We start from the raw sequence: 56,205 nt of genomic DNA, 5'->3' as shown, positions 1-56,205 counted from the left end.
AGGCTACCTGTACTGATCAACTCCTGCGTCCATCCGGAGCTTTGTCGTCACTTCATGAGCAGGCCGCAGGTTCAACTTCCCCGCCAACGAACACGCGCCGAACGAATACGCGTCGTTACCAGTAACCGGGTGGGCGCCGCTGCCTTTTCGGCGTAGTCTGGTGTGGACATGATGGGCTTGCGGAAGCTGAGCCCTGGTGGTCATGAGTATCTCACGAACACGGTGGCGTGCGCCGATCGCGACCGTGAGCTCGCGCCCGGCGAGCTGTTGAGTGACTACTACCTCTCCCGTGGTTACCCGGCAGGCCAATGGTTCGGCGCCGGAGCAGAGCAGTTAGGACTCTCCGGCGCAGTCACTTCTGCCCAGATGAACGCCCTCTTCGGCGAAGGCCGGCACCCGCATGCAGACGCCATCGAAGCCGAGATGGTCGCCGGCGGCGCCACCGCCGCGGAGGCGTTGAAAGCGACCCGGTTGGGCCGGCGGTTCCCGCAGTACTCGGCGCTAGATCATTTGCGCTCCCAGGTGTCGCAGGCGTACAAGGACCACAACCGCCTGCACGGGCGGCCGGTCGGCGCGCCGATCTCCGCACAGAAACGTGCCGAGCTGCGTCACGGTGTGCAGCTGCAGGCTTGCCACAAAGCCCACGACGGCAACGGTCCCGTCAGCGACACGGAACTGAACAAGTGGCTAGCGGAGCAGAAGCGCAATCTCAAGTCCGCGGTCTCCGGGTTCGAGGCGGTGTTCGCACCGGACAAGACCGTCTCCATCGCGTGGGCGATGGCGTCACCAGCCGGACGGAAGCGCATTGTTGGCATGGCCCGCCAAGCTGCCCTTGACACCGTGTCCTATATGGAGCGAAACGTCGCGTACACCCGTCGCGGGAACATGGGCGAGGCTCAGGTCGACGTCAATGGGATCACCGCCGCGTTGTTCGAGCATTGGGATTCCCGCGCCTCGGATCCGCACCTGCACTTCCACGTCCTGATCTCGTCGAAGGTGCAGCGCAGCGACGATGGCGAGTGGACTGCTCTCGACGGGCGCACCATGTTCGCCGCGACCGTCGCCGTGTCGGAGTACTTCGACAACCGGCTGCGTGACCTGTTCCGCGAACAGGGCGCTTCGTGGGTGCAGCGCGGCGCCGAGGGCGTGGACATGAAGCGCCCGGTCTGGCAGCTCGAAGGTGTCCCGGTAACGCTGGTGAAGCTGTTCTCCCAGCGCCATCGCCAATTCGAGGCAGCTCGAGCGAAGCGCATCGTCGAATTCCGGGCCAAGTACGGGAAGGAGCCGACGCCGAAGGACATCTTCGCCATCGACCGGGCCGCCCAGTACGACAACCGTCCCGGCAAGAAGCCACCCAAGACGCTGCCGGAACACCTCGAGGCGTGGCGTGAGCACGCGTTAACCCTCGTACCGGCCACGGTCCTTGACACACTCGCCGACCGCGTCTTCCTCAGCGGACGCGCCGAGCCGGATGCGTTCGACATCGCCAAACTTGCCCGGGTCACGCGGGATGTGGTGTCGGACAACTACAGCCACTTTTCCTGGTGGAACCTTGCTGCCGAAGCCCACCGCCAGACCGCGCACCTGAAGGTGCCGGTCGACAAGCGCGAGCAGCTCGTCGATGACGTAGTCGACACCATCCTCGCCCAGGCCGACACCGTCGCCCTCGTCGGCCCGACCGCGGTCAACGAGCCAGCCTCGTTGCGTCGAAGGGACGGCGAGTCGGTGTTCATGGAGCACAACTCGACCCGCTACACCACCACCGCGACCCTCGCCGCGGAAGGCGACCTGGTCGCCTGGGCCCGCCGCGGCGGCGGGCACCGCCTGCGCGCCGACACCGTCGAGAAGGCTCTCACCGGCCAGGGATTGAACGCGGGGCAGACGGAAATGGTGCGCCAGTTCGCTCGTTCCGGACGTCGCCTGCAGCTCGCCTTGGCGCCAGCCGGGGCCGGGAAGACCTCGGCGATGAAGGTCCTGGCGACCGCGTGGCGGCGCACCGGGCACCGCGTCTACGCGTTCGGTCCGTCCGCCCGTGCGGCGCAGGAGCTCGGTGCGTCGATCGGGGCGAAGCCGCACACGCTGCATCAGCTGACCACCGCACTGCGGCTCGGATTTGCCCAGCGCGCGTTCCCCATGCAGGCCGGGGACCTGGTGATCGTCGACGAGGCGGCGATGGCCGGCACCCATACCCTGCACAAGGTCGTGAAGTACGCGCTGACCAACGGCGCGGACGTGCGGTTGATCGGGGATGACGCGCAGCTGGCCGCGGTCGAGGCCGGTGGCGCGATCCGGTTGATCGCCCACGACGTCGGCGCCGTCCGGTTCCGGGAGATCGTGCGCTTCCGCGGCGACGACCGCAAGGAGCAGGCTGCGGCGTCGCTGCAGATCCGGGCGGCGAACCCGAAGGGGCTCGAGTACTACTTCGACAGCGGTCGGGTTTCCGACGGGTCGCTGGAGACGATGCGCGACGCCGCGCGCTCGCATTGGCAGTCTGATCTCGACGGCGGCGTTCAGTCGCTGCTGATCGTGCCGACCAACGAAGACACCGTCGCCTTGAACATCGACGCCCGCGAACGGCGCCTGGCCCGTGGCCTGGTCGACCGGGGCCGTAAGGTGGAGCTGCACGACGCCACTACCGCCAGTGTCGGGGACTGGGTCGTTACCCGGCACAATCAGCGCCTGCTGTCGCTGTTCGGCGGGCGCGACTTCGTCAAGAACGGCGACGTCTGGACCATCACCGACGTCCACCGCACTGGCAGAATCACAGTCCAGCACCGCGTCCATAATGCCTCCATTACGCTGCCGGCCGGGTACGTCCAAGCCCACGTCGAACTCGCCTACGCCGCGACCATCAACCGCGTGCAGGGCATGACCAGCACCGGCAACGCCCACCTACTGGTGCCGCCGACGATGACTCGCGAGCAGTTCTACCCCGGCATCACCCGCGCCATGCTCGGCAACTTCATCTACGTCGTCACCCACCACCACGTCATCGACCAGCACCGCGAAACCCCCGAGCCGGTGTCGGCGCGGTCGGTGCTCGCCGGCGTGCTGCACCACTCCGGGGCTGAGGTCTCGGCGACCGAGACGTTGCGGGAGGCCCAGGACGCGGCGGTGTCGATGGGCACGCTGGTGCTGCGCTACAACTACACCGCCACCTACCGCGACGAGGACCACTACCGCGCCATCCTCGCCCGCCACGCCCCCTCCACCGTCGATCTCGACAGTGAGCCAGCGCTGATCCAGACGCTGCGCAACGCCCACGACCTCGGGTGGGAGCCCGAGCCCCTTGTCGCCGCCGTCATGCGCTGGCGCCAACCGCTGGACGAGGCCGACGACCCCGGCGCCGCGCTGCAAGCCCGGATCACCACGCACCTCGGGCACCGCCAGCCGCCCTCCCCGACCGCACCGCCGCAGCCGGCCGACGTGACCCGCTGGCGGAGCATCGTCGACGCGATCGCCCCGCACGCCGCCGTCGAGGACCCCGAATGGGAGAAGATCTGGCATCGGGCCGCCGGCGCGCTGGCGATCGGGTTCGACATCGACGCCGCGCTGACCGTGGTCGCGCATCAGCTCGCGGCGCGCCCGGTAGTACCGGATCCAATGCCGGATGACCGATATGCCGACGCGGCATTGTCCGCCGAGCTGACGCGCCGAGGTGAGCGTGGAGAGGCCCACAGGCGCGCTGTTCCCTGGCTGGCCCGCCCCGACTTCACCCACGTTCGCCACCATCCCGGGCACGCCCAGTACCTGCACGAGATGAACCAGGCCATCGCCGAGCGGGTCGAAGTGCTGCGTGCCGCGGTGATCCGCAACCAGCCCGAATGGGTATCAAAGCTCGGGCCGCGCCCGGACAACCCGATCGCGGCCGAGGAGTGGGACGACCTCGTCGGCCTGGTCGCGGCCTACCGCGAGACGTTCCGCATCGACGCTGAGGCGCCGCTAGGCGCCAGACCTGACAGCCGCGGCGCGCGGGCACACGCCTGGCGCACCCTGAGCGAGCGCTGGGACAACTTCGGAAAAGCACCGGCGACCGCCCAACCCGAACCTGCAACACCCTGGGTGGCCGCCCGATCCGCTGAGCTCGACGACGTATTCGCCGGCCTCGAAGATGCCGATGAGCGTGTCGTCCTCGAGCCCCTGAACGTGCTGGTGCGCCGTTACGAGCTTCTCGCGCGCGACGGCGATGAGGACCGCTACCTCGACGTACTCGCCCAGTACGTCCCCGGTTCGGTCAACGCGAGGGCCGAGCCCGCCGCCCTGGGCGCACTGGCCAACGCCCAGGATCAAGGCTGGCAGGCCGAACGGCTGGTCCGCAGACTTGCCGACGAGAGCGGGTTCTCCTGGGCGAGCGACCCGGCCGCCGTCCTCGCCAAGCGCGTGTCAACGCACGTCAACGAGCACCAAGCCCCGGCCAGAATCGGGGCGCCGACCGACGACCAGGTCGATCGGTGGCGCAGCATCGTCGCCGAATATCTACCGGACGCGGACGTCACCGGCGAGCAGTGGGGCATCGTCTGGCGTCACGCCGCCGGCGGAGCGGCATACGGTCTCGACGCTGACACCGCCCTCACCGACGCCCTCACCCGCCTCGCCGACGACATCACCGGCGCCGAGGACGGTCACTATCGCCGTGCCGGTGAAGCTCTCGTTGCCCTTCTCACCGACCGCCACCGCGCCGGAGAAGGGCTGCACGCCGCGCTCCCGTGGCAGGCCCAACCCGACTTCGGAACACCCGGCGACCATCACGGCGCCCGGGCTCGGCTGGACGGCCTCAACGGCGAGATCGCTGCCCGCGCCGACCAGCTGCTCGACCACGTGCATCGCGAGCAACCTCGCTGGGCTGCACGGCTCGGTCAGCGCCCCGACGACGCTGAACCGGCCGCGACCTGGGATCAGACTGTCCGGCTGGCCGCGGCGTACCGTGAAACTTACGGAATCACCACTACCGATGACGCCTCCCCGCTCGGCCTGCGACCCGCCGGGCACGGCCCCAAAGCCGCGGCCTGGGACCAGATCACCACCCAATGGAGGCAGCTGATGACCGCACCAGACCGGCAAGACGCCGCATCGGACGCGATGCTCACCGCCGAGTCCCGCCGCGACACCCTCGACGCCCTGCGCGACGAATTCACCAGCGGCGTCGCCGCCCGCACCCAACAGCTCCAGGATCAAGACGAGAAGGAACGACAAGCGGCGCGGCACGACGAGACCGAAGACGAGTACGACGATCGTCACGAAAGCTTTGGCGACGACCTGCACCGCGGTATGGGCTACTGACCGGCCCGTTGAGCTGGGTCAGGTCGCTGGCGATCGTCCCACACGTAGACGACACTGGCCTTCCCGTCGGGCGCAGAACGGCGTTCGACCTGGAACAGCGTGGTGGCTTCGATCAGGCCGCTGAGCTTCGGGTATCCGTAGTTGCGGGAGTCGAAGTCCGGGCGCCGTTTGAGGATGATGTTTCCCACGGCGCCCAGCGGCGCCCAGCCGTCTTCATCGGACGCCGCGTCGACCGCGCTGCGCAACAGCGTGACCAAGCCGGTGTCCTGCTTCAACTCAGCCGCTGATCGTCGCGGGTTTGGCTTCTCCGTCGCACCTACTGGACTGACTGTACTCACGCGGACCAGGTTTTCGGTGTAGACGAACTTGTCGCACGCCGCGACGAATGGAGCCGGTGTCTTGCGTTCCCCGAACCCGTACACCGTCAGCCCGGACTCCCGCAGCCGCGACGCGAGACGGGTGAAATCGCTGTCGCTGGATACCAGGCAGAAGCCGTCGAACCGTTCGGTGTAGAGCAGATCCATCGCGTCGATGACCATCGCCGCGTCGGTGGCGTTCTTGCCGGTAGTGTAGGCGAACTGCTGCATCGGCTGGATCGACGCGGTCAGCAGCTGCTCCTTCCAGCCACGCAGATTCGTGCCGGTCCAGTCGCCGTAGGCGCGTTTGACGTGGGCGGTGCCGTACTTGGCGACTTCGGCAAGTAACCCCTCAACGATGCCCGGCTGGGCGTTGTCCGCGTCGATAAGAACGGCCAGCTTCGCTGCGTCGGAGTTCACCACGAACGTCGTCCCCTCATCCGCTCCATCAATGATCGTCCGGCGACGCGGCCAAGCGTACGCTCACGCGGGCCTCTCGCGCGCACAGCCGTCGACTGCCATGGCATCGGTGTCCAGCCCGGCGAGAATGCCGAAGGATCCACGTTCCGATGGCGGCTGCTCAGAGAGCTACTGAGCCAGTTACGACGCCCACGCCCGGACACCCGATGTGTCCTCATGACACGACCGTTCCCCTGTCGTTGATCCGGACAGGTGGTCGCCGTCCGGGTCCGCAGTTCAGTCACTTTCGGAATAGAACCGCTTCTCTCGCACCAACGCCCACGAAGTTCATCCTTTAGGGGCAAGCTGCAACGAGGCGTGCAGGCAGCTGACCTGCAGAATGCTGACTTCAGTTGCAGATACTCCGGGTTAGAACCACGTTTCCGCACCAATGTCCGCGAAGTTCACCCTTTGGGATGAGGCTGCATCGAGGCGTGGAGGCGGCCGACCTGCAGAATGCTGACTTCAGTTGCCAAGCGCTGCACAGCGCCAGCAGTAACGGTTACACGGTAACGTTACTGCTTTCCCTTTCCTGTCAACGGAGTTCAACTCGACCCGAGCAACCGGAATGTCTCGTCGCACGCTAAAGTCCCTCGTGGCAGCGGAGCATCATCGGTGCCACGGGCAGGACGTCTTCCGGACACTACGTCCGACCTCGGGGAAGAGGTCGGGCAACGGGCTCGACCGGAGATGGAGGACGAACTTGTCCAAGAGGAGAAGGAAGGTCAAGCGGCGGGTAAGCCCGCGTCACCTACTGGCGACGCGGCACCGGCCCAGCGGGACGGGTTGCAGCCCGCCCCGCTGGTTACCGGTCATCATCGCCGTGGCCAGGTGGGTGTACGACATCCTGAAGGATGCCGGTCACCCCCTGATCAAGTGACCAACCGGGTCGGGGTTCGAGCTGAGAACGTGCCCCGACCCGGGCTTCTGCCGCTTTGACGCGTTAACATCAAGGCGCTAAAGCACATGCTAGCAGCGTGCTATTCGACAGGCGATCCCGTCAGCACTCATCCGCCATTCGAATGCTTCTCGACAGACGAGTGGACTCAGCTCTCAATCGCTACGGGGACGCTCTCGGCTTCCTCAGTAGAGCTTGATCATGGCTCTGTGCTCTCGTCCGCTTCCAGGGTACCCATGTCATCCTGCGTGGCGGGCGTGCTAGCAGCGGAAAGGTCTTGGACTTCCGGGGTGAAACGGTCGGTCAGCGGCGTCGCACCCACCGGCTTGTGAACCTCGGTGAGACACTGCTGGTGAGTCCACTCGGTGATCATGCGTTCGGCGAAACCGGCCCGCCACCGGTCGTGCCAGTACTGGGCGTCGCTGGCCTTGGCGCCCTTGCCGACGTGCGCGGCCCGCCACGTGTAGGCCAGCGTCGCCAGCTCCGCCACCAACCCGGGATGCTGCGGCCAGCAGTCCGGGATCGCGACCGCGCGCGTCCCGCCTTTGCCGACGTAGACGGCGTTGTAGTACTGCACGAAATTGGTGACGGTGAACACCGGGCTCTGCTCCCGGTGTTGCTTGTCCTCCGCGGCCGGCGGCGCCGGGAACGGCAACCATGGTGCCAGCCGCGGCTTCTCCTCCGCGTCGTTCTCCAGCTCCGCGATCTTCTCCTGGAGCTGGTCGATCTCGGACTGCTGGGCTTGCGTCCGTGCCCACAGTTCCTCGGTCATTGCGTCGAGCTCGGCGCGGGAACGGGCGGGCTGCTGTTGTTCGGCTTGCGTTGCCTCGTCCGGGCGGTCAGGTTCCGGCGTGGGGATGTCGTCGTCCTCGGTCATCGCCGCGGCTTCCGGATGTGCGGACCGTCGACCATCGCCGGCGGGAGGGGGCGGAGGTACCCGTCGGTGCCGACCGGGGCGTCGCCGCGGCGGATCGTCGCGACATCGGCCTGCAGCTGGGGCCAGTCCGGTCGTTGTCCGACGTCGACGGTGCGGCCGAGGATCGGGCGGAGGTTGCCGTGCAGGATCAGGACCCGGTCGCGGTCGAGGGTGCGGATGTCCCCGGCGCGCAGCGTGGGGACGGTTTCTTCGCCGCTGGCGCCGCGTCCGGGGCTGAGAATCCCGTCGCTGTGGTGCTGGTGGGTGCGGCGGCGGTGGTGCCCGGACAGTGTGGAGAGCCACTCGAGGGTTTTGTCGTCTTTGAGTCCGGGGAAGGCGGTGAGGGTGAGGGTGTTGTCGATCAGCTGCAGCCGGCCGGGCTCGCCGTAGAGTTCGTCCAGCTGGGAGCGGGACTGGGCGGACCAGTGGATCAGCACGCCGCGGCCGGCGGAGTCGGCGATGATCGCGGGCAACCGCGGCACCGGCGTCCCCGCGAACAGCTCGTCCAGAATCGCCGTCGCCGGCGGTTCCAAGCGACGTCGTTCATACCGCAGCGCGGCGTCCTGCGCCGTGGTGAGGAGTTGCTCCCCCAAGGCAGTCAGTACCGCACGGGCCTGGGGCGCCTGGTGCTCGCCGGCGACAATGAACAGGCTGCCGCGACGGCGCAGGAACTCATCGATGTCCAATTCCTGCCCCGGTGCGGGAGTGGCGAAGTAGCGGATGGCGGGGTTCATGAACGGCTCGATCGCCCGCCGCACCGACATCCAGACCGCATCCGCGGTCTCGGCGACCATCCCGATCTCAGAGCGCAGGTTGAACGCCAGCTCGGGGAACCGGTGCCGCAACAGCTCGACCGGCTCCTGATCCGGCGGCTTGGTGACCGACCAGACGACCAGATCGGTCACCGTCCGATGGTGCAGTGCAGCAGCTAGCAGATAGGCCTGCAGCACGATGGTGGCGCGGCCGCGGAACACCGCGTCGTTGCCGCCGACGTCTTCCAGCCCGAGTGAGGACGCTTCGATCAGCGTCTCAGCGCGCCGCAGCGCGACCGCGAGATCGGCGCAGCCGGTGACCGGTGACCAGCGGGCGTGCGCTGGCCAGGACAGCGTGCCGGTGGCGTCGATCACCAGCACCGGCCCGGCGTCGGGGCGGCGGGTGCGGGCCAGCAGGCACCATTCGGCGAGGTCGTTCTTCGTTGTCGACGCGATCAGCGCGCCCGGGGCGGCGAGGACCTTGTGCACCAGATCCGTGCGGGACTTGCCGGAACGAGTCGGCGCGATCGTCCCGGTCGGCGTCTCCAGCGAGGTCACCAGCCGCTGGCGCCGGGGGCCCCGGTGCAGCGGGACTGCGATCTGTTCGACCGGCGCGGTGCGGCGTTGCTCGTCGGTGAGGTCACCCCGGGTCCACACCGCGGTCTTGCGCGCGGCTGCGACCGACAACGTCCTGGCCATCTCGCGGCGGGTGGCGTGTCCCGGGTCGGTGGGCCCCACCCGTCGCCAGACCGGAATCGCCACGCCGACCGTCAGACCGGCGGTGAGCATCGAGATCGTAGTGAACCAGACGCAGAACGCCAGCTGGTGATCGCTGATGGCGTTCGACCATGGGCCCGGCAGATGTGGTCCTGGGTCGGCGGCGTGGAACGCGACCGTCAGGGCGAAGCCCGCCCACGTGGTGATCGGGGGCCAGGTCCACGTGCCGGTGAAGAACCCGGTCACCAGAACGGCCGCCACAATGACGATCGCGCCGAGGGTGCAGAGGACCGCCAGGGCGGCGACCGCAAGGCCCATCAGGGCGACGTCGCGGTCGAGGTTGAGTGTGTCGGTGCGTGTGCGCGGCATCGGCCGCTCCTCCCGGACAGCGGGAGAGCGGCACCACGGTGATAGTCATCGGAGTGGGCTCCCTCCCGGTGGCGGGGAGGGCGGACTGGGGTCGGCGATCCGGCGGATCGCGACGATCTTCGAGGTCCACGTGGAGAGGGGTTCGAGGATGACGCCGGTGTCGGTGTCGTAGGCGTCGACGATCAGGCCGTGTCCGGCGTACATCCCGACGTGCCGCGGCACCTGCGCAGTCCCCAGCGAACCGGGGATGAACAGCAGATCCCCGGGCTGCACCTGCTCCAGTGACGAGACGGAGTGGCCGGCGTGGACTTGACTGATCGTGCCTGCGGGGATGCCGATGCCGGCGGCGGCCCAGGAGGCGAGCATCAGCCCGGAGCAATCGTAGGCGTCCGGGCCCTTCGCGCCCCAGGCATACGGTTTGCCGAGCTGGCCCAGCGCGAAGCCGACCGCGGCCCGCTGGCGCACGTCGGTGGGCAGTGTAAACCCCGGCGGCAGCTTCTTCGGGTCCACCTGGCTCGGGTCGCGGGGCACGTCGGACCCGCCCTGGTCCGGGCACAGCGTCTTCGCTTGCACGGCTTCGGTGCCGCCGCCAGGTGGCGGGGTCGGGTTGTCCGGTCCGGTCCAGAAGCGATCCACGATCGCGGCGGCCGCAGGTTCGCGTGGGGCGTAGCGGTCCGGGAAGCCGCTATGTTGGACGGCTTGCTCCGCCTGGCCTGGGGCCATGGTGTCCCAGCCGGGCAGCGCGACGAGGGCGTCGAGGAACTTGCCGGTGGCGTAGACCGGGTTGAGGATCTGCTCGCGGGTGCCCCACCCCTGGCTCGGGCGTTGCTGGAACACCCCGAGCGAGTCGCGGTCGCCGTAGTCGAGGTTGCGCAGCCCGGACTCGACCATCCCGGTGGCGATCGCGAGGACCGCGGCCCGCCGCGGGAGCCGGCGTTGCTGGACGACGTCGACGATGGTGCGGGCGATGTCCATCTCGTCGGCGCCCAGCTGCTGGCGGTCGACCACGATGGAGCCGCCGCCCGGGCCGCCCTGCTCGCAGCCGCTCAGCTGCACGATCGTCGCGGTCGCTGTGGGGCCGATCATCAGCGCCAGCGCGAGGATCGGCAGGAACACGAGCCCGCCCAGCGCGCCGGAGACACCGGCGAGCATCCCGTGGGGCTTCATGACGTCGCCGATACGGCGTTGCTCGGTAGCGGGTTCGGCTTCGTGACGAGCTGAGAGTTGGTATCGAAGATCTGCCGCTCGATCCGGCTGAGCACTGTCTGTACTTTCAGGCCGGTCCGGTTCTCGATCTTCCACAGCGCGCGGCCCTGACGGTCGTTCGCCCACCCGGTCGTCGCCTCATGCTCTTTCTCCGACAGTGCAAGGACATCGGCCAGCTCGCTTGCCACGCGGGTCGACTGTCCAAGAAGGACTCGAATCGAGCAGAGGGCGAGCAGGTCGCGGGCGATGGCGACTTCCTGAGAGCCGGTGGCGCCGACGGAGAGGAAGTCGCCGGGTTTGTGGCTGACCAGCACCTGGATCTTGCGTTCGGCGCGCGAGAGCCGTAGTTCGCTGTCGACAGCCTGGACCGCCCGCAGGCCCAGGCGGAGTTGGCGCCAGATCTCGTCGCGGACGACGATCCGCAGTTCCCCGTCCTCCTGCAGATCCGTGGCCAGTGACGACCACGACCCGAGGCAGGTCAGCGCGACGGCGATGGCTTGGTCGCCGCGGGTGCGTAGCCGCGAGAGGTCCAGGCTTTGGATCGGGGCGTCCCAGTCGACGGTGAAGTTCGTGGCCGCGTCGAACAGCCCGGCCAGCGGGCCGGAGATCAGGTTGGCCAGGGCGTCGGTGATCGAGCGGAGGTGGTCGAGGAACTGGCGGCGGCCGGCGAACCGCAATCCCTGCCACAACTGCTCCTCCGGGTCCGACAGCGCCCGGTGGACGTCGGGGATGGTGATCGGCGTGAGGCGGGTGTAGCCGTCGCTGGCGCCGAGCAGTTGCCGCAGCACCGCCGACAGTGCCGCTTCGTCGGTGACGGTGGGTCGGTAGCCCTGGGCTTCGGCGAGCGCGACCAGCAGCTGCACCCAGCGACCGAGGACGCCGTCGAGCTCGTCGCGCTGCCGTTCGGCCGGCCAGGTGTCCCAGCGGGCGGCGAGGGGGCCGAGGTCGAGGGCGTTGAGGCGGGCGCTGCTGCCGCGGCCGAGCATGATCGGCGTGACACCCAGGGCGTTCAGCAGCGGGGTGTATTCGCCTTTGACATCGCCGGAGATCAGGGTGCGGACGCCGGTGAGCATCATCCGCAGCAGGAACGCCACCACCGTGGAGGACTTGCCGCGGCCGGGCTCGCCGAACAGCACCATGTTCGGGTTGGTGCAGATCGCACGCAGAACGAACTCGACCGGGTGCAGATAGAACGCGCCCCCGGAGTGCACGTCGTACCCCATCCGAGCCCCGACCGCCGGCAACGGGCTCGCCGCCAGCAACGGGAACAACCCGCCGATCTCGTGCGTGCCGGCCTGGTAGACCTGCAGCGGCGCCGCCACCGGCGACCAGCCGTGCCCGGGCCGGGCGACGCCGCGCCGCGGCGCGGCGCGCTGGTTCACGCGCGCGCTGCGACCGTCTCGACGTGGGCGTCCCGTTGGTCGAGTGCTGAGCGCAGGCCCGAAGGTGGCGAGCAGTTCCGCGGCGGTTCGCTCGTCGGTGCGGCGGCTCATGACGCGCCGCCCCGCAGCCGCGGCAGCCCGACACCGACGGGCAGGACGGCGGCGACGAACCCAGCGTCCTGAGCCAGTTCCATCCGCAGCAGCTGGAAGCGGCCGGCGATGTCGTTCTCCAGCTTCGCGGCGTGGTCTTCGATGTTCCACGTGTCCGGGATCGTGACGGCCGCGGCGACGGCGAAGCGGACGATCCCGTGCCCGGCTGCGACCGCGTGCTCCTGCGCCCGCGCCCCGCCCGCCTCGCGGGCTTCGGCCGCGCCGGAGTTGAACCCTTTCGAGGACTTCCAGTCCCGCACGACGCCGGTGCGGAACCGGAGCCGGCGCACGGCCTTGCGGGACCGGTGCTGGGAGAGGGTTTCGTAGTGGATGGCCAGGCTGCGGCGCTCGCCGGCGGTTTTGACCGCCAGCAACCCGCCTAGTGACCCGAACACGGTCCCGGCCTCGGGCATCAACACCGAGTAGGACACCGTCGCGAAGCCGTCGTGGTAGTACGCCCGCGCCGACGGGGCGGGAGCGTGCACCGGTCCTGCGGTCGCCCACCGGACACCGGCGTTACCGGCGTCTCCGGCGCGATGGCGGCGCGCCGCAAGGCTGGCGGCGCTGGCCGGATTGAAGCCGGTGCGGATCGCCACCGCCAGCTCCGGGCCAGACAGCCACTTCACGCTGGTGGCGCCGAGCGATTTCAGCTTGTCCTCGAGCCCGTCCAGTACCCGGTAGAGCACCGCGGCCCGGCCGGCGACCCCACCTCCAGCGGCGGCGGCCGGACGGCGGAGAGCGTCATCTGCGCCGGAGAGGGTGACAAACACTTCGTGCCGGACCGACACCGCCCCGACCAGACGATCCAGCTCCTCAGACGCCTGCCGCGCGAACGCTGGAGCATCCGGGACGTCGTGCTCGGCCCGCCAAGCCTGGTAGTCGGCGCCGTCGTCGGGCACGGTCCGCACCAGCAGGGTCATCCGGTCGATGACTTCGCGGTGCCCGATCGACAGCAGCAGGTTGCCCAGCCGGTTGGCCAGCCGCTCGCACTGAGCGTCCGAGAGCATCCCGACCCCGGCGTGGGTGAGGCGGGCGGTGGCGCCCCACCGCCCGTCGCCGGTGTCGTGGATCAGGCAAACCCGGCCGAGGTCGCGCAGCGGTGGCCCGTCGGGGAACCGCAGCCGGGCCAACACCCCGGGCAGATCCGGCTCATCGAGGTCGGCGGTCTGGCCGGTGACCGCGCGCGACTGCCACCGCGACCAGCCCAACGCGATCCCGGCACGGTAGAGCAGCAGATGCCCCAGCCAGCGCAGCGCCGGGCGCCCGCGGACCGGCACCACGACCAGAGCCGCCGCTGTGCCGCAGAGCCCGCCCGCGACCACGGCTTCGCCGAAACGTCCAGCGGCCAGCGCGAGAATCACCGGCACAGCCAGCCCGACGCACACCAACGCCTGGACGGGTGTCAGCCCGACGATCCAGCCCGCCCGCTCTCTGCGGGACAGTCCTTTGTAGATCCGGGTCGCGGTGCTCACAGCAGCACCGCCGCTTCCTCGGCCTCGCCCGCCGCACTGCCACCGCCGCCGTCATCCGATGGGCCGCCCGTCGGCTTCGGGACCGGTGGTGTCGGTGGCCCGGTATCTCCTCCCGGGTCTGGAGGTGGCAACTCGCCGCCGCCGTCATCGGCGGCGGGCCCGGCTGCTCCCGCGCCACCGGTATCACCGGTTTCGGCTGTCCGCGGCTCCGTCGACGCGGCAGTCGGGTCGGTTCTAGAATGCTGTGCGTCGCTGCCGCCGGTCGCGTCGGTGCCGGGTGTGTTGCTGTCGGGCGTCGTGGCGGCATCGTCCGTTTCGTCAGGTGCGTGCTCGTCGCTCGTCGCGTCAAGCGGCCCGGTTGCCGTGTCGTCGTCGCCGACGGCAGCTTGGTCGAAGCGATCGACGTTCGCCTGCTCCTGGCTATCGTCGCCGTCGCCGTCGCCGTCGTTTCCCTTGTTTTGCAGATCATTGCGGGCCATGATCCCGAACGCGTGAGCTGCGCGCCCGGCGATGCTGTTGGCGCCGTAGGAGTCCAAGCCCGCCTCCGAGAGCTTGTCCCGGAACACGCCTTGAGGATCGGAGTCGGGGTCGACGAAGGCGAACAGCTTGAACAGCACCAGAGGCACACACAGCGCGACAAACAGCACCCCGATCCCGGCCAGCAGCCCGGACAGGCCCTGCGCGCCACCGACCATCGCGACCGCCAGCACCAGCACGAACGCCAGGGCCGGTTTCATCACGATGGCGACCAAGCCCCAGCGGGCAACCTTCCAATACCACCGCATGGTCGCGTCAGCTAGCAGCCCGGCCGCGGCGATCGGAACCGTGGCGACCACCACATAGATCGCCGCCTCGCGAAACACCGCCTCGAACGCGAAGCCGAGCCCGGCCGGGATTACCCCGAAAGCGCCGGCGAGACCAAGGACGACGTTCTTCACCTCGTCGGCGAGGGCGTCAGTGAAGCCAGTCATGTTCAGCGCGTCACGGAAGTTCCCCACGCGCAGCCCCGTGGACAGGATCGCTTCGGTCAGCCCGTCGGCCGCGGCGACGAACGCCGCGACCACCCCGACGGTCACCGCGAGGGCGATGCCGTACTGGATCGGGCCGGTGATCAAGCGAATGAAGCCGCGACCGCCGTGCAGGATGGTGGTGCTGATCTGCCAGAAGAACATCCCCAGTGCGATGACCCCAGAGATCCACAGCGTCATCGGCCACAGGATCGACACCGGCCCGTCCGTAGTGGACACGGTGAAGAGGGAGAACTGGTCGACCAATTGGAACGCGGTGCGCAGGATGAACAAGGCCGCCGCCCAGGTCGCTGCCATGAGGGGCTCGAGAACCCCGGCGGCAGTCGCTTTGACCCCTGCCCCGGCTAGCCTGCCCAGCTCCTTCAGCAACTCCAGTTCCGCGGGGTTCATCGGACGCCGTCCCGCTGCAGGGGCCGGTAGCCGGCCGCGACCGATTCGGCGCTGCCCGGCCACGCAGACGCGGCGTAGGCGGCGCGGGCACCTGGGGCGATGCGCCAGGCGGTGCCGGTCCAGCGCAGGGCCTGGCAGTCGCCGATGCCCATGCGCGTGCTCTGGCCCTGGTAGTCGAAACTCAGCTGCCCGAGCGTGCACACCACCGCGAACCGGCCGCCATCAGCGGTGCCCTTGATCAGGCCCTGGGAAACGTCATAGGTGACCGTCAGGCCGGGCTTAAGCTCGCCGGGGCGGATCCCTGCTTCCTCGCGAAACGAGGTCAGCAGCGCGAGCGGGCCGTTGCCTTGCGGGGACGGTGCGTGCGGGAGCGCGGATTCGGTGTAGGCCCGCAGGTAGGTGGCCGGGTCTCCGCCGCGCAGGGCGGTCTCGTTGAAGTTGGTCAGCCACCCGAGTGCGCCTTCGGCGGTGGCCGGGAAGCTGTCGGAGATCACGCGGTTCGCGATCGGGGCTGGTCGTGGGACGGTGATCGGCGGGCCGGCCGTGGCGGTGGTGAGTTCGTGCGGCAGTGCCGCTTCGCGCGGCAGGGTCAGCATGGGGCGGGTGGCCAGCGCGGTCGCTTCGTCGACCGGTGCTGTGGGTGCCGGTGAGGGTGCGGCGCCGGGCGGAGTCGCGGCCGGCGGGGACGACGGTGGTGCCGTTGCCTGCCGGGCAACCAGCACCACGGCGACCGCGACGACGAGCAGGACGACGATGATGATCAGGCGGCGCATACGCGTACGAGGGCGCGGCGATTCGGTGGTGGTGAACATGGCTCAGCCGCCCGCGAAGCTGTTGATGAGCGACCAGCCGATGCCGTAGAGAATCGCGCCGGCGATGGCGCAGAGCATCATGACGACGCCGACTTTCCCGGCGCGGTGGTGATCGACCCAGCGTCCGCCGGCCCAGACGATCAGGCCGATGAAGAATCCCGCGACGAGCGCGACTCCCGCGCCCCACTTGACGTTGTTAAGCAGCCCCAGGATCTTGTCGCCACCGACGGTGGGCTGCACCGGTGTCGGATTCGGGATCTGGCCGAGCCAGTCGATGACAATGTGCGCGGACATCGCGCCCTCCACGTCGCACCGCCCGACGTCGTGTCGAGCGGGTCAAGTGGGAGGGCGTTAAAGTTCTTGTCGGCCGAGCGGCAGGACCGGCTTAGCCGGAGGCGTGGCCGGCCGTGCGTCTCGTGCGTCCGCGGGCGCTGCCTGCCCGCGAGAGCACGGATAGCCGACGGGTCCGCTGGGGTAGCACATGCCAAGACCGGAGCAGGTGTTCGGCGGGTGAGCGCAGCGATGGCGGCGTCACGTCTTCGGTGACGCCCTGCACCGCGAGGCCGCGGTCGTGAGGGAAGAACACGGCCTCGGGTAGCAGGACATTGGTGCGACGGCCTGCGGTACCGGCCACGCCCTTCGGCCACCAGCGCGCGCCCACGACCAGCAACTGCGTGGGAGGAGTGACCGCGCCCGCGCGGACCCATGGCTCCAGGCGCGCCAGGACCTGTTCGGCGTGCGCGAGACCGGGCACCGAGGGCCGCACCACCAGCGCCGGAATCGGTGATGGGCTGCCAGTGCGCAGCCACTGCCCTGCTCCGAGAGCAGGGTCGGTTGCCAGGCGCCACGGGTCGTGGCCGATGTCGACCACGGTCGCATCCACGCTCCAATCGCCGCCGGGATGCCAGTACGGCGGCGGCGGAAACACCACCGGCTCTCCGGCGGCCTCCGCCACGTCGAGGCGCGCCAGGATCGCCCGCGCCCGCCGGGAGAACCGGACGCCGGCCGCGGGGCCACGCCCGTCCCGTCGTGGACCGTCGGCCCGCGCAGCGCGCCCCAGGCCGGAGCGGACCGGATCGCCCGCGTCGACAAGCAGAACAGAACGCCCCGCCAGCTGGAGCGCATCGGCGATCGCGACAGCGGTGGTCGTGGCCCCGGCCCCGGGCGATGCAGCCAGGATCGGCACGATCCGGCCGAATGGCGACCAGTCGAGCGGCTCGACCGCCGCTTCCGCGGGCGTGGCTTGCTGCTTCTCGGTCACCGGTGCGTCCGCACGGGAGCCGACGTCCACGGGTAGGTTGTCGGCCGTGGTCATGACGGGCCTCCCCTCAGCGGTAGTGGTGCGCCGGTGAAGGGTGCGGCGGTCACAGCGGGACCGTGCTCCAACCCCCTGTACGGGGTGGCGTGGGTTGCTTTCTCTCAGTAAACCGAAGATACTGTCAACACGTGTGGCTCTTTGCATTCGATGGTAGACCGAACCTGCGAAGTGTCAAACACGATCGATCACGGCGAAGTCTGAACCAGACGGTCACGACAACGGGCGGGGTGCGGCGTGGGACGACGGTATGAGGACGAGCCGGCCTTCGACAGCTGGGAATCGACCTCGCCAGCGCACCTGGACTCGCCGATCCCGCACCGTCCCTACGCCGCCCAGCAGCAGCTCACCCTCGACCTGCTCAATCTCGACACCTTCGCCGAGCGGTTGACGTACCTGTTCGAGCACGAGTCGACCTACTACGTGCTCGACGGTGAGCCCGTCGTCGATCCCGACGAGATCGCCCGTCTGGCTGCCGACAAGGTGCCTGGCTTTCGACGTTTCATCGCGCGGGCTCCGCTGGTGGCACGATGGGTCCAGGCCCGCAGCGGAGTGCCCCTTACCAAACAGGCCCTGCACAACTTCAAGGGCGGGATCCGGGAAAATACCCGCCCGTCGATCACCCGAGGTCTGGCCGCGTTCTGGCGCATCCACCGGGACCTGCTCGACCCCCACGTGGGAGCCGCAGAGTTCGAAGTGCCCTACGACGAGACCGACCGCCGAGCGCACGAGCTGATGACCGAGATCGGCGGGGTCGGCGTCAACGCCCGCACGATCGCCAGCCGTCTCGACGGCGCGCGCGAAGCCGACAAGCAGCTGCTGCTGAAGGTGCTCGAACGGATCGCCCGAAGGTCCCGCGGCCCCGGCCCCGGCCCCGGCCCCGGCCCCGGCCCCGGCCCCGGAGCAGCCTGACTGATGGTCAGGTGCCCCTTCAGATCCAGATCCGCCATCACGACCGGCTACGTGCGGCGGGCTGCCGCGGTCCCAACTTCGTCGCCAGCCGCTGGACCCGGCGCTCGCTCAGCGCGTCACCGACAGCGGCCAACCAGACCCGTCGCGTACCGTCGTCGACACGCAGGAGCTCGGTTTCCGGCCACCACACCTCCTCGTCCTCAGCATCGTCGGTGCTGACATCGCGGATGGGCTCGCTCGACGGGCGCGACAAGTGCACGACGAGGCTGGCGATCGCGATCTCGATCTCGACAGCGGTCGCCAGCGGTTCGATGTCCAAACCGTAGACAAGTGCCAGGTCCTGCAGTTCCCGCCGGATCGCCCACCGCGTCGCCGCGTCGACCAGCTGGTCCACGATCAGCAGCGCGTCCTCGATGTCGACCAGTTTCTGAGGCTGGGTTAATGGGGCCCGGCTGCGGCTGGCGAGCAGGATCCGCGTCCGTAGCCACAGGCGCTCAATCGCGACGTCCTGGCGTTGCTTACGGCGCCGGTCACGCCGGACGAACACCCTGCGGGTCGCCGCGGCGAACGCCGAGCCCAGAATGAACAGCAGCAGCCCGGCGGCGTCGGTGAACACCCCGAAGTGGCTGCCCCGAGGCAGATGGTGCGGGTCAGCCAGCAACCGGAGGGCGCCCCCGAAGCGCCAGCACAGCCCGACCAGCGACACCGCGATACCCAGCTGGGCCAGGGCCACGCCGCCGCGGACCCCGGCCACCTCGCCCATCGCCACCACCGTCAGCCCGAGCAGCAGCAGCGCGAGCCAGGTGACCATGTAGCCCAAGTAGATCGCGCTGTAAAGCTGGGAAGGCAGTGTCGGGTTGCGGGGCGAGGCGAAGAAAGACGTGTGCGCGCCGGCCAGCCCGTACAGCGTGACCATCGCGACGGCGCAGGCCACGAATATTGCGACTACTCCGGGCATCGGAAGACGCAGCTGCCCGAGGGTGTGCAGAAACGCGGCGACGAAAACCATCGCCAGCATCCCCAGCACGTGGTGGACGACGATCGCGACGTTGTGCAGGCCGGTGACGCTGTCGGCCCAGTCCACGGTCGCCGGATCCCCGGCCGCCATCGACAGCGCCATGCACGCGATGCCGGCGGTGAGGAAGTGGCGGCTGAGGGTATAGCCGACCCCCCGGTTGACCAGCACCTTCCTGCCCGATTCCGCTACGCCCGCTACGGCGGCGCCGTACCAGAGGACGGTGACGGCGTCAGCCATCGGCGCACAGGTGGTGACGGGCACCGAAGGCGGCGCGCAGGGCCGTGCGGCCGGGCGGGGGCTGGCGGTCGCGGTGGCGCGCAGTCCCGGCCCGCACGTGCGCTTGGAGCTGGTGGGCGAACTGCTCGGCGTCGATCTCCCGCTGGTCGCTGCTGCTGGTGCGCCGGCTGCAGATGTAGTCGCCCGGGTGGTCCAGCATCCAGTGCCCGACTTCGTGGAAGACGATGTGGTAGACGTGCGTCGGGGCGGCGGCGGCGGCGACTCCGAGCAGGCACTCTGTCCGCATGCGCACCAGCAGGCCGCTGGTCCCGCTGCGCCCGGTCAGCATCCGTCCCAGGACGACGGTCATCTCTCGTTGTTTCCCGAGGGCCTTGAGGAAGGCGCGTAACTCGAACGGGTACCGAATCGGCAGCGTGGCAATGAGGGTTTCGCAGCGCCGGCGGAACTCCTCGTCCTCGTTAGTTGCGTGATTCAACTTTCTTCCCTGGATGTTGTCGATCCAGCCGGTCCCCACCGGCCCCCTGGTTCAGCACTCTCACGATGGGTCTTCATCGCAGCAGGTCAGAGCGTTGCCGCCATCCTGACGGACGGGATACACCTTCGACGCCCGGATACGCCCGTTGGATCCCGCAGACTTCGATTACGGGGGTCATGCGGGGGCGTTTGCGGTCGTTGCGGGGTCGCTGCGGGTCCGCATACTTCTCCTCGGGGTCGCATTCTTGCCTGGTGCGGGATTGATTCCTGAGGCTGCGGCTGACTAGTCAGGAAGTCATGGTGCTGAATTCGGGGGACGCGCCGACGCGCGGAGCTGTCACGGATCCGACGGCGTTGGCATCGGGGTTCAACCATCTCGATCCCGTGGTTGCCGCGACGGCGTACGAGACGCTGGGGACGATCCGGCGGGGGTGTCCGGTCGCGCGCAGCGGTGAGCTGGATGGGTTCGTGCTGGTCACCGGGTACGACGAGATCCGCGAAGCCGCGCAGGCGCCGGAGCGGTTCAGTGCCTACGTCGGCGGGCTCGGCGCGGCGGCGGTGGTCACCGAGATGCCGGAAGCGGTGGCGCCGATGTTCGAGACCGACGCGGAGCACCATCACCAGTGGCGGCGCGCGCTGGCGACCTTCTTCACCCCGGCGGCCGCGGCGGCGCAGAAGCAGTACGTACGGGCGATCTGCCGGGAGACGCTGCTGCAGGAACTGATCCCTCAGGGGGCGGGGAACCTGGTCGCCAGCTATACCCAGCAGGTGCCGCCGCTGGTGATCGGGCGGGTCCTCGGGCTCGCCGAGCTGGAGCGGGCGTGGCTCTCGGAGCACGTACGTGCGCTCTACGGCGCCGAGACGTTGACCGACGCCGAGCAGGTAGGCCGGGTGTACGCGGATTTCCTGCTCAGGCAGATCCGCGACCGCCGCGCCCATCCCGGCTCCGACCTGCTCTCGTGCATGGCCACCGCCGAGGTCGACGGGCGTACCGCCGGCGAGGACGAGCTGGTCAAGATGACCATGCTGATGGTCGCGGCCGGGCACCTGAGCACCGCCGATGCCTGCGCCACCGCGATCCTGCATCTCTTGGACGATCCGGCGCTGCGCGAGCGCGTCGCGGCCGACTCCGGGCTGATGGAGGCGTTCGTCGAGGAGCTGGTCCGCTACGAGCCCGCTGTCGCGGCCACCGGCCGCACCGTCACCACCGACACCCAGCTCGGTGGAATGCCGCTCGCACCCGGGGATCGGCTGCTGCTGGCCTGGGGCAGCGCCAACCGCGATGAGCGTCGCTTCCACGACGGGGACGTTTTCCGGGTCGATCGCGAGCGCACCCGGACACGACACCTGGGATGGGGTGCCGGTGAGCACCGCTGCCTCGGCCGGCACCTGGCCCGGGTGGAGGTGCGGGTCATGCTGGAGGAGCTGCTGCGCGCGCTTCCCGATGTCCGGCTGCAGCCGCACGCGAGCGTGCGGCGCACGTTCGGGGTCATCCGCGGTGTGGCGGCGCTTCCGGCGCAGTGGAGCCGTCGCTAGCCGACACGTATGCCTGATACCACTCGGCGAGCTCGGTACGGCCGCGCAGGTTGAGTTGCCGGTAGATCTTCGTCAAATCGCCTTCGACCGTCCGCGCCGACACGTACAGGGCGTCGCCGATCTCGACATTCGACTTCCCGTCGCCGGCCATGCGTGTGATCTGCCACTGTCGCGGGGTCAGCGGCGGCGAGGTGGGGTCGGTGTCGCCGAGGGCGAAGGCCACGATGCGGTCGTCGCGCCATCGCGCGCCGGCAGCTCGTGCCGCCTCGAATGCCTCCTCGCCGATGCCTGCCTTCTCCGCGGTGCCGTGGATGATCGAGTCGATTGCGATGTCGCGGTGGTGGCGCCATCCGGGCAGGCCGTTGAACCGGACGCCGTGGCGGGCCTGCAGGCTGTCCGAGCCGCCATATAGATGGGCGGCGCCGACGAGATCGCCTGCCAGCACGCGTTTGCGGGCTTCCTCTTCCACGCCCCAGGCGGGCCCCCACAGGTCGCCGAGTTTCACCTGTGCGCGCAGCGCGTTGCGGGCGCTGGCCTGCGGCTGTGAGCCTTCGGGCAGGCCGCGGGTCCATTCCGCCCAGGTGATCGCCCATTCCGCGCCGCTGGCGTGGGCCGCATCAAGGCACCACTGCGACATGCGGTCGGCCTCCTCGACCGGCCCGAGCAGGCCCGCGTTGAAGGCGTGCAGCAGCCCGGCCATGAATTCCGAGCCGTGGGCGCCGGCCGCGCGGAATCCCTCGCGGGCCGCTTCCAGCTTGGCGTAGCCGCTGCGCAGCCCGAGGGCTAGCGCGTCGTAGGTGCCGTCCATGAACTGCACCGCCGGGGCGTTCTCCATGCCGATCTGGCGGGCAAGGTCCAGGCACTCGTCGCGGTGGGCATTGCCGCGCTCGCGAGCGCCGAGTGCGATCCAGGTCCAGCCGACCATCGCCAGCGCGCAGACTCGCACCGGCGTGGGCTCGGTGAGACCCGCCAGCAGGAGCTTCTCGACCTGGCGGCAGACAGGGATCTCGGTGGCGAAGAAGAACGGCGCGCGGGTGCGCAGCAGGTCGAACATGATCGTCAGCCCGCGTTCCACCTGCCCGCGCTCGGCACACCAGTTCACCACCGCGGTGATGTTGGCGGCCTCGGCGTTGACGCCGGTTAGCCGGCACATCTCGTCCGGGCCGAACCAGCCTTCAGCCGCGTCCCGCACTAGTTGCGCGACCCACGCGCAGAGGCGTTCTTCGATCGCGTCCTGGTCACCGAAGTGTCGCAGGCGCCGGCGGCCGTACTCGCGCAGGTAGTTGTGCTGCCGGTAGCGGCCGTCGGCCGATGCGCCTTCGATGATCGAGTGCCGGACCAGGTAATCCAGGGTCGTCAGAATCACTGCACGGTCGACGACGGCGTCCGCACAGACCCGCTCGGCCGCCTCGAGCGTGAAGCCGCCGGTGAAGACCGTCAACCTTGCCCACACCCGCTGCTGGACCTCAGTGCACAGCTTCCAGGATTCGCCGATCGCCGCGTCGAGGGCCAGGTGATGAGCTTGAACTCCGCGGGTGCCCGGGGCATATCTCAAGGCCGATCCGCCTTCCAGGCGATCGAACACCACGCGAGGCGATCGTCCGGTGCTCAGCTGAGCCGCGACGAGTTCCAGGATGAGCGGGATCCCGTCGGACCAGCGGACCAGGCCGACGATGGCCGACCAGTCGTCGTCCGCGGTCAGCGGACGTCCGGCCAGGGCAGCGCGGTCCTGCAGCAGCTTCACCGCATCGCACTCTTCTGCTTCGACCCGGCCGGCGTTCTTGTCGGGGACATGGAGAGGGTTGAGGTGCACGATACGCGCGCCGTGGATCTCCAGCCAGGCGCGGCTGGTCGCGATGATCTGTAACTGCGGCGCTCGGTTGATCAGCAAGTCGACAAGTTCTTGGATGGGCTCGAGCAGGTGTTCGCAGTTGTCCAGCACGAGCAGGACACTGTGGTCGCACAAGAACTCGATCAGCACGTCCAGCGGCCGGGCGTCGGGCTGGTGGTTGGCGACGCGTAAATCTGCGAGCAGCAAGTTGCAGATTCGATCTACTGTCGTTTCGCCCCCCGGCTCGTCGCTTATTTCCGCGAGTCGGACGAAGGCGGCCGCGTCGTAGGCGTCGCATCGGTGTCCGAATGCTTCTCCAGCCGCCCGCGTCTTTCCCGCTCCACCGCTGCCGGTCACCACCACCAGAGGGTTACCTTCGTCGACATAACCCTCGATCTCAGTCACCTTCTGTAATTGACCGATGAGTGTCGTCGGATAGGCCGCGCCCGGTATACCGGCACTCGTCAGCGGTCTACGCGCCATGGCGCCGACATGTAGCACTATTCACGCCCGTCGTGCGTCCTGCCGTGGTGTGCGATGTCGACATTGCCCCTCCTCGTACTGCCCCTGCTCGTCACGGGCCTCGACTGATGCTCGTACTAGCCCCTCGCCGGCGAGAAACGCGTCACCTCAGGTCTGCCGCGCTCCGCGTCATGTTTCGTACCACGGGTAGGACCGCGGTCCTTGAGAATTGACCGTGGGAACACTCAATCGGGTTAGACGCCAACAACCAGGCCACGGGCAGTCGACTACGCTGAGTAGCATTCGCCACTTCGATCGACCGACCGGGCGAGCCACGCCGCGAAGATCACGAACAGCACCTAAATGCACACTTTCCGCAACGTTGAGCAGGAAGGCGCATAGGTAGACACAGGCAAACTCACCAGAGCAGACACACATGTTGACTTTTGCCGGGATCTGGTTATTGTTCGTTCCAGCGAGGCTGATCGTGTTCACGCCGGGGAGGCGTGGTGCAGGCACGGTCGGCTGCCACGTTAGGACTGACTCGTGCTCACTGCGTCATCATTCCACGTTATGGCCCGCGGGCCGCCGTTGTCGTGTCGATTCGACGACGAACTCCGATGTAGATTCTCTCCGGTCGCACCGCGACCGTCACCATGACCAGGCCAGCAGGGCCGGTCCACCTCATCTGAAGTCTCCGCTCAGCCCCTTCGCGTTTTCCTGGCTGCGGCACGAGGCACGCCTTTCAGCCCGCCCGTCACTCGATGGGCATCCGCACTGGATGGCTTTCCCTTTTCGTACAAGGAGAAACCTCGATGCACAGCCGTCTTTGGCATGCCCTGGCCGCGACCGCGGCCCTACTCGCCTCCACTGTAGCCACCGCCGTCGCGGCACCGAACACGGCCGCCGGCGACACCGGCTACCGCGCGCCGATCGCCGGAAGCACCCCGGCCTGGGCCACCCCGCACACTGAAGTCGCCCGCAGCAACGGACACACCGTCCGGCAAATCCAAGTCGCCCTGGCCCTGCGCGACCAGCGTGGCGCAGAACGCCTCGCCGCACAGCTGGCAACACCCGGCAGCGCCGAGCACGGAAAGTTCCTGTCGTCGAGGGCGTTCCTCGACCGATTCGCCCCGACGCAGGACACAGTCGATCACGTGTCGCAGTGGCTGGGCACCCAGGGCCTGCGCGTGACCGGAGTCAGCGCCAACCGACACTTCGTCGACGCAGAAGCCCCGACCTCAGCGCTGGAGTCGGCGTTCGGCACGAGGATCGCCGCATTCCGGACCCGCATCGACGGCGTCAACCGGACGCTCACGGCGCCGGCAGCGCCCGTCACCGTTCCAACCTCGCTGCGTGCCTCGATCACCGCGGTGCTCGGCCTGGACGACAGCGCCGCTCTCCTCAATCCGCAGCACACCCGCACCACGAACGCAGCCACGGCGGCGGAGCCGCATTGCGCGCGCTGGTGGGGTGAACAGAACAACACCGACGTCCCGCAGAAGTACCCGGCTGGCTTCCAGTCCAACTCGCTTTGCGGTTATACCGGCACCCAGGTCCGCGCGATGTACAAGCTGAGCAACGGAAACACCGGAGCCGGTACGACCATCGGTGTCGTGGGCGCCTACAACTCCGACACCGTCGTGGCCGACACCAACCAGGCCGCCGCCCAGCTCGGCGTCCCGCCACTCGCGGACGGGCAGTACAGCGCGGTCCTGCCACAGGGCGGGTTCACCGACACGACCGAGTGCGGCGCCGAGGGCTGGGCGGCCGAGCAGACCCTGGACGTGCAGGCCACGCACACCATCGCCCCGGCCGCGAAAATCCGCTACTACGCCGGGAAAACTTGCAAGGGCACCGGGATCTACGACGCGTTCAACCAGGCCGTCACCGACAACGCCGTGGACGTGATCAGCAACAGCTACGGCAACGCCGACGGCGAGCGCTCCCTGCCGCAAGCGGCGCGAGACCAGTTCAACAGCATGGCGCTGCAGGCGGCGATCCAGGGCCAGACCATCACCGTGTCCACCGGCGACGCCGGCAACAACTCCGGTTTCGTCGGCAACCCGGCCGCCAGCTTCCCCGCCTCAAGCCCCTGGGTTGTGGCCGTCGGCGGCACCAGCGTCGGCCTGGACCAAAACAACCAGCCCACGGTACTGACCGGGTGGGAGAACAGCGGCAACACCCAGTCCGGCAGCAGCTGGGCTCCGCAGAAAGATGCGGATGGTCCGTTCGCTTCCGGATCCGGTGGCGGGGCCTCCGCGCTCTACGACGCGCCCGACTGGCAGGCCGGCGTCGTCTCCGGCGGTGGCGGGAAGCGGGAGGTGCCGGACATCGCGGCGCTGGCCGACTCCTACACCGGGATGCTGGTCGGGCAGACCATCAAAGGCCAGTTCAGGATCGGCTCCTACGGCGGCACCTCACTCGCGTCGCCGCTGATCGCCGGGCTCGTCGCCGACGCCCAGCAGGCCCGCTCCGGCAACGCCCGGGCCGGACTGCTGACCCCGGTCCTCTACAGCCTGCGCGGGTCGAGCGCGATTACGGACGTCACGCCCCAGAAGGCCGGGGTATGGACGCCGATGATGCACGCCTTCGGCGGCGTCGCCGTCCCCGGCGGGCAGGGCAGCTACCTGATCGACTTCGACGCCCGCCCGCAGAACCTCCAAAGCGGCCCGGGCTGGGACAACGTCACCGGCCTCGGCACCCCCGCCGACGGATTCATCGGCGCGCTTTCTCAGTAACCACAACCTCTTCTCGCGGTGAGCCCGCTCGAGCGCGGACGGGCCCACCGCGGCCCCTAACGACCCTTGGGAAGGACTGTTCATGTCCGAGATGCCACAGCAGGCACCGAACAGGTGGTGGGTGCTCGCGCTCTGGCTGGCCGGAATCGCGATGGTCGGCACCACCGGCGCACTGCTCGCACCGTCCCGCCCCGCGCACGAGGCTGCGCACGGTACCGAGCCGGTCGAGCTGGGAGTCGAACTGCACGCCCCGGTCGTGGCCGCCCGCGCGGTCCCGAATCTCGCGGGGCTGCCAGAGGCCAGCACCTTCGGCACCATCCCGGCCGCTCCCCTGGACGCGACTGCCGAGGAAGTACCGGACGGGCAGCTCGTGCACCCGACCGAGCCAGTACCGGTCTTCGACCAGCCGGGCGGGGCCGCCACCGCGGCCCTGCCGACCACACAACTGGGATCCGACACGTGGCTGCCGGTCATCGCCGAGGAACCGGGCTGGGTGCAGGTGCTGTTGCCGTCCCGGCCCAACGGCTCCACCGGCTGGCTGTCCACCCAAGACAATACGCTCACGATCCGGTCGACGACCGACCGAATCGTCATCGACCGGACAGCGTTCCGGCTCACGCTCTACCACGACCACCAGCAGATCGGCACCTGGAGCGTCGGCGTCGGCACGCCGGCTACGCCGACCCCGGCCGGGCGGACGTTCGTCCTCGCCTCGATGACCGACGCGAAACAGAAATTCAGCCCGGTGATCTTCCCGCTCGGGATCCACTCGACGACCTTCTCCACCTACGGCGGCGGGCCCGGGACCACCGGCATCCACGGCTGGCCCACCACCGACGTGTTCGGCCGCCCCTCCAGCGACGGATGCATCCGCGTGCCAGCCGACGCCCTGGCCACCTTCACCAATCCTCTCGACCCGGTGCCCATCGGCACCCCGGTCCTCATCCGCTAACCCAACCGCGCCAACAATTCTGGAGAGACCAGCCCATGAACACCACTCGTAGCGCCCTCGCAGCCGCCGGAGCCGGCGCGCTGCTCATCGGCACCCTCACCACGTTCGCGTCCAGCTGCACTCCCGCGACCGCGGCGCCGCCCGCCCTCGCCGCTGCGGCGACGACGACGTCGACAGCGACGGGAATAGCCGTCTCCGGCGGCGAACACCTCTCGGCCAGTCCGAGCGTGTCCAGCAGCGGCGCGATCAAGACCGCCGGCGGGTCGGTGTCCACCCCGAGCGGCGCGGTCGTGGCCAGCGGCATCAGCCTGCAGGCCGGCGCCGGAGTCGCCGAAGCCCGCGTCGCGTCGGTGCGGGTCGGCGGCACCACGGTCGGTCCGTTCACCGCGACCTGCCGCAACGGCGCCATCACCACCAGCGCCCCCCAGGGCGGAAGCGGCAACCTCAAGGTCACCGGCGGCGGCAACGGCACCGCCGGGGTCATCACCGTCACCACCGGCGCCGCTCCCACCCGCACCGGCGGCTCCAGCGGACCGACGTCGGCCAAGCCGAGCGAGGGCACGGCGATCACGGTGACGGTGGCGACGGTCAGCTGCGGCGCCGGCACCCCTCCGCCGCCAACGACGGGCAACCCGCCGACTGGCACCCGCCCGGCCCCGACGCACAAGCCCGGTGCCCCCGGGATCTCTCGCCCGGGTATGCCGGGCCAGCGGCACCAGCAGGGCGACAACCCGGGTGACCGGACCGCGCCCAAGCCGCAACCGAAGCCCGGCCACGTCGCCGTCACCGGCTAACCCGTCACCCGGACGCGCGGGCCCGCGCCCCACCTCCACCCTCCAACGCGGGCCCGCGCACCCCTCCTGCTCCCACGTCGCCACCGGGCGCACCTCCCCACGCCCGCACCACCACACAACCCATCCCGACCAGGGAGATGTCCATGTCCACGCTCGTCTTCAGCCACGCCATCCACAACTATCTCGACTCCGCGTCCGACGAAGACGTCCGGGCCGTGCACTTCGTCGGCTCGCTGCCCGCCGCTCTGACCGGCGACCACCGCCAGATGATGCAGTGGTTCCTCGACCACGCCCCCGACACGACGCTGACCGGGCTGCCGTGCGACCCCGACCCGCGATGGATCATCGACTGGCTCGACGACCTCGCCACCATCGACGCCCTCGAACCCGTCCGCACCGGCCACTCCGCCGACTACGACGACATGCCCACCTACCGCCTCAAGCACGGACACTGGCTCGAATCCGAAGAACTGTCCCTCAGCCGCGCCGCACACACCGACGCCGTCATGGCCGCCCGCGCCCAGCTGCACGACGACCGCGACCTGCCACCACACCAGGTGTCGATCCCGAACCCGTACGACTTATCGCTGTTCACCTTCGGCAGCCCCGCCGCCGCGGTCACGCACCTGCCAATGTTCCGCCAAGCCGTCCTCGACGACGTCCACACCATCCACCAACGGCACGGCAACCAAGTCGTCTTCCAACTCGAGACCCCCGCCGTCCTCGCCACGCTCGACCGCACCCCACGCCCACTGTGGCCGACGGCAGTGCGGGCGATAGCCAAGCAGGTCGCCCGGGTCTTCGCCGACGGACCGCGCGAGGCAACGTGGCGGATCCACCTCTGCCACGGCGACCTCGGCCACCAGCCCCTGTTCCCGCTGACCGACCTCGTGGCCGCCGTGCAGTTCCTCAACGCCCTGCACAAACAACTACACCGGCTGCGGATCCCGGTGCCCGCCGCGCACATCCCGATGTGCACCGGCACCCAGGCCCCGTCGACAGATCCGCGGTTCTACCGGGCGCTGCGACACCTACGCCGCGACATCGACGTCATCGCCGGACTCGTCGACGAAACCCACCCCCAGGCCTCCCGCACCGCACTCAGGCTAGCCGAAACCGAACTGGACCGGCCCGTGCTCGCGGTCGCCGCCGCCTGCGGCCACGGCCGCCGGCTCGTCCCCGACGCCGCCGCCAACACCGCACTCGCCTGCGAACTCGCCCACCACACCACCGACACCCCCGCCCGCTGAACCCACTTGGAAGGCCTGCCGAGATGGACTCCACGACGACGCAGATCCCGTCCGCGGCCGGGGACCTGTCCAACGAAGCCGAAACGCTCACCCCCATCATGCGGACGGGAAGCGTGCCTACCCGCGCCCTTTCTGGCGGTCGGATGCACCTGCCTGGCGCGACCACCCTCGCCCCGCAACGGCACGACACCACCGAAACGGCGATCGCGATCATCAGCGGCCACGCCGCCGTCCTCTCTGGCAACGCCATGCAACCCTTCCATCCCCGCGCCGGGGACATCATCTATATCCCGGCGACGCTGCCGTACTCGGTGGTGAACCTCAGTAACAACGCCTCCGTCCTAGCGCTGGTCTTCCGCACCGACCCCGGCTTCGACACCGACATCCACCGCATGCCCGAACTCGACCACGCCGCCCGCGACCAGATCCCCGACCTGCGCCGCGCCCACCACAAAGCCCTGCTCACCCGGCGCAGTGGCCGCGCTCGCCGCACCTGACCCCGCTCTCATCCCCGTCCAGCATCCACGCCACCCGCCGACCAGACCCGTCGGCGCCCTCCCCGTCACCTTGCGTGCCATTCCAACCGGCTCGATCAGGAAGACGTCATGCGCACCTGGATCACTGACACCGCCCGCGACCTACTCGACGACCCGTCACCCGGTGGACCGGTCAACCTCGATGAAATTGCCGCCTGCGCCGGAGTCACGACACACCACTTGCGGGCCTACTACGGCTCGGTCGACGCCATCATCACCGATGTGACCGCCGAACCGTCTGGTTCAGCCCGGGTTGGGCGGTGCTGACGATGCGCTGGCAAAACCTGCACCTGCGCGGTGTCGGCGCCGCGCTCGGCGAGATCATGGCCGTCGAAGATCTCGAGTCCGGCCGAACGCTGCGCGGCGCAACGAGCCAGCGTGCCGTGTCGATCGCCCGCGACTGCACCGGTATGGATCTCGCCGTCCGCGCCAGCCGCCACGCCCTCGCCAGCATGGCCATGACCACCGTCGGCCCGCTCCCGGTGCCCGACCTGCACTTCCATGCGGCGATCTGGCGGGGTAGCCGCGGCATCGACTTCTGGTCCCGCGCCGCTTACGTCCGCTCCCGCCTCGGCTTGCCCGCCGGCCGCGGGATCGCCACCGAACTGAATGCCATGAGCAACAGCCTCGTCGGCGGGATCGACATCTCCGCCCGTGTCCTTGCCGGCAGCCCCGACCTCGACACCGTCCTGCTCACCGGCGGCGAAACCTTCGGCCCACCGGCCTTCGACCACCTCACCGCCGACCAGGGCATCGCCTACGGCGACGGCGGCTCCGCCCTCATCCTCGGCCGCCACTCCGGCCTCGCCCGCATCCTCGCGACTAGTTCCTATACCGACCCCACGCTCGAACAACTCCACCGCGGCAACCACCGCTTCGCGCCCGCCGGCACCACCGAACTCGGCATCGAACGAATCCACGAACGCAAACGCCAATACACCGACGCCGTCGGGACAGCATCGGTCAGGCGGCGCAACTGCGTCGGCGTCCGCGCCGTAATGGATCAAGCGCTTCGCGACGCCGACCTTACCCTCGGAGAGATCAGCTGGTTTCTCCTGCCGCACTATGGCCGGCACCTACTCGACACTCACTGTCTGGACCCACTCGCCATCACCGCCGACCGCACCCTCTGCCACGCCGGCGACCAGTGGGGTCATATCGGACCCAACGACCAGATCGTCGGCCTCACCCACTTGTTCACCCGGTGCGTCGTCACCCCAGGCGACTACGTCGCCCTACTCGGCATCGGCATCGGCATGACTTGGACTGCCACCATTCTCCGCGTCGACAACACCGAACCCGAAATGCGGCCATACGCGCCCGCGCTGCGGTGGCCCTGGCGCCGCAACGACGTGTCTCGCGGTGCTGCGCTCACGCGCGAGACGAACGCCGTGACTCCGGATCCGATGCCGGTTCCCGACCAGGCGGAGAATCTCTAATGGGTCCGCCAGTTCATACCGCCGTCGCCGACTCTTCAGGACAGGACAACACGGCCGACAACGCGACGCACAGGAAAACCGTTCGCCGATGGATTCCAGCGCCGCTCGACACCCACATCTTTGCTTCGCCGTACATCCTCATCGACCAGCACAACAGGTCACTCTTCACCGCCCGAGTCCTCGAAGACGCGCTCGAGGAGCTCGCCAACAACCAATCAGCCACAACGATCGTAGGCACACTCCGTCCCCCACTGCTGGGGATCGATGTCGACACAACCAACGATGAGGCGACATCCGAGGCATGCCTCGCCTTCACCGACGACCTCATCGCCTGGAGCGAGAAGCACGGACTTCCCTGGCTACGCCGAGAATCCGGGCGACTAGGACACTTTCATCTTATCGTCAAAGTTCCCTCCGCTCTCCATCGTTCCTTTCGCCATCTCGCAGCCGAAAGGAGTCGCCTACACCGAGTCTCGGCCACGGTCCGTTCGACACTCCGGCTCACGTCCGCGCCACATCGAACCGGCGCCGCAACTGCTGACGTCGAAGGAACCCTCAACATGCACGACGTCGCACTCGTAGATCGAGGCTCAACCACGCGAGCACATCGAAGCGCAGGTTTGCAATGCCGTCGGACCCACCGTCGCGGGAGTCAACCCAACGCCAGTCGCTCAGAACGCGAGTACGGCAACGCCTTGGCGATGGCACGCGCCGGCTGGAGCTGCGACTGGGCTTGGCAGGCAGCACGCCGCCCAGGCACGAAGGCCGCCGAGATCGGCCTCCTCGCTTGGCGTCGATGGTTCTGGGCTCCCGCAGTATCAATTGTCGACGCCGAGACTCGACGAACCGAAAGCCAAGCATGGTCCAACTTCCAGCTCGCGTCACCGACTCAGGCCCAACACCTCGGACGGCGTCGATGGCACGACGAACGCTGGATTCCTGCCCTCCACGAGGCGACGATCGACCGACCGCGGCGCACCAGACATCCCGGACGCAACCTCCACGCCCGTGGCGAACCACCAACCGACATCGCGCAGCGATTGGACGCCCTCCGCAAAGCCTTCTTCAACGCCGTACACGACAAACTAGGCAAGCTGCGCACGCTCCATCGACCCGTGAGGCAGGCATCGCTCTACGCCGCACTTCACGCCCTCGCTGCCGTAATCGTGCACCGTCATGGCTCCCTGTCTGTCCGCGACTGGGCAGAACGGGCGCGACTCGACACCAAGACCGTCCGACGAGCCCGCGATGCAGCACACCAGCTTGGCCTCATCCGAAGAACCCATTGCTACAAGGGCGGAACCGATGACTGCGATACCTGGCAACCCACCGATCTCATCGATCAACCCGCCAAGGACCACGCAATAAAGTCCCCCACTGTCCCGTACACCCCCACCACACAAGCAACCGGATCAGCAGACCTCAACCGCCTCCACCGAGCCCACGTCGCCGAGCGACGCGCGTGGCGCGCCTACGTGAATCGAGGCCGCCCGCGGATACAGCCGAACGTTCAACGCCCTCCCCGGCGATCACTCACACCGGGAGGAACAATGCCACCGACAACCCCGAACCCACGCCTACAATTGTCGGGCACTCGATGGACTCCAGACCTGCACGGCGCCAAGTCGATCGCCGTGATTCCTTCGATGCATGTTCCCTTTCACTCAACGCAGCTCATCGGACAGGCGCTAGCCGCCATCGCCACTTGCCGACCAGATCTTGTAATCCAGACAGGCTCCCTGTTCGCACGCGACACAATTGCAGGACGTCGCCGCTCGGCTCCCCTGTCCCCTGAGGAATGGAACCTTGCCCGCCGCGACTTCCTCGAACCTCTCGCCCGGTGCCACCAAGGTCCGCTCTTGATCAATGGCCGACGTGCCGCGATCTTCCTCGGAGACAGAATAGTCGTGCCGACCGACATCTTCGACGACCATCCGCTTGCTCCGACAATCACCAAGCTCGCCGACGAGCTCTGCATTGCCGACAACATCGAGATCGACTCGCCCTACACATGGATACCAGGCAACCATGCACTAACCGTCGCAAAAGAGATCGACACCTCCGTGATCACCGGACAAACCAACCGGCAGGCGAAAGCGCAATTCACTCGCCTGAGCGTGGCAAAGCAAACGATCTGCGGGATTGAGCTCGGCACCTTCGCAGACCTACGAAAGCTACGCCGCTCGTCGATCTCTGTAGAAGGCTGGAAGAACGGGTTCGCGGTGTTCTTCAGCTTCTCGGAGGCTACCGCGATCCAACGATTGGCCCACACGCATGTGATGCAGCCATCACCGCTCGGTCGTTTGACAACACGACAATGACACCAAGGTCATCCGGCAGCGGCGAGTCGTCCCTTGATGTCATCAGGGATCTTGATCTCCCACTCGGTCATGCTCGTGATCTCAAACCGAACTCCGGCTTCGACCAGCAGGCGCCGCTTCTTACTCTGGTCCGCGTCGACCCATGCCTGCGAGTACGTGACACCGCTCCCCTCGTACACATATCCGGACTCTCGCTGCGGCTTCACCTTCAGGATGTTCCGCCGCTCGACCAGCTTCGCTTTGCGATCGCGGTAAGACTCCTCATCCTCGTCATCCCACGAAGCCGACGTGTCTCGCTCGTTCTCGAGGCGACTGATCGCCGCACGGACACTCGCCAGCTCTTCGGTGTGATCTTCCCCGACCACCCAGCTACGCTTCACAACTTCAACGGAGCCGACCTGCTCGAGGAAAGTCTGCTCGACAAGCTGCTCCACCTCGTCGGCTCGCATGCTTACACCCGGACACGGCTTTTCCTGACGCTGATTCGTACACCGGTAGTACCGGTAGACCTTCTCCGTCTTGGTATCACCCTTACCGCTCGCCCTGGTCATGACAACGTGCGTCGCAGAGGCACCGCACTTCGCGCAGAACGGCACTCCGAGCAGTGGCGACGCGCCGAAGACCCGATACGGCTCCCGCTCGCGCTTCTTGATAGCAGCCTGCAGCGTGTCCCACTCTTCCTTTTTGAACACCGGATCCGCGGTGACAAGCAAGCTGCCATCAGGCGCGTACAACGGCTTTAGGCCGTGCAGCTTGCAGCCCAGGAGCGACAGCGAAGTCAGCACCTGCTTCACACTGGAGGGAGACCACTTCTCACCACGCGGCTCCTGTCCGAGGACGAACTTCCGCCAGCGATCGCGGTTGGTCAACTCACCCCGCTTGTCCAATCGCACGCACACCTGCTTGATCGTATGCGGGTTCTCCTCATCAACCAGCCACCCGCGCATCTCATGAAGCACAGTGGTCTCATACTCGTCTAAGACTCGAACCTTCCGGCTGACCAATTTGCCCTCATCGCCGACAGGCAGCAGCTTGGGCACCGTGGTGTAGCCATAGGTCGGGACACCACCAGGCCACGCCTCGGTGTACCGACGACGTTCATGGCTGTCCTTGACACGGTCCTTGATCCGCGCCAGTTCCTTCGCCGGCCCAAGAGCCTTCGCATGGGCGATCAAGCGCCCTTCGGGCGTCCGCAAGTCAAGGGACGGGTCGTCGAGGATGACAATGGTCTTGCCCCACTCCAGGATCTTGAAGACGAAGGCCAGGAAGTGCATGTCGTTTCGCGACAAACGGTCCTGCGTCGTGACCCAGAGCTCGTCCCACTGCTCGCGCGCCTCGTCCGTCAGCCACTTCCGCAAGTCCGGACGGTCGAAGAAGTCAACGTCCCCGGAGACCGAGCGGTCGATAGCCTTACCAACGACGGCGACATCACGAACCTTCGCCTCATCGGCTCGACGAGCTTCCAGCTTCGCGTCCTGCGTCTCGATCGACTCGGTGTTGCCTCGATCTCGACTGATGCGCTCGGCGAAGATCACATTGACCATGAGACGAGTGTCCGCGCAGGTCAGAGCGTTGTCAAACGGTAGGGAGCGGGTCGCCCATGCCCATGAAGACGATGTTCGACAGCCGGCCGGGGCCGCCCGGCATCGTGCCGTCGCGCATGACCGCGGCCGCCGAGCGGACCTGGTCGACGATCTCCGCCGTCGACAGGTTCCGGTCGAGCCCGCCCTGGCCGGTCGCGCAGAACGGGCACGCCATGCCGCAGCCGGCCTGGCTCGAGATGCACAGCGTCGCGCGGTCCGGGTAGCGCATCAGGACGCTCTCCAGGAGCGTGCCGTCGTGGGCGCGCCACAGCGTCTTGCGCGTCGCGCCGTCGTCCGCCGCCAGCGCGCGGACCTCGGTCAGCAACGTCGGCATCAAGTCGGAGACCAGCCGCGCGCGGGACGCCGCCGGGATGTCCGTCATCTCCTCCGGGTCCACCGTCAGGCGGGAGAAGTAGTGGTTCGACAGCTGCTTCGCGCGGAACGGCTTCTCCCCCAGCTCGGCGACCGCGGCCGCGCGCTCGGACACCGAAAGGTCGGCGAGGTGGCGCGGCGGCAGGCCGCGCTTGGGCGCGTCGAAGACGAGGGGGAGGGCAGTCATAACCGGACCAGTGTCCCACGCGCTCCCCGGGACCGTCCGGGCCGCCCCCACGTCGTGTACTCCACGTCACGGACGGCCCCCGGTCGGCGGCTCCGGTTCACCCACCAGGATGATCGAAGCGGGAAAGCGTCCGACGAAAGAAGGTGAGCGCGTGTCCGTCCGGCACCTTGTCCTGGTCGTCGCGGTCACCTTCGGCGTCGCCGCCTGCAGCACGCCGGCCGAACCCGCGCCGAGCGGGCCGCACGCCACGGTGGGCGCCCTGCACCTGCCCCTGCCGTCGGGCGCGACCTACACCGAGCACAGCCCGGACGGCCTGCTGGACGGCTGCCTCGCCGAAGCCGCCGTCGTGTGCGAAGCGCGGATCCTGGACCTGCGCAAGGCGGACCCGCAGGCGCCGATCAACCCGCCGAGCACCAAGCGGCCCTTCGGCTGGTACACCGGCACGGACCTGCCCACCTGCATCACCCCGGCTTCGCCGCCCGGGAAGGCCACGACGGCCACCGGCAGCACCCTCGTCGACTCCGGGTTCGCGCGGATCGGGCCCAAGAACGCCGAATACGGCCGCTGGAAGGTCACCTGCGAGAACTCCGCGCAGAACAACCAGGTCCGGATGTGGTGGCTGCCGACGAGCCGGATCCTCGTCGTCCAGTACGGGTCCTTCCCCGGCTGGGACGCGAAGATGGACAACCTGCTCGCCGGCGCCACCTTCAGCTGACGGCGTCGAGCGCGGCCCGGATGATCGCGTCCGTGTCGATGCCGTGGTGGGCGTAGACGTCCTCCAGCGAGCCCGACTGGCCGAACCCCGTGACGCCGAGCGCGACCGACGGGACCCGGTTGACCCCGGCGAGGAACGCCAGCGTGTGCGGGTGCCCGTCGAGCACCGTGACCAGCGGCTTCGCCCGCGAAGCGGGGAACACCTGGTCCAGGATCCACGTCTCGCCCTGGCCCCGGCCGGACCGGGCCTGGACCGCTTCGAACAGCAGCCCCGGGCTGGTCACGCACACGACGTCGGCCTCGACGCCGACCTGGGCCAGCCGCTCGGCCGCCGCGAGGGTGTCGGGCACCAGCGCGCCCATCGCCGCCAGCGTGACCGCCGGCTCCGAAGCGCGCCGCAGCAGGTACGCGCCCGCCACGACCTGACGGCGACGGCGTTCGCGGGCCGCCGGGTCGGCGGGCACGGCGGCGAGGGTCTGGTCGACCGGACGCGTCGAAAGCCGGAAGTACGACGACGTCCCGCCCGGCTTGCCGAGCCGGCCGAGCGCGGCCAGCAGCGTCCACTCGGTGTCGATCGCGAACGCCGGTTCGTAGCTGACGCAGCCGGGCTGCTCGATGCCGATCGACGGCGTGGTGATCGACTGGTGCGCGCCGCCTTCCGGGGCGAGCGTGACACCGGAGGGCGTGCCGATCAGGATCGACTGCCCGCCCGCGTAGATGCCGAACGACCACGGCTCCAGCGCGCGCTCGACGAACGGGTCGTACATGACGCCGATGGGCAGCAGCGGCTCGCCCCAGCGGCTCCAGGTCGCGCCCAGTTCGCCGAGCAGGCCCACCAAGTTGGTCTCGGCGATGCCCAGCTCGACGTGCTGGCCGGTCGGCTTCTCCCGCCAGTGCATGATCGTTTCGGGGTCGTCTTCGAACCAGTCGCGGCGCTCGGTCGCCGACCAGACGCCGACCTTGTTGACCCAGCCGCCGAGGTTGGTCGTCGAGCTGACGTCGGGGCTGACCGTGACGACGCGCTTCGCCGCTTCGGGCGCTTCGCGCGTCAGGTCGAGCAAGACGCGTCCCAGCGCCGCCTGCGTCGTCGCGGTCCCGGACGGCGTACGTCCGATGTCGACCGGCAGGGTCAACGAAGGCGCTGAAGGAACGTCCGGACGGCGAAGGCGCGAAGCGACTTCAGCGCACAACGCGGCTTCGGGCGACCCGTCAGCGAAACCCTCCCACGGCGAAGCGAGGTCCGTGCCCAGCGAAGCAGCCAGTTCCTCCATCTGCGCCACGGTCAGCAGCGACGAGTGGTTCTGCGGGTGCCCCTGCGTCGGCAGCCCGCGGCCCTTGACGGTGTAGCAGAAGATCACCGTCGGCCGGTCGTCCGCGATGGCCGCGAAGACCTCGTCGAGCGAGCCGAGGTCGTGGCCGCCGAGGTTCCGGATCGCGGCCAGCAGCGTCTCGTAGTCGAGCGACTCGACCAGCGACGCCAGCGCCGCGTCGCCCGCGGGCAGCCGGTCGCGCACCTGGGCGGCGTCGCAGCGCAGCAGCCGCTGGTACTCGGGGTTCGGCATGCCGTCGATGCGGGCGCGCAGCTCGGCGCCGCCGGGCCGGGTGAACAGCTCTTCCAGCAGGCGCCCGTACTTCAGCGTCAGCACCTGCCAGCCGGCGGCGTCGAACATGCCCTGCAGCCGCCCGGCCGCGATGTTCGGGACGACCCGGTCGAGGGACTGGCGGTTCAGGTCGACGATCCAGACGATCTCGCCCAGCTCGGCGACGGCCGGGTCGAGGATGGCCTCCCAGATCGCACCCTCGTCCAGCTCGGCGTCACCGACCAGCGAGTACTGCCGTCCGGTGCCCGCCGCCGAGCCCCGGGTGGTGAGGTAACGACGTGCCAGCGCGCCCCAGATCGGGGCGGTCGCGCCGATGCCGACCGAGCCGGTCGAGTAGTCGACGGGGTCGGGGTCCTTGGCGCGGCTCGGGTAGCTCTGCAGGCCGCCGAACTCGCGCAGCGTCGGCAGGTAGGCCTCGTCGAGCTCGCCGAGCAGGTAGTTGATCGCGTGGAGCACCGGCGACGCGTGCGGCTTCACCGAGACCCGGTCCTCGGGACGCAGGTGCCGGAACCACAACGACGTCATGATCGAGACCAGCGAGGCGCACGACGCCTGGTGGCCCCCGACCTTGAGCCCCGACGGGTTGGGGCGGACCCGGTTGGCCTGGTGCACGATCGCCGTGGCGAGCCACAGGACCCGCTGCTCGATCGCGGTGAGCGCCGGGGCGGTCACGGGGGCGTGGGTCATCCTCGACATCTTTCGCACCTTTCGTGCAGGAAGCGCCCACCAGGACAGCACCGGTGGACGCATCGCACAACCGATGGCCCCGAAAGTGCGCAGAATGCGCAGCAGACCGGGAAGGCTCAGGCCTCCTGCTGCGCAGAATGCACGCGCTCCAGCAGGGGCGTCAGGCGGTACGGGACGAGCTCACGCATGACGAGCGAGATGTTCGTCCGCTCGACGCCGGGCGAGGCCAGGATGCGCCCGGCGATCCGGTACAGGTCGTCGGCGTCGACGGCGACCACCTGGACCATCAGGTCGCTCGCGCCGGTCAGCCCGCACACCTCGGTCACCTCGGGGATCGCGGCGAGCGCCTCGGCGATCTCGGCCAGGCGCCGCTGGTCGACCTGCGCGTTGACGAAGGCCCGCAGCGGGTGCCCGAGGCGCGCGGGGTCGATGCGGCGTTCGAACGACCTGAGGACGCCCCGCTGCTCGAGCCGCACGAGCCGGGCCTGGACCGTGTTGCGGGACAGGCCCAGCCGCTCGGCCAGCGCGACCGCCGTGGACCGCGGGTCCTCCCCCAGCGCCAGGAGCAGGCGTGCGTCGATCTCGTCGATGGTTTCCGGCACCCGCCGATCTTCCCAGGTGACCGGCGTCACCGGAGACCGGTTGCCATCCGACCGTTTCCGATATATCGTGAACGTGTCGCAACAGTTCGAGAAAGGAACATGACATGCGTAGGCAACGACACCCCTTCGCCCACGAACGTGGGCGCGCACCCTTCGGGCCCTTCGGTGGTTTCGGCGAGTTCCCCCCGGGCTTCGGCCCCGGTGGACGCGGTCGCGGCCACGGCCCGCACCGGCGGGGTCACGGCGGACGGCGCAGCCGCCGCGGTGACGTCCGCGCCGCGATCCTGGCGCTGCTCGCCGAGCAGCCCCGGCACGGCTACGAGATCATCCGCGAGATCGGCGAGCGCTCCGGCGGCTTCTGGCGCCCGAGCCCGGGCTCGGTCTACCCGACCCTGCAGCTGCTGGCCGACGAAGGCCTGGTCGTCAGCAAGGACGAGAACGGCAAGAAGCTGTTCGAGCTGACCGACGCCGGCCGCGCCGCCGCCCAGGAGCAGGACAGCACGCCGCCGTGGGAGCAGATCGCCCAGGACGTCGACCCGGTCGAGGTCGGGCTCGCGAAGGCGGGCAAGAACCTGGCCGCCGCCGTCGTGCAGATCATGCGCGCAGGCACCGAGAGCCAGCAGGCCCGCGCGGCCGAGGTCCTCAACGACGCCCGGCGCTCGCTCTACGGCATCCTCGGCGAAGACGACGAGGAATCCGCTTCCGGTGAAGCGGCCGCCGAGTGACCTGGCAGGACGAGGCCGGTGGGCTTGCGGCGCGCGTGAACGCGGTAGCCCACCGGCAGCGTCAGGTCGTGGCGGCGATTCCCGTTACGCTGCAAGGACTCCGCGATCGCCTGTTCGGCAACCCGGTGGCTGAACTCGATCTTCAGCACGGCTTCGAGGTCCGCCGCGGTCGCGAAACGCCATTCGGTCGCGACGCGGCGGCAGCCGAACCCGGCCCTGGCGAAGAACCGTTCCACGGCGGCCGGGTCGTAGTGCGGTAGGTCGGCGCGCATCCAGCGGCCGTAGGGCTCGCTCGTCACGTCGAGGTCGACGATCAGGAGCGCGCCGCCCGGCCGCAGCACCCGCTCGGCCTCCGCCAGACCCGGCTCGCAGCCGGGCCCGAAGAAGTACGCCGTGCGCGCGTGCACGACGTCGACGCTCGCGCTGCGGACCGGCAGCCGCTGGGCCCGGCCCATCCGGACGTCCACGTTCGACAGTCCCTCGACGCGCTTCAGCGCGCTTCGCACCAACGGCTCGTGCGGCTCGACCCCGAGCACCGATCGCGCGTCACGGGCGAAGCGCGGCAAGTGAAACCCGTCACCGCAGCCGACGTCCAGCACGTCCCGGCCGGTCCAGTCCTGCTCCTCCCGCAGCACCCGCCAGATTTCGCCGCCGCTGTCCTGCGCGTGGTTCTCCAGCTCGTAATCGGCCTGGTAGTACCAGATGTTGGGGCTCGGCACGACCTCCGCGCGCCGCGACGACCACCGCACCCCCGCTGCTCCTTCCGGGTCCTCGTCGCCGGGCCGTGCTCGCACGGTGGCGAATTCTTGGCGGAAAACTCACGGATCACGCCTAGAATCCGGTGGGTATCCGGGAGGAGCACCCATGACAATCGGCCCGTCCAGTACCCCGTCCCCGGTCCCGGCCGGAATCCCGTGCTGGATCGAGCTGGCCTGCCGTGAGCAGGCCGTGGCGGAAAGATTCTACGGTGCGCTCTTCGGCTGGGAGTACACCACTCAGCGGGATCCGGCGACGTCCGACGGCCGCTACGCCATCGGGGCGCTGAACGGCGTCCCCGTCGGCGGGCTCTACCGCGCGGCGCAAGGCGCGCCGCTGGGCTGGATGCCGCACATCTCCGTGCCCCACACCGCGAGCGCGGCCGAGTGGGTGGAACACCTCGGCGGCCGGATCACCCTCGGACCGGTGGCGATCCCGGACCGCGGCACGATCATGCACGCCATCGACGCGTGCGGCGCGCCGGTGGTGTTCTGGGAAGTGCCGCCGAACTGGGAGTTCATCACCGGGATCCCGAACACCTTCAGCGGCGCGGACCTCAACACCCACGACGGCGTCGCGGCGGATCACTTCTACACCAAGCTGTTCACGTACGGGAGCCATCAGATCGGCGACGGCGAGATGCTCGACTACGTCGAATGGCTCATCGAGCACGAGCCGGTGCTGTACCGGTACGTGATGGGTTCGGAGTACAGCCTCGACACCCCGCCGCACTGGCTCGTGTACTTCGACATCGACCCGGCCCGCGGCGTCGACGCGGTCGCGGGCGAAGCGCTCATGAACGGCGGCACAGTCGTGATCCAGCCTTACGACACCCCGTTCGGCCGGATGTCGATCCTCGCCGACCCCGAGGGCGCAGTGTTCGCGGTGATCGACCACTCGCGCGTCGCCGAAGGCTGGGGCCGCGCGGAGGTCGACGACCCCTACGACGACTAGACCGGCACGAACGCCGAAAGCAGCAGCCAGGACACGACCGCCGAGGGCAGCAGCGAGTCGAGGCGGTCCATGATCCCGCCGTGCCCGGGCAGCAGCGTGCCCATGTCCTTGACGCCGAGGTCGCGTTTGATCAACGACTCGACGAGGTCGCCCAGGGTCGCGGTCAGCACGATGGCGACACCGAAGATCACGCCCTGCCAGACGTGGCCGTCGAGCATCAGGCTGAGCGTCAGCGCCCCGGCCACGACACCGCCGATCACCGAACCCGCGAAGCCTTCCCAGGTCTTCTTCGGGCTGATGGTGGGCGCCATCGGGTGCTTCCCGCCGAGCACGCCGGCGATGTAGCCACCGGTGTCCGAGGCGACGACACCGATCAGGAAGGTCAGAACGCGCCCGACGCCGTCGTGCGGCGGCACGAGCATGGCCGCGAAGGCGCCGAAGAGCGGCAGGTAGGCGGCGGCGAAGGTGGACGCGCTGATGTCGCGCAGGTAGCCCTTCGCCCCGCCGGGCAGCCGCCAGAGCAGGCAGGCGAGGACGGTGAGGACGAACGCGGTAAGCGCGCCCTCCCGCCCGAACGGCCAGGCGAGCCAGATCATGGCCTGCCCGCCGACGAGCACCGGGACGATCGCCACCCGGATGTCGGCGACCCGGCGCAGCACCCCGGCGAATTCGAAGGTGCCGACCGCGATCGCGATCGCGATGATCCCGATGAACAGGTACCGCACGGTGAGCAGCGAAACGATGATGGCGGCGCCGAGCAGCAGCGCCACCCCGATGGCCGCGGGCAGGTTCCGGCCGGCCTTGGAGGCCTTCTTGACGGCCTCCGGCGGCGCCGGCGTGTCCGAGGCGCCCGACTCGGCGTCGGCGGTTCCGGGGGGCTCCGCCGCGCCGGTGGCCGAGGCCGCCGGTGTTTTCGCCGGATCGCCGCCCGCCTCGCCGGTCCGCGAGGCTGCCGGCGCGTCCGCCGCGGCGGTACCGGCCGCCGACAACCGGGCCGCTTCGCCGGTGCCCGAGGTCTCCGAAACGGCCGGCGTCGCCGCCGCTTGCGGAGTTTCCGAGGTCGCCGAAGCCCCGGCGGTTCCCGGAAACTCCGGCGTGGCCGGGCGGCCGGCGTCGCCCGGCTCCGGCGTCCCGGGCGTGGCCGCCGGGTGTGCTCCGGTGGCGTCCACCCGGTCCTCGCGTTCCTCGCTCACCTGTGCCATCAGACCTCGAGCAGCTCGGCTTCCTTGTGCTTGACCAGCTCGTCGACCTTGTGCACGTAGGTGTCGGTCAGGTTCTGCAGTTCCTTCTCCGCGCGCGCGACGTCGTCCTCACCGGCCTCGCCGTCCTTGGCGATGCGGTCGAGCTCGTCCTTGGCCTTGCGGCGAATGCTGCGGATCGAGACGCGGGCGTCCTCGCCCTTACCCTTGGCGACCTTCACCATCTCCTTGCGCCGCTCCTCGGTGAGCTGCGGGATGACGATGCGGATGACCTGGCCGTCGTTGCTCGGGTTGACCCCGAGGTCGGACTCCCGGATCGCCTTCTCGATCGCGCCGAGCTGCGACTGGTCGTAGGGCTTGATGAGCGCCATGCGGGCTTCCGGCACGTTCACGCTGGCCAGCTGGTTCAGCGGGGTCGGCGAGCCGTAGTACTCGACGACGATCCGCGAGAACATCGCCGACGAAGCCCGGCCGGTGCGAACCGACTGCAGCTCGTCCTTGGCGACGGACACCGCTTTTTCCATCTTCTCCTCGGCATCGAGGAGGGTCTCGTCGATCACGGTCACTCCCGTAGTTGTGATGGGTGGCGCTTGCTGATCCCAGCAGGTCTAGGCCGGCACCCCGGCAGTGGGGGTGCTGACCAACGTGCCGATTCTTTCACCACTCACCGCGCGGGCGATGTTCCCCTCGGTGAGCAGGTTGAACACGATGATCGGCATGTTGTTGTCCATGCAGAGGCTGAACGCCGTCGCGTCGGCGACCTTGAGGTCCCGCTCCAGCACCTCGCGGTGGGTGATCTCGCGGAACATCTCGGCGGTGGGGTCGGCCTTCGGGTCCGCGGTGTAGACACCGTCGACGGCCTTCGCCATCAGCACGGCTTCGCAGCCCAGTTCGAGCGCCCGCTGCGCGGCCGCGGTGTCGGTGGAGAAGTACGGCATGCCGACCCCGGCGCCGAAGATCACGACGCGGCCCTTCTCCAGGTGCCGCTCGGCGCGGCGCGGGATGTACGGCTCGGCGACCTGGCCCATCGTGATCGCGGTCTGCACGCGGGTGGGCAGGCCCTCCTTCTCCAGGAAGTCCTGCAGCGCCAGGCAGTTCATGACGGTGCCCAGCATCGCCATGTAGTCGGCGCGGTCGCGGTCCATGCCGCGCTGCGACAGCTCCGCGCCCCGGAAGTAGTTGCCGCCGCCGATCACGACCGCGACCTGGACACCGGTGCGGGCGACGTCGGCGATCTGCTGCGCGACCGAGTGGACGACGTCCGGATCGACGCCGATCGAACCACCGCCGAACATCTCGCCGCCCAGTTTCAGCAGCACCCGCCGGTAGCCACCTTCGACCCGGTCACCCATCTATGTCGCCTCCTGTGTTGTTGGCCGCCTCCGCGGGAGGGAGTACGTCGGCGGGTGCCCTCGACCGTGTTTTCTCTCCGGACCCGGCAGTGCCCCGTCCCCGATGGACGGAGACGGGGCACTGTGGGGTGAAACCTACGCCCTGGCCTGAGGTCAGGCCTGGCCGACCTCGAAACGCGCGAAGCGGGTCAGCGTCACGCCGGCCTCGTCGAGCAGGGCCTTGACGGTCTTCTTGTTGTCCTTGACCGACGGCTGCTCGAGCAGGACGTTGTCCTTGTAGTAGGCGTTGACCTTGCCCTCGATGATCTTGGGCATGGCCTGCTCCGGCTTGCCTTCCTCGCGAGCGGTCTGCTCGGCGATGCGGCGCTCGTTCTCGACGATCTCGGCGGGCACCTCGTCACGGGTGAGGTACTTGGCGCGCAGCGCGGCGACCTGCATGGCGGCCCCGCGGGCGGCCTCGGCGTCGTCACCGGTGAACTCGACGAGCACGCCGACGGCCGGCGGCAGGTCGGAACCGCGGCGGTGCAGGTAGGTCGCGGTCTGGCCCTCGAAGGCCACGACGCGGCGCAGCTCGAGCTTCTCGCCGATGCGGGCCGAGAGCTCCTGCACGACCTCGTTGACGGTCTTGCCGTCGAGCTCGGCACCCTTGAGCGCCTCGACGTCGGAGGTCTTGATGGACTTCGCGACCTCGACGATCTTCGCGGCGAGCGCCTGGAAGTCGGCGTTCTTCGCGACGAAGTCGGTCTCGGAGTCCAGCTCGATGAGGACGCCGCCGTCGCCGGTGACCAGGCCTTCGGCGGTGGCGCGCTCGGCACGCTTGCCGACGTCCTTGGCGCCCTTGATGCGGAGGAACTCGACGGCCTTGTCGAAGTCGCCGCCGTTCTCCTCGAGGGCCTTCTTGCAGTCCATCATGCCGGCGCCGGTCATCTCGCGCAGGCGCTTCACGTCGGCGGCGGTGTAGTTCGCCATTCTGGTAAATCCGTCCTTCGCAGGAAATCTGTGGGTTGCCACGCCCGTGCGGCCGGCCCACGGGGGGCTCGGCCGCACGGACGGTGGAGCGTCAGGAAGAGGCGGTCGCCTGCTCGGTGGCGGCCTCGGCCGGGGCCGCCTCGACGGCAGCGGCGGCTTCGGTCGCGTCGGCGGCGGCGGTCTCGGAGCCGGCGAGCAGCTCCTTCTCCCACTCGGCCAGCGGCTCGTCGGCGGCAACGCCCGCCTCCGGCTTGGCGTCGGCCGAAGCACCGTTGCGGCTGGAGCGGGCCATCAGGCCGGCGGCCGCGGCCTCGGCGACGACCTTCGTCAGCAGCGCGGCGGAGCGGATCGCGTCGTCGTTGCCCGGGATCGGGTAGTCGACCTCGTCCGGGTCGCAGTTGGTGTCCAGGATCGCGACGACCGGGATGTTCAGCTTCCGAGCCTCGCCGACGGCGATGTGCTCCTTCTTCGTGTCGACGATCCACACCGCGCTCGGCACCTTGGCCATGTCGCGGATACCGCCGAGGGTCTTCTCGAGCTTGTCCTTCTCGCGGGTCAGCGTCAGGATCTCGCGCTTGGTGAGACCCTCGAAGCCGCCGGTCTGCTCCCGCGACTCGAGCTCCTTCAGGCGGAGGAGACGCTTGTGCACGGTCTGGAAGTTGGTCAGCATGCCGCCGAGCCAGCGCTGGTTGACGTAGGGCATGCCCACGCGCGCGGCCTCGTTGGCGATGGCTTCCTGCGCCTGCTTCTTGGTGCCGACGAACATGATGGTGCCGCCGTGCGCGACGGTTTCCTTGATGAACTCGTACGCACGGTCGATGTAGGTCAGCGTCTGCTGCAGGTCGATGATGTAGATGCCGTTGCGCTCGGTGAAGATGTAGCGCTTCATCTTCGGGTTCCACCGGCGGGTCTGGTGCCCGAAGTGCACGCCGCTGTCGAGCAGCTGCTTCATGGTGACGACGGCCATTGCCGGAATCACACCTCTTCTGTGTAGTGCGCACCCGGCTTCCGCCGGCGCGCTGCTCGGTTTTGTCGCTTTCGGCCGGGTGGCCGATCGCCCTGGTGCCCGTGCCGGCGTCCGGACCCCGGGAGTGAGAAACCCCGGGGACCGCCGGACCCCGTGCGCCCACCCGCCTGCTTCCAGACCGGGGAACGCGCACGTGCACGCGAAGTCAGTCCGCTGAAACGGACCGCGGAGAAGATTCTACCCCCTCCCACCACCCCCTCCCCCACCGGCGGCCAGTGCGCGAAGGAGTTGTCCACATCGCCTCGAGTTGTCCACAGATTCGCGATCGGCCCCCCACGGGGTGGCGGAGTGCCGCAGCCTGGAGTCATGGAGTCGATCAAGCAGCCTCGGCGGTGGGCACTGAGGTGGTTGTCGGGCGCGATTGCGCTGGTCACGGCGGTCTTCGGAGGAGCGCTGGCGGGTGAAGAGGTGAGCGTCGGCGCGTGGTGGGCGGGGCTCGGCGGAGGCGAGACGCCGACGTCGGCGGCGCTGGGGATAGGTGCGGTCGGGACGGACGGATCCGGGCCCCCACAGGCGGCGGCACGGCCGTGGACGGGCGGCGTGGCACCACCCGATCCAGCGGCAGCCGAGCGTGAGGCGGGCGGCTTCGGCTCACCCGAGCAGGCGGCAGCCGAGCGTGGAGCGGGAGGCGTCGGCCCACCCGGGCGAGCGGTAGCCGAGCGTGGAGCAGGAGGCGTTGGCCAGCAGGCGACCCAATGGCAAGCGGAGGCGGCGGCAGCCAAGCTACGAGCAGATCTGCTCGCAGCCACCGCGACCCCGTCGCCGGCCGACCAAGCAGCTTTCCCCGCGACCTTGGCCGCAACTGAGCCCGCTGTGCCGTGGGCGATCGCGCTCATGGCGCCCCCACCGCGGCCGCCCTCGGTCGCTGAATCCAGGTCGGGCAGCTCCCCCACCACGCGGCAACCGCGGCTCTCCTGGCCACTATCACCCGTTCCGGTGATCACGAAGTACTTCGACGCTCCCGACACGCCGTTCGGTCCCGGCCATCGCGGAGTCGACCTGGCTGCCGTGCCCGGGCAGGACGTGCTGGCCGCCGATGCGGGCGTCGTGGTCTTCGCCGGGTTGGTGGGCGGACGCCCCGTGCTCTCCGTCGACCACGACGGTGGCCTGCGCACCACCTACGAGCCCATCGCTCCGAAGGTGGCAGTCGGCGAGCAGGTCTACCGCGGCCAGGTGCTCGGCACCGTCCTCAGCGGACATCCCGGCTGCACGGTGGCGGCGTGCCTGCACTGGGGCGTCCGGCGCGGCGAGGAGTACGTCGATCCCCTGGCCCTGACCGGCGAAGCCGGCGAATACCGGCTCAAGCCGTGGGGAGGCGGGAGGTGATCAGGCGCCGGTCTGCTCGACCAGCTTCGCGCGCAGGCGCATGACCGCGCGGGTGTGCAGCTGGCTGACCCGCGACTCCGTCACCCCGAGGACCTTGCCGATCTCGGCGAGGGTCAGGCTCTCGAAGTAGTAGAGGCTGACCACGATCTTGTCGCGCTCGGTGAGCTGCGCGATCGCCTGGGCGAGCTGGCGGCGGTTGTCCTGGTCGACGAGCACCGCGACCGGGTCGACGGCGTCGTCGTCGGGCAGCGTGTCCACCAGCGAGCCGCTGTCCTTGCCCGCGGCCACCAGGTCCTCCAGCGCGACGACGCTGGTGAGCTGCAGCTGGCCGTAGAAGTCACGCAGGTCGTCGAGGCCGATGCCGAGTTCGGCGGCGAGCTCCGCGTCGGTCGGGGTGCGGTGCAGGCGGGCGCCGAGGCGCTCCATCGCGCGCTCCGCCTCCTTGGCCTTGCTGCGGACCGCGCGTGGCACCCAGTCCTGCGAACGGAGGTCGTCGAGGATCGCGCCGCGGATGCGCTGCATCGCGTACGTCTCGAAGCGCAGGCCTCGCTCGGGGTCGAACTTCTCGATCGCGTCGACGAGCCCGAAGATGCCCGACTGCACGAGGTCGCCCACGTCGATGTGCGTGGGCAGCCCGGTGCCGACCCGGCCGGCGACGTACTTGACGAGCGGGGCGTAGTGCAGCACGAGCCGATCGCGCGACGCCTGGTCCGGGCTGTCGGCGAACTGCTGCCAAAGAGCCGCGATTCCGGCGTCGACCTCGTAGCCCGCCCGAGTTTCCGCGGGCGCGGCAGCCTCACCGTGAGTGCTCACTCCGGTGGCTTCGGTCACGTGCGGCCCTGCGGTCATTGCACAGTCGTTCTCGGCATGCGGCTCAGTGTCGTCTCCGTGCTCGTGCGGATGCGCGTGCGCCGCCGGGCCCGCTGATGACGACCCGGGCGAGACCCCCTGGACCGCCTCAGGCCCTGGGGTGCGCTCGGTCATGGATCGCTTTCAACCGGTCGACGGTCACATGAGTGTAGAGCTGCGTCGTGGCAAGCGTAGCGTGACCAAGCAGTTCCTGAACGCTCCTGAGATCGGCACCCCCTTCGAGCAGATGCGTGGCGGCGGAATGCCGCAGGCCGTGGGGCCCCATGTCGAGTACTCCGGGCACCGCCGTGACGGCGTCGTGGACGACACGCCGGACAGCTCGCGGGTCGACGCGTTTGCCCCGGACACCCAGGAAAAGCGCGGCTTCGGCGCTCTCACCACCGGATTCCGCGACGATCTTCGGCCGTCCCTCGTCGATCCAGTCCGCGAGCGCCTCCGCCGCCGGAACGCCGAACGGGACGACACGTTCCTTCCCGCCCTTTCCGAGCACCGTCACGACACGACGGGAGAAGTCCGCCCCACCGACGTCCAGCCCGCACAACTCCGACACACGGATGCCGGTGGCGTAGAGCAGCTCGACGATGGCGCGGTCACGCAGGGCGACCGGATCGCGCTGCGCGGCCCCGGCGGCCGACGCCTGCATCACCTCCCCCGCCTGCCCGGCACGCAGCACCCCGGGCAGGGTGCGGTGCGCCCGCGGCGCGGCGAGCCGTCCGCCCGGGTCCGTGGCCAGGACGCCGGTGCGGTGCGCCCAGGCGGTGAATGTGCGGGCCGAGGCGGCCCGCCGGGCGAGCGTCGTCCGGCTCGCCCCGCCGGACTGCTGGGTGGCGAGCCACGCCCGCAGCCGGGCGAGGTCCAGCTCGGCAACCTCACCGCCGCCGTCCACGACGAACCCGAGCAACGACACCGCATCGCCGACATACGCGCGGACCGTGTGCGCGGACAGACCGCGTTCGAGCCCCAGGTGCCGTTCGTAGGCGGTGACGACGGCCCGCACGGGCTCGGGCAACGCGGCCCGGAGCGCGCGCAGGTCGGGACGGCGGGCCCGGCCGGAGCGTGATGGCGGCATGGATGTCACGCTGCGCGAACATCCGCCTCCGGTCAAGGATCGCCACGCGGCCGCACCGGACCGGCCGAACGCCGTCGACGATTTTTCCCGGATTTCGTGGTGCTCACGCGCTTTCCTTCCGTCGTCGCCAGCCGGACTCGCCACGGACGGCGAATCCGTCGATCTCCAGTTCCGGGAGCAGCGCCCGCACCCGCCGCAACGGCAGGCCGGATTCGGCCGCGACCTCGGCGTCGGACCGGTCGGCGCGCACAGCCAGTGCTTCGAAGGCGCGCAAGGCCTCCGGCCCCAGCCGATCGGTGCGCCGTTTCGGACGGCTCTTGTCTTCGGCGATCCCGAACCGGCCGACCGTCTCGAGGACCTCATCCAAGCTCGACACCAGTGTCGCCCGGGAGTCGCGGATCAGGTCGTGGCAGCCGGCGGACATCGCGGACGAGATCGGCCCGGGCAGGGCCATCACCACCTTGCCGAGGGCACCGGCGGTGCCGGCGGTGTTGCGGGCCCCGCTGCGGCGTCCAGCCTCGACGACCAGCGTGCCCTCGGTGAGGGCGGCGATGAGCCGGTTGCGGACGAGGAAGCGGTGCCGCGCCGGCGGCGTGCCGGGCGGGTACTCGCTGACGACGGCACCGCCGGAACGGATGATCCGCTCCAGCAAGCCGACGTGCCCCGCGGGATAACCGGCATCGACGGCACACCCGAGCACGGCGACGGTGATGCCGTCGGCGGCGAGGGCGCCGCGGTGTGCCGCCCCGTCGATGCCGTACGCGGCACCCGAGAACACGGGCACACCACGGTGGGCCAGCCCGTACGCGAACTCGACGGCATGGTGCTCGCCGTAGTTCGTGGCGGCCCGAGCACCGACGATGGCCACGGCCCGATCGGCGGCGGTACCGAGCGGAACGTCCCCGGCCACCCACAGAGCCAAAGGCGGAACGGCCTCGGCGACCCCGCGCCGGGCGGCGAGGTCCAAGGCGAGCAGCGGCCAGGCGGGCCACTCATCGTCCTCGGGCACGACCAGCCGGGCGCCGACGGCCGCGGCGCGCTCGAAGTCCTGGGTGACGAGGTCGTAGTCCCGCCGCGCCTCGGTCGCCTTGAGCACCTCGGCCGGGCAATCGCCCCGCCGAACCCGCTCGGCTGCCGCTATTGGCCCGTGCGCGGCAACGAAGGCGACGACCGCGGCCGCCGGAGGCTCGGCCACGCGCAACAGGTAAGCACGGGCCTGCCGCAGTTTGTCGGTGCTCGTGCCGCCGCCCGCTCCTGAAGCCTGCGGCGACTTGTCCGCACTCACGCTGCCACCCGCTCCCGAAGAGACGACATCCGCGCTCGCCTGTACGCGGCGCTAGAGGAAATCGCCGCCGACACCACCGGCTCAGCCACGCGCCCCCGGCAAGCCGACCGCCCGTCCTCGACGACGAACGCGACCACCGACAGCTCAGGCACGCGCATCCGGCAAGGTAAGCGCCCGCCCACGGCAACGAAGCCGACCAGCGCGGGCACCGAAAGCTCAACGACGCGCATCTGACCAGGCAAGCGCCGACCCACGGCGACAAACGCGACCACCGACGCCTCAGCCGCACAGACCCGGCAAGCCGGCTGCCTGCTTCCGGCCACCGCAAGTGCCTTGGTCGCGGTCACCTGCAACCAGTGACCGCGAATCCGCCGCAACTGGTCCGTGCTGACGAAGCCACCCGCTCCCGAAGACACGACAACGGCGCTCGGCGCGCACGTGGCGCGTAAGGCCGCCGCAGCCGACACCACGGGCTCAGCCACACGCGCCCGGCAATCCGACCGCTCATCCTCGGCGACGAAAGCGGGCGCCGACAGCTCAACTACACACAGCTGGCATGGCAAGCGCCCACCGCCGGCAACGAACCCGACCACCGCAGGCGCCGACGGCTCAGCCGCACACACCCGACAATCCGATCGCCTGCCGCCAGCGGCGAACCCGACCACCGCGAGCGCGAAGGACTTCGCCAGCCGCAACCGGCAGGCGGGGGCCTGCCGCAGCTCTGTCGGGCTGTGGCCGGTGTCGGAGACAGCCGGACCAGAGACCGGCAGCTCAGCCATGCGCTTCCGAAAGACCGACAGTCCTTGCCCGGCAGCGAACGCGACTTCCGCGGGCGCCGGCGGCCCAGCCAGCCCGAGGCTGTCCGTGCTCATGCCGCCGTCCGCTCTCGGAAGGCCAGTGCTGCGCTCACTTGGTCCGCGCCGGGGCGGGGATCGCCGTCCAGGTCGGACAGGGTCCAGGCAATGCGCAAACAGCGGTCTGCTCCTCGGCCGGTCAATCCGCCGCGGTCCATGGCGCGGTCCAGTAGCTCCGTGGCTTCCGCCGGGAGGGCGAACTCGCGGCGGAGCGCCGGTCCGGGGACCTCCGAGTTCGACAGCCAGCCGTGCGCGCGCCAGCGGTGGGCTGCGCGTTCGCGGGCTGCGAAGACCCGCTGGCGCACCGGTTCCGATGGCTCGGCCGCGCCCGTGTCGTGTGCGCTGATCGCGCTCAGCGGGCGCAACCGGACCCTCAGGTCGACGCGGTCGAGCAGTGGGCCGGACAGCTTGGCCAGGTAGCGGCGGCGGGCGTTCGCGGAGCACACGCAGTCCGCCTCCTTCGGCGGGGCGCACGCGCACGGGTTGGTCGCCAGGACCAGCTGGAATCGCGCGGGGTAGGTGATCGATCCCTTCACCCGCGAAATGCGCACCTCGCCCTCTTCGAGGACCGTCCGGAGCGACTCGAGGCACTGGCCGCCGAACTCGCAGACTTCGTCGAGGAACAGGACACCCCGGTGAGCTCGGCTGATCGCGCCCGGGGAGGCGATTCCGCTGCCGCCGCCGATCAGGGCCGGTACGGAGATCGAATAGTGCGGGGCGACGAACGGTGGCACCGTCACCAGTGGCGAGGACTTCGACAACGAACCGTCGACCGAATGGACCGCGGTGACCTCCAGGGACTCCTCCGGCGTCAGCTGCGGGAGAAGGCCGGGCAGCCGCTTGGCCAGCATCGTCTTGCCCACGCCCGGCGGGCCGGTGAGCAGGAGGTGGTGCCCGCCCGCTGCGGCAACTTCCAGCGCCCAGCGCGCTTCCGGCTGGCCGACGACGTCCGCGAGGTCCGGCACCTCCGGCGGTGGCACCGGGCCGGGTGGCTCCGGGTGGGCCAGCTCGGCTTCACGCTTCAGCCACGCCACGAAGTCACGCAGGTGGGGCGCGCCCGCGACTTCGATGCCGTCGACCAGCGCTGCTTCGACGAGGGAGTCCGTCGGCACGACGGCTCGTCCGTATCCCGCCGCCCGGGCCGCCAGCAGGCCGGGGAGGATGCCGCGGACCGCGCGGATCCGGCCGTCCAGAGCCAGTTCGCCGAGCAGCACGGTGCCGAGCAGCCGCGTGGCCGGGACCGCGCCCGACGCCGCGAGCACCGCCGCCGCGATGCCCAGGTCGAAGGCGGACCCCATCTTGGGCAGGTTCGCCGGGGACAGGCCGAGCGTGACCTTGCCGTCGGGCCAGGGCTGCCCGGAGTTGCGGACCGCGGACCGCACGCGGTCCTTCGCCTCGCGCAACCCGGCGTCGGGCAGGCCCACCAGGGTGATCCGGCTCAGCCCGCCGCCGAGGTCGGCCTCGATCTCGATCACCCGGCCGTTGATCCCGAGCAGGCCGGCCGACCAGGCTTTGGCGATCGGCATCAGAACGCCGCCTCGATGTGGTGCAGCTGCGGCCGGGCACCCGGTTCGGCGAGGATCGTCACCACGTCGTAGCGGACGGGGCACCAGCCGAGCCGGAACTCGCGCAGCCAGCGCTGGGCGGCCCGGCGGACGCGGCCCGCCTTCTCCTCGGTCACCGTCTCCGTCGGGAGGCCGAAGTCGGTGCCGGAGCGGGTCTTCACCTCGCAGACGATCACGCGGGTGCGGTCGGTGAAGACGAGGTCCAGCTCGCCTTCGCGGCAACGCCAGTTGCGCGCCAGCAGGACCAGGCCGCGCTCCCGCAGGTAGCGAAGGGCGAGGTCCTCGCCCCAGGCGCCCAGGTCTTGGCGGTGTCTCGCGAGCTCGTCGGTGCCCGTCATCGTGTTCGCCCCCTCGTCGGTTCGCTCCCGTCACCGGGGCGGTCCCGGTGATCACGGTGCGTGTGCCTTCGACGATGGCAGGGCACGGCCCGGCCGGACCAGCCCCGGTTCGCCGGACTGTGGACAACCGGGGTGTTGGGGACAACTGGTCCACGGATCGCCGCGGAACGCCCGGAATGTCGGTGGGGTGTGCTAGGCGGCGGAGCGCGCAAAAAGACCGCGCCGGCTCACCCGGGATGGTGAGCCGGCGCGGTCGTCCGGAAGTGGTGACTAGCCCGAGAACGGGCCGTCTTCGGGAAGGCGGAGGTCCGGCTTGTCCAGTTCCTCCACGTTGACGTCCTTGAACGTGATGACCCGGACGTGCTTGACGAACCGGGCCGGGCGGTACATGTCCCAGACCCACGCGTCGGACATGCGGACCTCGAAGTACACCTCGCCGCCGCCGTCGCGGACCTGGACGTCCACCGCGTTGGCCAGGTAGAACCGCCGCTCGGTCTCCACCACGTACGAGAACTGGCCGACGATGTCGCGGTACTCGCGGTACAGCGAGAGCTCCATCTCGGTCTCGTACTTCTCGAGATCCTCTGCGCTCATGAAATCCGCGCCCCTCCTCGGGATCGTGCTGCTGCTCCGCCGGCGGAGCGTTCATTGTGACCCACACCCGCGGCCGGGGCATGCAGCGGCAGGCTGAGTTGTGGCTCTAATGCCTCGTCGAGGACCGCGGCCAGGCCGGCCGCGCCGGGCGTTTCCATCGCCTTTTCCAGCGCCGCGTACGTCAGCACCACCGGCCGCGCGGGCCGGAGGCCGTGCTTGAGGGCCACCGTGGCCACGTTCGTGTACGACCAGCGGTGGACATCGCTGGGGCCGTGTTCGCGCAGCGCCGCCAGGTGGTCGGCCGTGCTGTACCCCTTGTGCACGTTGAACCCGTAGTGCGGGAAATCGTCGTGGTAACCCGCCATGATGCGGTCTCGCGTCACCTTGGCCAGCACCGACGCGGCCGCGATGCACGCCACCGACCGGTCGCCCTTGATGACCGCCGCGTTCGGGGCCGTGAGGCCGGGAACGCGGAACCCGTCGGTGAGGATGTAGCCCGGCTGCACGCGCAGGGCCGCGGCCGCGCGGCGCATGGCCTCCAGGTTCATCACCCGGATGCCGCAGAGGTCGACCTCTTCGGTCGGGACGACGATCACCGAGTAGTCGACGGCCCGGGCGAGGACCAGGTCGTAGACCCGGTCCCGCGCCTTGGCCGTCATCAGCTTCGAGTCCGTCAGCTCGGTGAGCTTCGCCGCGTCGCCCTGCTTGAGCACGCAGGCCGCGACCACCAGCGGCCCCGCGCACGCGCCGGCGCCGGCTTCGTCCACACCGGCGACCGGGCCGAGGCCACGGCGGTCGAGCGCGCCCTGCAGACCCCAGAAGAGGTCGCCGCGCACCACGGCTCGCGGTGGCCGGATCGGCTCGGCCGCCGTCAGGGGAACGGGAAGTGTCAAGGCTGGATCACCCGTCTGCCGGCCAGGACCGGGTGGCTAGGGCTTCCGCCCGGCCGCCCGGCGCACTCCGGCCTTGAGCTTGCGCCCGGCGAACAACGCCGGCCACGCCGCCGCGATCCCGGCGCCGAGCGGAAGCCCGCTCTGCCAAGCCGGCGCCCCGAGGGCGACCGGCTGCGCCGACTCCTGCGGGTTGTGGTCGGTGATGCCGCCCCAGCGGCTCGGCGGCAGGACGATGATCCGCGCCTTGCCGATGATGTTGTCCACCGGAACCGCGCCGTTCACGCCGCCACCACCCTGGAACCGGGAGTCGTCGGAGTTGTTGCGGTTGTCGCCCATGACCCAGACCATCCCGGCGGGGACCTTGACCGGGTCGAAGCTCCGCTGCTCCTGGACGGCCGGGTCTTCCCAGTGGATGTACGGCTCGTCGAGTGACTTGCCGTCCACGACCACCCGGCCCTGCGTGTCGCAGCACTGAACGGTCTGGCCGCCGACCGCGATCACGCGCTTGACGAAGTCACGCTCGTCCGGCGGGGCAAAGCCGACCAGCGAACCGAGACCGCGCAGGCCGCGGACGACGATGTTGCCCGACTCCTGCGGCGGGATCTCGTTGTTGATCCACGCCTGCGGGCCCTTGAACACGATCACGTCGCCCGGAGCGGGCTCGGTGAAGTCGTAGGT

General features: G+C 69.5%; 46 protein-coding genes and 1 pseudogene (1 of these 47 only partly in view). 15 read left to right on the top strand and 32 right to left on the bottom strand.

The features are described from left to right. The first annotated feature begins 168 nt into the window (after positions 1-168). Positions 169-5,280, top strand: coding sequence for a MobF family relaxase (mobF, locus tag ACLJPY_RS24750; protein ID WP_410591836.1), 5,112 nt, complete (start codon positions 169-171; stop codon positions 5,278-5,280). Here mobF and ACLJPY_RS24745 read toward each other — a convergent pair. The 10 genes from ACLJPY_RS24745 to ACLJPY_RS24700 all read right to left on the bottom strand — a co-directional run bounded on the left by ACLJPY_RS24745 (position 5,274) and on the right by ACLJPY_RS24700 (position 17,502). Then, positions 5,274-6,059, bottom strand: a complete 786-nt coding sequence (locus ACLJPY_RS24745; protein ID WP_410591835.1) for an NYN domain-containing protein — start codon at positions 6,057-6,059, stop codon at positions 5,274-5,276. The genes mobF and ACLJPY_RS24745 overlap by 7 nt on opposite strands. A gap of 1,133 nt (positions 6,060-7,192) precedes the next feature. Continuing rightward, positions 7,193-7,870 carry a hypothetical protein gene (locus ACLJPY_RS24740; protein ID WP_410591834.1) on the bottom strand — a complete coding sequence of 226 codons (678 nt, stop codon included), beginning with the start codon at positions 7,868-7,870 and terminating at the stop codon, positions 7,193-7,195. Further along, positions 7,867-9,747, bottom strand: a complete 1,881-nt coding sequence (locus tag ACLJPY_RS24735; protein ID WP_410591832.1) for a type IV secretory system conjugative DNA transfer family protein — start codon at positions 9,745-9,747, stop codon at positions 7,867-7,869. Before ACLJPY_RS24735 ends, ACLJPY_RS24740 begins: the two co-directional genes overlap by 4 nt. Positions 9,748-9,792: 45 nt before the next feature. Continuing rightward, on the bottom strand, positions 9,793-10,914 hold the full coding sequence (locus tag ACLJPY_RS24730; protein ID WP_410591830.1) for a C40 family peptidase: 1,122 nt from the start codon (positions 10,912-10,914) through the stop codon (positions 9,793-9,795). Beyond that, positions 10,911-12,335, bottom strand: coding sequence for an ATP-binding protein (locus ACLJPY_RS24725; RefSeq protein WP_410591829.1), 1,425 nt, complete (start codon positions 12,333-12,335; stop codon positions 10,911-10,913). Before ACLJPY_RS24725 ends, ACLJPY_RS24730 begins: the two co-directional genes overlap by 4 nt. Positions 12,336-12,442: 107 nt before the next feature. Next, positions 12,443-13,957 (bottom strand): SCO6880 family protein, encoded by a 1,515-nt coding sequence (locus tag ACLJPY_RS24720; protein ID WP_410591827.1) that lies wholly within the window; start codon positions 13,955-13,957, stop codon positions 12,443-12,445. Continuing rightward, positions 13,954-15,375: a hypothetical protein gene (locus ACLJPY_RS24715; RefSeq protein ID WP_410591825.1), complete on the bottom strand. Its 1,422-nt coding sequence runs from the start codon at positions 15,373-15,375 to the stop codon at positions 13,954-13,956. The genes ACLJPY_RS24720 and ACLJPY_RS24715 overlap by 4 nt, the downstream gene beginning before the upstream one ends. Beyond that, a complete protein-coding gene (locus ACLJPY_RS24710; RefSeq protein ID WP_410591824.1) occupies positions 15,372-16,148 on the bottom strand; it encodes a hypothetical protein in 777 nt (258 codons plus the stop codon). Before ACLJPY_RS24710 ends, ACLJPY_RS24715 begins: the two co-directional genes overlap by 4 nt. Before the next feature lie 42 nt (positions 16,149-16,190). Beyond that, on the bottom strand, positions 16,191-16,481 hold the full coding sequence (locus tag ACLJPY_RS24705; RefSeq protein WP_410591823.1) for a hypothetical protein: 291 nt from the start codon (positions 16,479-16,481) through the stop codon (positions 16,191-16,193). A gap of 91 nt (positions 16,482-16,572) precedes the next feature. Continuing rightward, on the bottom strand, positions 16,573-17,502 hold the full coding sequence (locus ACLJPY_RS24700; RefSeq protein WP_410591821.1) for a hypothetical protein: 930 nt from the start codon (positions 17,500-17,502) through the stop codon (positions 16,573-16,575). A 237-nt stretch (positions 17,503-17,739) separates the two neighbouring features. Here ACLJPY_RS24700 and ACLJPY_RS24695 point away from each other — a divergent pair, with 237 nt between their 5' ends. Beyond that, positions 17,740-18,414, top strand: coding sequence for a hypothetical protein (locus ACLJPY_RS24695; RefSeq protein WP_410591820.1), 675 nt, complete (start codon positions 17,740-17,742; stop codon positions 18,412-18,414). Positions 18,415-18,451: 37 nt separating this feature from the next. Here ACLJPY_RS24695 and ACLJPY_RS24690 read toward each other — a convergent pair whose 3' ends face one another. Then, complete coding sequence (locus ACLJPY_RS24690) at positions 18,452-19,669, bottom strand: hypothetical protein (protein WP_410591819.1); 1,218 nt, start codon at positions 19,667-19,669, stop codon at positions 18,452-18,454. Further along, positions 19,662-20,018: a hypothetical protein gene (locus ACLJPY_RS24685; protein WP_410591817.1), complete on the bottom strand. Its 357-nt coding sequence runs from the start codon at positions 20,016-20,018 to the stop codon at positions 19,662-19,664. The genes ACLJPY_RS24690 and ACLJPY_RS24685 overlap by 8 nt, the downstream gene beginning before the upstream one ends. 509 nt (positions 20,019-20,527) lie before the next feature. Here ACLJPY_RS24685 and ACLJPY_RS24680 point away from each other — a divergent pair. Further along, entirely contained in the window at positions 20,528-21,679 is a 1,152-nt protein-coding gene (locus ACLJPY_RS24680) for a cytochrome P450 (RefSeq protein ID WP_410591816.1), read from the top strand. On the opposite strand, the gene ACLJPY_RS24675 is transcribed toward ACLJPY_RS24680, so the two are convergent. Then, a complete protein-coding gene (locus tag ACLJPY_RS24675; protein ID WP_410591815.1) occupies positions 21,633-23,915 on the bottom strand; it encodes a helix-turn-helix transcriptional regulator in 2,283 nt (760 codons plus the stop codon). The genes ACLJPY_RS24680 and ACLJPY_RS24675 overlap by 47 nt on opposite strands. A gap of 872 nt (positions 23,916-24,787) precedes the next feature. On the opposite strand from ACLJPY_RS24675, the gene ACLJPY_RS24670 reads away from it, so the two are divergent. From ACLJPY_RS24670 to ACLJPY_RS24635, 8 genes are all read left to right on the top strand, one after another. After that, a complete protein-coding gene (locus ACLJPY_RS24670; RefSeq protein WP_410591814.1) occupies positions 24,788-26,713 on the top strand; it encodes a protease pro-enzyme activation domain-containing protein in 1,926 nt (641 codons plus the stop codon). 82 nt (positions 26,714-26,795) lie between these two features. Continuing rightward, entirely contained in the window at positions 26,796-27,665 is an 870-nt protein-coding gene (locus tag ACLJPY_RS24665) for a L,D-transpeptidase family protein (RefSeq protein WP_410591812.1), read from the top strand. 35 nt (positions 27,666-27,700) lie between these two features. Beyond that, on the top strand, positions 27,701-28,459 hold the full coding sequence (locus ACLJPY_RS24660; RefSeq protein ID WP_410591811.1) for a hypothetical protein: 759 nt from the start codon (positions 27,701-27,703) through the stop codon (positions 28,457-28,459). Between the two features lie 143 nt (positions 28,460-28,602). Then, positions 28,603-29,709, top strand: coding sequence for a hypothetical protein (locus ACLJPY_RS24655; protein WP_410591809.1), 1,107 nt, complete (start codon positions 28,603-28,605; stop codon positions 29,707-29,709). 23 nt (positions 29,710-29,732) lie between these two features. Continuing rightward, on the top strand, positions 29,733-30,206 hold the full coding sequence (locus ACLJPY_RS24650) for a hypothetical protein (protein ID WP_410591808.1): 474 nt from the start codon (positions 29,733-29,735) through the stop codon (positions 30,204-30,206). A gap of 108 nt (positions 30,207-30,314) precedes the next feature. After that, positions 30,315-30,512: a hypothetical protein gene (locus ACLJPY_RS24645; protein ID WP_410591807.1), complete on the top strand. Its 198-nt coding sequence runs from the start codon at positions 30,315-30,317 to the stop codon at positions 30,510-30,512. A 2-nt stretch (positions 30,513-30,514) separates the two neighbouring features. Continuing rightward, complete coding sequence (locus ACLJPY_RS24640; protein ID WP_410591871.1) at positions 30,515-31,684, top strand: 3-oxoacyl-[acyl-carrier-protein] synthase III C-terminal domain-containing protein; 1,170 nt, start codon at positions 30,515-30,517, stop codon at positions 31,682-31,684. A 1,907-nt stretch (positions 31,685-33,591) separates the two neighbouring features. Continuing rightward, the gene (locus tag ACLJPY_RS24635; protein ID WP_410591806.1) at positions 33,592-34,005 is read left to right on the top strand and encodes a hypothetical protein; all 414 of its coding nucleotides are present in this window, start codon (positions 33,592-33,594) and stop codon (positions 34,003-34,005) included. 8 nt (positions 34,006-34,013) lie between these two features. Here the strand turns inward: ACLJPY_RS24635 and ACLJPY_RS24630 are convergent, their stop codons facing one another. Continuing rightward, complete coding sequence (locus ACLJPY_RS24630; protein WP_410591804.1) at positions 34,014-35,549, bottom strand: recombinase family protein; 1,536 nt, start codon at positions 35,547-35,549, stop codon at positions 34,014-34,016. Positions 35,550-35,592: 43 nt separating this feature from the next. Further along, positions 35,593-36,147, bottom strand: a pseudogene (locus ACLJPY_RS24625) (23S rRNA (adenine(2503)-C(2))-methyltransferase RlmN); the annotation flags it as partial. Positions 36,148-36,298: 151 nt separating this feature from the next. Here ACLJPY_RS24625 and ACLJPY_RS24620 point away from each other — a divergent pair. Further along, entirely contained in the window at positions 36,299-36,862 is a 564-nt protein-coding gene (locus ACLJPY_RS24620; protein WP_410591803.1) for a hypothetical protein, read from the top strand. On the opposite strand, the gene ACLJPY_RS24615 is transcribed toward ACLJPY_RS24620, so the two are convergent. Continuing rightward, positions 36,855-39,149 (bottom strand): transketolase-like TK C-terminal-containing protein, encoded by a 2,295-nt coding sequence (locus ACLJPY_RS24615; protein ID WP_410591801.1) that lies wholly within the window; start codon positions 39,147-39,149, stop codon positions 36,855-36,857. The two genes, ACLJPY_RS24620 and ACLJPY_RS24615, sit on opposite strands and share 8 nt — an antisense overlap. A gap of 116 nt (positions 39,150-39,265) precedes the next feature. Continuing rightward, positions 39,266-39,751 (bottom strand): Lrp/AsnC family transcriptional regulator, encoded by a 486-nt coding sequence (locus ACLJPY_RS24610; RefSeq protein WP_410591799.1) that lies wholly within the window; start codon positions 39,749-39,751, stop codon positions 39,266-39,268. 104 nt (positions 39,752-39,855) lie between these two features. Here ACLJPY_RS24610 and ACLJPY_RS24605 point away from each other — a divergent pair, with 104 nt between their 5' ends. Then, a complete protein-coding gene (locus ACLJPY_RS24605) occupies positions 39,856-40,476 on the top strand; it encodes a PadR family transcriptional regulator (RefSeq protein ID WP_410591797.1) in 621 nt (206 codons plus the stop codon). Here the strand turns inward: ACLJPY_RS24605 and ACLJPY_RS24600 are convergent. Beyond that, the gene (locus ACLJPY_RS24600) at positions 40,416-41,225 is read right to left on the bottom strand and encodes a class I SAM-dependent methyltransferase (protein WP_410591870.1); all 810 of its coding nucleotides are present in this window, start codon (positions 41,223-41,225) and stop codon (positions 40,416-40,418) included. The two genes, ACLJPY_RS24605 and ACLJPY_RS24600, sit on opposite strands and share 61 nt — an antisense overlap. A gap of 115 nt (positions 41,226-41,340) precedes the next feature. On the opposite strand from ACLJPY_RS24600, the gene ACLJPY_RS24595 reads away from it, so the two are divergent. Further along, positions 41,341-42,186, top strand: a complete 846-nt coding sequence (locus ACLJPY_RS24595) for a VOC family protein (protein ID WP_410591795.1) — start codon at positions 41,341-41,343, stop codon at positions 42,184-42,186. On the opposite strand, the gene ACLJPY_RS24590 is transcribed toward ACLJPY_RS24595, so the two are convergent. The 5 genes from ACLJPY_RS24590 to rpsB all read right to left on the bottom strand — a co-directional run bounded on the left by ACLJPY_RS24590 (position 42,183) and on the right by rpsB (position 46,673). Continuing rightward, positions 42,183-43,388: a CDP-archaeol synthase gene (locus ACLJPY_RS24590; RefSeq protein WP_410591793.1), complete on the bottom strand. Its 1,206-nt coding sequence runs from the start codon at positions 43,386-43,388 to the stop codon at positions 42,183-42,185. The genes ACLJPY_RS24595 and ACLJPY_RS24590 overlap by 4 nt on opposite strands. After that, complete coding sequence (frr, locus tag ACLJPY_RS24585) at positions 43,388-43,945, bottom strand: ribosome recycling factor (RefSeq protein WP_191310243.1); 558 nt, start codon at positions 43,943-43,945, stop codon at positions 43,388-43,390. Before frr ends, ACLJPY_RS24590 begins: the two co-directional genes overlap by 1 nt. A 48-nt stretch (positions 43,946-43,993) precedes the next feature. After that, a complete protein-coding gene (pyrH, locus tag ACLJPY_RS24580) occupies positions 43,994-44,737 on the bottom strand; it encodes a UMP kinase (RefSeq protein ID WP_013223864.1) in 744 nt (247 codons plus the stop codon). Between the two features lie 153 nt (positions 44,738-44,890). Then, the gene (tsf, locus tag ACLJPY_RS24575; protein WP_410591792.1) at positions 44,891-45,706 is read right to left on the bottom strand and encodes a translation elongation factor Ts; all 816 of its coding nucleotides are present in this window, start codon (positions 45,704-45,706) and stop codon (positions 44,891-44,893) included. Between the two features lie 91 nt (positions 45,707-45,797). Further along, complete coding sequence (gene rpsB, locus ACLJPY_RS24570; protein ID WP_410591790.1) at positions 45,798-46,673, bottom strand: 30S ribosomal protein S2; 876 nt, start codon at positions 46,671-46,673, stop codon at positions 45,798-45,800. An 894-nt stretch (positions 46,674-47,567) separates the two neighbouring features. Between rpsB and ACLJPY_RS24565 the strand changes: the two genes are divergently transcribed. Next, on the top strand, positions 47,568-48,059 hold the full coding sequence (locus ACLJPY_RS24565) for a M23 family metallopeptidase (protein WP_410591869.1): 492 nt from the start codon (positions 47,568-47,570) through the stop codon (positions 48,057-48,059). On the opposite strand, the gene ACLJPY_RS24560 is transcribed toward ACLJPY_RS24565, so the two are convergent. From ACLJPY_RS24560 to lepB, 9 genes are all read right to left on the bottom strand, one after another. Then, positions 48,060-48,908, bottom strand: coding sequence for a FliA/WhiG family RNA polymerase sigma factor (locus ACLJPY_RS24560; protein WP_410591789.1), 849 nt, complete (start codon positions 48,906-48,908; stop codon positions 48,060-48,062). It lies immediately after the preceding gene. A 109-nt stretch (positions 48,909-49,017) separates the two neighbouring features. Next, on the bottom strand, positions 49,018-49,998 hold the full coding sequence (locus tag ACLJPY_RS24555; protein ID WP_410591788.1) for a tyrosine recombinase XerC: 981 nt from the start codon (positions 49,996-49,998) through the stop codon (positions 49,018-49,020). A 103-nt stretch (positions 49,999-50,101) separates the two neighbouring features. Further along, the gene (gene dprA, locus ACLJPY_RS24550; RefSeq protein WP_410591787.1) at positions 50,102-51,283 is read right to left on the bottom strand and encodes a DNA-processing protein DprA; all 1,182 of its coding nucleotides are present in this window, start codon (positions 51,281-51,283) and stop codon (positions 50,102-50,104) included. Next, the gene (locus ACLJPY_RS24545; RefSeq protein ID WP_410591786.1) at positions 51,280-52,155 is read right to left on the bottom strand and encodes a hypothetical protein; all 876 of its coding nucleotides are present in this window, start codon (positions 52,153-52,155) and stop codon (positions 51,280-51,282) included. Before ACLJPY_RS24545 ends, dprA begins: the two co-directional genes overlap by 4 nt. Further along, positions 52,152-53,663, bottom strand: a complete 1,512-nt coding sequence (locus tag ACLJPY_RS24540) for a YifB family Mg chelatase-like AAA ATPase (RefSeq protein WP_410591785.1) — start codon at positions 53,661-53,663, stop codon at positions 52,152-52,154. The genes ACLJPY_RS24545 and ACLJPY_RS24540 overlap by 4 nt, the downstream gene beginning before the upstream one ends. Continuing rightward, on the bottom strand, positions 53,663-54,040 hold the full coding sequence (locus tag ACLJPY_RS24535) for a YraN family protein (RefSeq protein WP_410591784.1): 378 nt from the start codon (positions 54,038-54,040) through the stop codon (positions 53,663-53,665). The genes ACLJPY_RS24540 and ACLJPY_RS24535 overlap by 1 nt, the downstream gene beginning before the upstream one ends. A 270-nt stretch (positions 54,041-54,310) precedes the next feature. Continuing rightward, positions 54,311-54,634, bottom strand: coding sequence for a DUF2469 domain-containing protein (locus ACLJPY_RS24530; protein ID WP_003096226.1), 324 nt, complete (start codon positions 54,632-54,634; stop codon positions 54,311-54,313). Next, a complete protein-coding gene (locus tag ACLJPY_RS24525) occupies positions 54,631-55,473 on the bottom strand; it encodes a ribonuclease HII (protein ID WP_410591867.1) in 843 nt (280 codons plus the stop codon). The genes ACLJPY_RS24530 and ACLJPY_RS24525 overlap by 4 nt, the downstream gene beginning before the upstream one ends. A gap of 90 nt (positions 55,474-55,563) precedes the next feature. After that, positions 55,564-56,205 carry the 3' portion of a signal peptidase I gene (gene lepB, locus ACLJPY_RS24520; protein ID WP_410591783.1) on the bottom strand. 297 nt of this gene lie beyond the right edge of the window, so 642 of the gene's 939 nt are visible here — the last part of the coding sequence; the start codon falls outside the window, past its right edge; the stop codon is at positions 55,564-55,566.

The sequence above is a fragment of the Amycolatopsis sp. lyj-23 genome (assembly GCF_046549135.1).
Classification (GTDB): domain Bacteria; phylum Actinomycetota; class Actinomycetes; order Mycobacteriales; family Pseudonocardiaceae; genus Amycolatopsis.
The sequence above is the reverse complement of the archived record's forward strand: the minus strand, read 5'-3'. Positions and strand labels throughout refer to the sequence as shown.

Excerpts from the sequence above, each read along its gene's own strand:
- mobF (WP_410591836.1), top strand. The coding sequence starts at position 169 with ATGATGGGCTTGCGGAAGCTGAGCCCTGGTGGTCATGAGTATCTCACG.
- ACLJPY_RS24740 (WP_410591834.1), bottom strand. The coding sequence starts at position 7,870 with ATGACCGAGGACGACGACATCCCCACGCCGGAACCTGACCGCCCGGAC.
- ACLJPY_RS24735 (WP_410591832.1), bottom strand. The coding sequence starts at position 9,747 with ATGCCGCGCACACGCACCGACACACTCAACCTCGACCGCGACGTCGCC.
- ACLJPY_RS24730 (WP_410591830.1), bottom strand. The coding sequence starts at position 10,914 with ATGAAGCCCCACGGGATGCTCGCCGGTGTCTCCGGCGCGCTGGGCGGG.
- ACLJPY_RS24715 (WP_410591825.1), bottom strand. The coding sequence starts at position 15,375 with ATGAACCCCGCGGAACTGGAGTTGCTGAAGGAGCTGGGCAGGCTAGCC.
- ACLJPY_RS24710 (WP_410591824.1), bottom strand. The coding sequence starts at position 16,148 with ATGCGCCGCCTGATCATCATCGTCGTCCTGCTCGTCGTCGCGGTCGCC.
- ACLJPY_RS24705 (WP_410591823.1), bottom strand. The coding sequence starts at position 16,481 with ATGTCCGCGCACATTGTCATCGACTGGCTCGGCCAGATCCCGAATCCG.
- ACLJPY_RS24700 (WP_410591821.1), bottom strand. The coding sequence starts at position 17,502 with ATGACCACGGCCGACAACCTACCCGTGGACGTCGGCTCCCGTGCGGAC.
- ACLJPY_RS24690 (WP_410591819.1), bottom strand. The coding sequence starts at position 19,669 with ATGGCTGACGCCGTCACCGTCCTCTGGTACGGCGCCGCCGTAGCGGGC.
- ACLJPY_RS24685 (WP_410591817.1), bottom strand. The coding sequence starts at position 20,018 with ATGACCGTCGTCCTGGGACGGATGCTGACCGGGCGCAGCGGGACCAGC.
- ACLJPY_RS24670 (WP_410591814.1), top strand. The coding sequence starts at position 24,788 with ATGCACAGCCGTCTTTGGCATGCCCTGGCCGCGACCGCGGCCCTACTC.
- ACLJPY_RS24665 (WP_410591812.1), top strand. The coding sequence starts at position 26,796 with ATGTCCGAGATGCCACAGCAGGCACCGAACAGGTGGTGGGTGCTCGCG.
- ACLJPY_RS24660 (WP_410591811.1), top strand. The coding sequence starts at position 27,701 with ATGAACACCACTCGTAGCGCCCTCGCAGCCGCCGGAGCCGGCGCGCTG.
- ACLJPY_RS24655 (WP_410591809.1), top strand. The coding sequence starts at position 28,603 with ATGTCCACGCTCGTCTTCAGCCACGCCATCCACAACTATCTCGACTCC.
- ACLJPY_RS24650 (WP_410591808.1), top strand. The coding sequence starts at position 29,733 with ATGGACTCCACGACGACGCAGATCCCGTCCGCGGCCGGGGACCTGTCC.
- ACLJPY_RS24645 (WP_410591807.1), top strand. The coding sequence starts at position 30,315 with ATGCGCACCTGGATCACTGACACCGCCCGCGACCTACTCGACGACCCG.
- ACLJPY_RS24640 (WP_410591871.1), top strand. The coding sequence starts at position 30,515 with ATGCGCTGGCAAAACCTGCACCTGCGCGGTGTCGGCGCCGCGCTCGGC.
- ACLJPY_RS24630 (WP_410591804.1), bottom strand. The coding sequence starts at position 35,549 with ATGGTCAATGTGATCTTCGCCGAGCGCATCAGTCGAGATCGAGGCAAC.
- ACLJPY_RS24615 (WP_410591801.1), bottom strand. The coding sequence starts at position 39,149 with ATGACCCACGCCCCCGTGACCGCCCCGGCGCTCACCGCGATCGAGCAG.
- ACLJPY_RS24605 (WP_410591797.1), top strand. The coding sequence starts at position 39,856 with ATGCGTAGGCAACGACACCCCTTCGCCCACGAACGTGGGCGCGCACCC.
- ACLJPY_RS24595 (WP_410591795.1), top strand. The coding sequence starts at position 41,341 with ATGACAATCGGCCCGTCCAGTACCCCGTCCCCGGTCCCGGCCGGAATC.
- ACLJPY_RS24590 (WP_410591793.1), bottom strand. The coding sequence starts at position 43,388 with ATGGCACAGGTGAGCGAGGAACGCGAGGACCGGGTGGACGCCACCGGA.
- pyrH (WP_013223864.1), bottom strand. The coding sequence starts at position 44,737 with ATGGGTGACCGGGTCGAAGGTGGCTACCGGCGGGTGCTGCTGAAACTG.
- tsf (WP_410591792.1), bottom strand. The coding sequence starts at position 45,706 with ATGGCGAACTACACCGCCGCCGACGTGAAGCGCCTGCGCGAGATGACC.
- rpsB (WP_410591790.1), bottom strand. The coding sequence starts at position 46,673 with ATGGCCGTCGTCACCATGAAGCAGCTGCTCGACAGCGGCGTGCACTTC.
- ACLJPY_RS24565 (WP_410591869.1), top strand. The coding sequence starts at position 47,568 with ATGGCGCCCCCACCGCGGCCGCCCTCGGTCGCTGAATCCAGGTCGGGC.
- ACLJPY_RS24560 (WP_410591789.1), bottom strand. The coding sequence starts at position 48,908 with ATGACCGCAGGGCCGCACGTGACCGAAGCCACCGGAGTGAGCACTCAC.
- ACLJPY_RS24555 (WP_410591788.1), bottom strand. The coding sequence starts at position 49,998 with ATGCCGCCATCACGCTCCGGCCGGGCCCGCCGTCCCGACCTGCGCGCG.
- ACLJPY_RS24545 (WP_410591786.1), bottom strand. The coding sequence starts at position 52,155 with ATGAGCACGGACAGCCTCGGGCTGGCTGGGCCGCCGGCGCCCGCGGAA.
- ACLJPY_RS24540 (WP_410591785.1), bottom strand. The coding sequence starts at position 53,663 with ATGCCGATCGCCAAAGCCTGGTCGGCCGGCCTGCTCGGGATCAACGGC.
- ACLJPY_RS24535 (WP_410591784.1), bottom strand. The coding sequence starts at position 54,040 with ATGACGGGCACCGACGAGCTCGCGAGACACCGCCAAGACCTGGGCGCC.
- ACLJPY_RS24530 (WP_003096226.1), bottom strand. The coding sequence starts at position 54,634 with ATGAGCGCAGAGGATCTCGAGAAGTACGAGACCGAGATGGAGCTCTCG.